This window comes from Flavobacterium sp. J372 (genome assembly GCF_024699965.1).
GTDB lineage: Bacteria > Bacteroidota > Bacteroidia > Flavobacteriales > Flavobacteriaceae > Flavobacterium.
Genome location: NZ_JAJOMZ010000004.1, coordinates 403,699 through 461,369 on the forward strand (window position 1 = coordinate 403,699; position 57,671 = coordinate 461,369).

47 protein-coding genes and 1 pseudogene (2 of these 48 only partly in view) are annotated in these 57,671 nt (G+C 42.6%); 36 read left to right on the plus strand and 12 right to left on the minus strand.

The genetic code is table 11. The annotated features are described in order from the left end of the window. The 4 genes from LRS05_RS02250 to LRS05_RS02265 all read right to left on the minus strand — a co-directional run. Nucleotides 1-536 carry the beginning of a T9SS type A sorting domain-containing protein gene (locus LRS05_RS02250; RefSeq protein ID WP_257866827.1) on the minus strand. The gene continues 1,123 nt to the left of window position 1, outside the view, so only the first 536 of its 1,659 coding nucleotides appear in the window; it begins with the start codon at nt 534-536; the stop codon falls past the left edge of the window. Nucleotides 537-587: 51 nt separating this feature from the next. Next, entirely contained in the window at nt 588-2,096 is a 1,509-nt protein-coding gene (locus tag LRS05_RS02255) for a hypothetical protein (RefSeq protein WP_257866828.1), read from the minus strand. 89 nt (nt 2,097-2,185) lie between these two features. Then, on the minus strand, nt 2,186-3,826 hold the full coding sequence (locus LRS05_RS02260; protein ID WP_257866829.1) for a T9SS type A sorting domain-containing protein: 1,641 nt from the start codon (nt 3,824-3,826) through the stop codon (nt 2,186-2,188). Nucleotides 3,827-4,001: 175 nt separating this feature from the next. Then, complete coding sequence (locus LRS05_RS02265; protein WP_257866830.1) at nt 4,002-5,387, minus strand: hypothetical protein; 1,386 nt, start codon at nt 5,385-5,387, stop codon at nt 4,002-4,004. A gap of 426 nt (nt 5,388-5,813) precedes the next feature. Here LRS05_RS02265 and LRS05_RS02270 point away from each other — a divergent pair, with 426 nt between their 5' ends. After that, nucleotides 5,814-6,341: a nuclear transport factor 2 family protein gene (locus LRS05_RS02270; protein WP_257866831.1), complete on the plus strand. Its 528-nt coding sequence runs from the start codon at nt 5,814-5,816 to the stop codon at nt 6,339-6,341. Between the two features lie 90 nt (nt 6,342-6,431). Here LRS05_RS02270 and LRS05_RS02275 read toward each other — a convergent pair whose 3' ends face one another. Continuing rightward, nucleotides 6,432-7,370 (minus strand): L-threonine 3-dehydrogenase, encoded by a 939-nt coding sequence (locus LRS05_RS02275; RefSeq protein ID WP_257866832.1) that lies wholly within the window; start codon nt 7,368-7,370, stop codon nt 6,432-6,434. A gap of 215 nt (nt 7,371-7,585) precedes the next feature. On the opposite strand from LRS05_RS02275, the gene LRS05_RS02280 reads away from it, so the two are divergent. From LRS05_RS02280 to LRS05_RS02290, 3 genes are all read left to right on the plus strand, one after another. Further along, the gene (locus tag LRS05_RS02280; protein WP_257866833.1) at nt 7,586-8,239 is read left to right on the plus strand and encodes a hypothetical protein; all 654 of its coding nucleotides are present in this window, start codon (nt 7,586-7,588) and stop codon (nt 8,237-8,239) included. Between the two features lie 61 nt (nt 8,240-8,300). Then, a complete protein-coding gene (gene mfd / locus LRS05_RS02285) occupies nt 8,301-11,606 on the plus strand; it encodes a transcription-repair coupling factor (RefSeq protein WP_374707781.1) in 3,306 nt (1,101 codons plus the stop codon). Nucleotides 11,607-11,767: 161 nt separating this feature from the next. Beyond that, complete coding sequence (locus LRS05_RS02290; protein WP_257866835.1) at nt 11,768-12,427, plus strand: response regulator; 660 nt, start codon at nt 11,768-11,770, stop codon at nt 12,425-12,427. 61 nt (nt 12,428-12,488) lie between these two features. Here LRS05_RS02290 and LRS05_RS02295 read toward each other — a convergent pair whose 3' ends face one another. Together LRS05_RS02295 and LRS05_RS02300 are read right to left on the minus strand one after the other, a co-directional pair. After that, nucleotides 12,489-13,502, minus strand: coding sequence for a fasciclin domain-containing protein (locus LRS05_RS02295; RefSeq protein WP_257866836.1), 1,014 nt, complete (start codon nt 13,500-13,502; stop codon nt 12,489-12,491). Nucleotides 13,503-13,696: 194 nt separating this feature from the next. Beyond that, complete coding sequence (locus LRS05_RS02300) at nt 13,697-14,599, minus strand: histone deacetylase (protein ID WP_257866837.1); 903 nt, start codon at nt 14,597-14,599, stop codon at nt 13,697-13,699. Nucleotides 14,600-14,686: 87 nt separating this feature from the next. On the opposite strand from LRS05_RS02300, the gene LRS05_RS02305 reads away from it, so the two are divergent. Together LRS05_RS02305 and LRS05_RS02310 are read left to right on the plus strand one after the other, a co-directional pair. Further along, a complete protein-coding gene (locus LRS05_RS02305; RefSeq protein WP_308224816.1) occupies nt 14,687-15,154 on the plus strand; it encodes a DUF1572 domain-containing protein in 468 nt (155 codons plus the stop codon). 56 nt (nt 15,155-15,210) lie between these two features. Beyond that, nucleotides 15,211-15,987 (plus strand): Bax inhibitor-1/YccA family protein, encoded by a 777-nt coding sequence (locus tag LRS05_RS02310; protein ID WP_257866839.1) that lies wholly within the window; start codon nt 15,211-15,213, stop codon nt 15,985-15,987. A gap of 53 nt (nt 15,988-16,040) precedes the next feature. Here the strand turns inward: LRS05_RS02310 and dinB are convergent, their stop codons facing one another. Beyond that, complete coding sequence (dinB, locus tag LRS05_RS02315) at nt 16,041-17,135, minus strand: DNA polymerase IV (protein WP_257866840.1); 1,095 nt, start codon at nt 17,133-17,135, stop codon at nt 16,041-16,043. A 51-nt stretch (nt 17,136-17,186) separates the two neighbouring features. Between dinB and LRS05_RS02320 the strand changes: the two genes are divergently transcribed. Then, nucleotides 17,187-17,654, plus strand: a complete 468-nt coding sequence (locus LRS05_RS02320; protein ID WP_257866841.1) for a CYTH domain-containing protein — start codon at nt 17,187-17,189, stop codon at nt 17,652-17,654. Nucleotides 17,655-17,681: 27 nt separating this feature from the next. On the opposite strand, the gene LRS05_RS02325 is transcribed toward LRS05_RS02320, so the two are convergent. Then, a complete protein-coding gene (locus tag LRS05_RS02325; RefSeq protein WP_257866842.1) occupies nt 17,682-18,767 on the minus strand; it encodes a PA0069 family radical SAM protein in 1,086 nt (361 codons plus the stop codon). Nucleotides 18,768-18,940: 173 nt separating this feature from the next. On the opposite strand from LRS05_RS02325, the gene LRS05_RS02330 reads away from it, so the two are divergent. Then, nucleotides 18,941-19,396 carry a DinB family protein gene (locus LRS05_RS02330; protein ID WP_257866843.1) on the plus strand — a complete coding sequence of 152 codons (456 nt, stop codon included), beginning with the start codon at nt 18,941-18,943 and terminating at the stop codon, nt 19,394-19,396. Nucleotides 19,397-19,485: 89 nt separating this feature from the next. On the opposite strand, the gene LRS05_RS02335 is transcribed toward LRS05_RS02330, so the two are convergent. Beyond that, complete coding sequence (locus LRS05_RS02335) at nt 19,486-20,238, minus strand: DUF3298 and DUF4163 domain-containing protein (protein ID WP_257866844.1); 753 nt, start codon at nt 20,236-20,238, stop codon at nt 19,486-19,488. 148 nt (nt 20,239-20,386) lie between these two features. Between LRS05_RS02335 and LRS05_RS02340 the strand changes: the two genes are divergently transcribed. The 10 genes from LRS05_RS02340 to LRS05_RS02385 all read left to right on the plus strand — a co-directional run bounded on the left by LRS05_RS02340 (nt 20,387) and on the right by LRS05_RS02385 (nt 33,087). Beyond that, on the plus strand, nt 20,387-21,529 hold the full coding sequence (locus tag LRS05_RS02340; protein WP_257866845.1) for a cystathionine gamma-synthase: 1,143 nt from the start codon (nt 20,387-20,389) through the stop codon (nt 21,527-21,529). A 162-nt stretch (nt 21,530-21,691) separates the two neighbouring features. Beyond that, nucleotides 21,692-23,035 (plus strand): NADP-specific glutamate dehydrogenase, encoded by a 1,344-nt coding sequence (gene gdhA, locus LRS05_RS02345; RefSeq protein WP_257866846.1) that lies wholly within the window; start codon nt 21,692-21,694, stop codon nt 23,033-23,035. Nucleotides 23,036-23,148: 113 nt separating this feature from the next. Next, nucleotides 23,149-25,437 (plus strand): two-component regulator propeller domain-containing protein, encoded by a 2,289-nt coding sequence (locus tag LRS05_RS02350; RefSeq protein WP_257866847.1) that lies wholly within the window; start codon nt 23,149-23,151, stop codon nt 25,435-25,437. Then, complete coding sequence (gene recO, locus LRS05_RS02355; protein ID WP_257866848.1) at nt 25,437-26,150, plus strand: DNA repair protein RecO; 714 nt, start codon at nt 25,437-25,439, stop codon at nt 26,148-26,150. Before LRS05_RS02350 ends, recO begins: the two co-directional genes overlap by 1 nt. A 96-nt stretch (nt 26,151-26,246) precedes the next feature. Further along, nucleotides 26,247-27,536 carry a DASH family cryptochrome gene (locus LRS05_RS02360; protein ID WP_257866849.1) on the plus strand — a complete coding sequence of 430 codons (1,290 nt, stop codon included), beginning with the start codon at nt 26,247-26,249 and terminating at the stop codon, nt 27,534-27,536. Then, complete coding sequence (locus LRS05_RS02365) at nt 27,524-27,814, plus strand: TIGR03643 family protein (RefSeq protein ID WP_257866850.1); 291 nt, start codon at nt 27,524-27,526, stop codon at nt 27,812-27,814. The genes LRS05_RS02360 and LRS05_RS02365 overlap by 13 nt, the downstream gene beginning before the upstream one ends. Beyond that, nucleotides 27,814-28,506, plus strand: coding sequence for an SDR family NAD(P)-dependent oxidoreductase (locus LRS05_RS02370; RefSeq protein WP_257866851.1), 693 nt, complete (start codon nt 27,814-27,816; stop codon nt 28,504-28,506). The genes LRS05_RS02365 and LRS05_RS02370 overlap by 1 nt, the downstream gene beginning before the upstream one ends. 79 nt (nt 28,507-28,585) lie before the next feature. Then, entirely contained in the window at nt 28,586-32,017 is a 3,432-nt protein-coding gene (gene ileS, locus LRS05_RS02375; protein ID WP_257866852.1) for an isoleucine--tRNA ligase, read from the plus strand. Nucleotides 32,018-32,023: 6 nt separating this feature from the next. Then, nucleotides 32,024-32,404 carry a TraR/DksA C4-type zinc finger protein gene (locus tag LRS05_RS02380; protein ID WP_257866853.1) on the plus strand — a complete coding sequence of 127 codons (381 nt, stop codon included), beginning with the start codon at nt 32,024-32,026 and terminating at the stop codon, nt 32,402-32,404. Nucleotides 32,405-32,487: 83 nt separating this feature from the next. Beyond that, nucleotides 32,488-33,087 (plus strand): lipoprotein signal peptidase, encoded by a 600-nt coding sequence (locus LRS05_RS02385; protein ID WP_257866854.1) that lies wholly within the window; start codon nt 32,488-32,490, stop codon nt 33,085-33,087. A gap of 42 nt (nt 33,088-33,129) precedes the next feature. Here the strand turns inward: LRS05_RS02385 and LRS05_RS02390 are convergent, their stop codons facing one another. Then, nucleotides 33,130-33,708, minus strand: coding sequence for a 5-formyltetrahydrofolate cyclo-ligase (locus tag LRS05_RS02390; RefSeq protein WP_257866855.1), 579 nt, complete (start codon nt 33,706-33,708; stop codon nt 33,130-33,132). An 89-nt stretch (nt 33,709-33,797) separates the two neighbouring features. On the opposite strand from LRS05_RS02390, the gene LRS05_RS02395 reads away from it, so the two are divergent. Next, nucleotides 33,798-35,120 (plus strand): Fic family protein, encoded by a 1,323-nt coding sequence (locus tag LRS05_RS02395; RefSeq protein ID WP_257866856.1) that lies wholly within the window; start codon nt 33,798-33,800, stop codon nt 35,118-35,120. A gap of 40 nt (nt 35,121-35,160) precedes the next feature. On the opposite strand, the gene LRS05_RS02400 is transcribed toward LRS05_RS02395, so the two are convergent. Continuing rightward, a complete protein-coding gene (locus tag LRS05_RS02400) occupies nt 35,161-36,117 on the minus strand; it encodes a succinylglutamate desuccinylase/aspartoacylase family protein (protein WP_374707782.1) in 957 nt (318 codons plus the stop codon). Nucleotides 36,118-36,231: 114 nt separating this feature from the next. On the opposite strand from LRS05_RS02400, the gene uvrC reads away from it, so the two are divergent. From uvrC to LRS05_RS02485, 17 genes and pseudogenes are all read left to right on the plus strand, one after another. Then, entirely contained in the window at nt 36,232-38,025 is a 1,794-nt protein-coding gene (gene uvrC / locus LRS05_RS02405) for an excinuclease ABC subunit UvrC (protein WP_257866858.1), read from the plus strand. Nucleotides 38,026-38,027: 2 nt separating this feature from the next. Then, nucleotides 38,028-40,232, plus strand: a complete 2,205-nt coding sequence (locus LRS05_RS02410; RefSeq protein ID WP_257866859.1) for a patatin-like phospholipase family protein — start codon at nt 38,028-38,030, stop codon at nt 40,230-40,232. A 167-nt stretch (nt 40,233-40,399) separates the two neighbouring features. Then, nucleotides 40,400-41,876 (plus strand): annotated as a pseudogene (locus LRS05_RS02415) (APC family permease). A gap of 233 nt (nt 41,877-42,109) precedes the next feature. Further along, on the plus strand, nt 42,110-43,267 hold the full coding sequence (locus LRS05_RS02420) for a homogentisate 1,2-dioxygenase (RefSeq protein ID WP_257866860.1): 1,158 nt from the start codon (nt 42,110-42,112) through the stop codon (nt 43,265-43,267). Between the two features lie 89 nt (nt 43,268-43,356). Next, a complete protein-coding gene (gene hppD, locus LRS05_RS02425) occupies nt 43,357-44,517 on the plus strand; it encodes a 4-hydroxyphenylpyruvate dioxygenase (RefSeq protein WP_257866861.1) in 1,161 nt (386 codons plus the stop codon). 302 nt (nt 44,518-44,819) lie between these two features. Next, nucleotides 44,820-45,587: a DUF3108 domain-containing protein gene (locus LRS05_RS02430; RefSeq protein ID WP_257866862.1), complete on the plus strand. Its 768-nt coding sequence runs from the start codon at nt 44,820-44,822 to the stop codon at nt 45,585-45,587. Next, entirely contained in the window at nt 45,588-46,520 is a 933-nt protein-coding gene (locus LRS05_RS02435; protein WP_257866863.1) for a tryptophan 2,3-dioxygenase family protein, read from the plus strand. Nucleotides 46,521-46,542: 22 nt separating this feature from the next. After that, nucleotides 46,543-47,769 carry a peptidoglycan DD-metalloendopeptidase family protein gene (locus LRS05_RS02440; RefSeq protein WP_257866864.1) on the plus strand — a complete coding sequence of 409 codons (1,227 nt, stop codon included), beginning with the start codon at nt 46,543-46,545 and terminating at the stop codon, nt 47,767-47,769. Beyond that, nucleotides 47,769-49,424: a glucose-6-phosphate isomerase gene (pgi, locus tag LRS05_RS02445; protein WP_257866865.1), complete on the plus strand. Its 1,656-nt coding sequence runs from the start codon at nt 47,769-47,771 to the stop codon at nt 49,422-49,424. The genes LRS05_RS02440 and pgi overlap by 1 nt, the downstream gene beginning before the upstream one ends. A 65-nt stretch (nt 49,425-49,489) precedes the next feature. Next, complete coding sequence (locus tag LRS05_RS02450; protein ID WP_257866866.1) at nt 49,490-49,927, plus strand: hypothetical protein; 438 nt, start codon at nt 49,490-49,492, stop codon at nt 49,925-49,927. An 83-nt stretch (nt 49,928-50,010) separates the two neighbouring features. Next, a complete protein-coding gene (locus LRS05_RS02455) occupies nt 50,011-50,490 on the plus strand; it encodes a septal ring lytic transglycosylase RlpA family protein (protein ID WP_257866867.1) in 480 nt (159 codons plus the stop codon). Nucleotides 50,491-50,493: 3 nt separating this feature from the next. Further along, the gene (locus tag LRS05_RS02460) at nt 50,494-50,877 is read left to right on the plus strand and encodes a septal ring lytic transglycosylase RlpA family protein (RefSeq protein WP_257866868.1); all 384 of its coding nucleotides are present in this window, start codon (nt 50,494-50,496) and stop codon (nt 50,875-50,877) included. 138 nt (nt 50,878-51,015) lie between these two features. Continuing rightward, entirely contained in the window at nt 51,016-51,534 is a 519-nt protein-coding gene (locus LRS05_RS02465; protein ID WP_257866869.1) for a GbsR/MarR family transcriptional regulator, read from the plus strand. Nucleotides 51,535-51,538: 4 nt separating this feature from the next. Next, nucleotides 51,539-52,693, plus strand: a complete 1,155-nt coding sequence (locus LRS05_RS02470) for an efflux RND transporter periplasmic adaptor subunit (RefSeq protein WP_257866870.1) — start codon at nt 51,539-51,541, stop codon at nt 52,691-52,693. Nucleotides 52,694-52,702: 9 nt separating this feature from the next. Then, complete coding sequence (locus LRS05_RS02475; RefSeq protein WP_257866871.1) at nt 52,703-55,855, plus strand: efflux RND transporter permease subunit; 3,153 nt, start codon at nt 52,703-52,705, stop codon at nt 55,853-55,855. Between the two features lies 1 nt (nt 55,856). Then, nucleotides 55,857-57,275 carry an efflux transporter outer membrane subunit gene (locus LRS05_RS02480; RefSeq protein WP_257866872.1) on the plus strand — a complete coding sequence of 473 codons (1,419 nt, stop codon included), beginning with the start codon at nt 55,857-55,859 and terminating at the stop codon, nt 57,273-57,275. A 149-nt stretch (nt 57,276-57,424) separates the two neighbouring features. Beyond that, nucleotides 57,425-57,671: the 5' portion of an arsenate reductase family protein gene (locus tag LRS05_RS02485; protein WP_257866873.1), read on the plus strand. Its footprint extends 116 nt past the window's final position; 247 of the gene's 363 nt are visible here — the first part of the coding sequence; it begins with the start codon at nt 57,425-57,427; its stop codon lies beyond the right edge, outside the window.

The window sequence follows — 57,671 nt, forward strand, 5'->3', positions numbered from 1 at the left end:
GTCATTTTTTCTGATGAAGTACCATAACCGGTTGTAATAGGAACAGATAAATGATCGAGTAAAGGTGTGTTGTTTGGCAGCACCACATCTCCTCCTCCCGGCAAAGACATGTCTACGATAGAATAATAAAGCCCATGTGGCGGGATTACTGGAGGGGTACCCGATAAACCACTAATGGTAAATATGTAATATTTCTGAGGACTTCCCGGCACAGGGACAACCACAGCGGCTTGTGTGCTTGAGTCGTCACCAATTAAGGGACTTGTTGAAGAATTAGGCATCACTGTATGTGCGGCATTATAAACCGAACGCCCATCTGTGTAAAATAATAGGGTACCTGCCTGGTCAGACACCGTTGCACAACCTTCTATAGGCGTCATGGCACTTCCGTTTAGTAGTGCAGTACCTAATGAAGGAGGTATAAATTTTAAACCACCGTGGTCACCAAAATACCAGTTAGCATTTTGCAGATTCTGCCCAAAGCAATTTATGCCAAACAGCATAAAGAGCCCTATGTATAAATATACGTTTCTCATGTTTTTATATTTAAGATTAAACGTATAATTATTGTTTCGCCATTAAAGCCTTCACTGCTGCTTTAAGTTCGTCAATCTCTTTTGCTGCTGCGCCAGTTTTTTATTCTGTTCGGTAAGCTGCTTATCTTGGGATATAGCATATAGTGTAAGCTCCTCAATTTTTTCCTGCTGTATGCGGGCCATATCGCCAAGCTCTATACCGTCTTCCTTAACCTGTTTAGCTGATGGAACATTTGGCAGGTGGCCATTTGCAGCAATGTATTTTTCAACTTCAGGCAGTGATGCAAGTTTGTAGTCATCAGCAAAAACATAGTCGGCCCATGTATTGGCAAGGCTTACGCGAACTTCCTCAGTAAGTATTCCGCCTTTTACAAACAGTTTATACCCACTTACGTTTACACTACCAGCTGTTGAAGGAAAGCCATCAGCAGAGCCTGAAGGGTGCGCCGTTCCGCCAATACCCACCTTACCAGCTGCAAAATCTCCATAAATTAAAGGTGTTGCAGTACTGTTATTTGAAATATACAGCTTGTTGCTTCCTGTCTCGCTAAAGCCCGCACCATTTCCTATAAATATATTACCAGATCCTGTTGTAGTAAATCCTGCCTGTGTACCTATAGCTAGGTTTTCTGAACCTAAAATACCGTTACCTGCCTGAAATCCTATTAGTGTATTATTATATCCTGTTTGATTAGCCAGACCAGCATTGCTGCCTACAAAAGTATTTGAAATACCCGAAGTGTTAGCCACACCGGCATCAGTCCCTACAAAAACATTATTGATATTTATATTTTGGCGGCCTGCCCTAAATCCTATAGCCACCGTACTTGATCCCGTAGAATTCTCACCTGATAGCGCTCCTAAAAATGTATTTCCTGTTCCGGCTGCATTACCAACACCTGAAGCATGGCCAATGTATACGTTTCCACCATATGCCCCTGTGTTTGAGAGTTGGCCTGCCTGTCCGCCAATAAATACATTGCCTCCACTTGTAGTGTTACTATGGCCCGCCAAAGAACCTACAAAAACATTAGCTTCTCCTGTAGTGTTTTGCATGCCGGATACCCATCCTAGAAAGACATTCTGAGAGCCTGAAGAATTGGCTGACCCGCTTGAAAAACCAACAAAAGTGTTGCTACTGGCCAAGTTATTAAAACCAGCCCCGCTACCCACAAAAGTATTTTCATTTCCGGCAGCACAGTTAATTCCTGCCTGATATCCCAGAAAAGCATTATCTCTCGCACCAATAAAATTTCTGCCAGCCTGAAATCCCATAAATGTATTTCTGAAACCCGTCGGTTTGATAGTACTTGAGTTGCCCATTCCTGTTTCGTGGCCTACAAATGTATTAGCCCCTTGGTTAGTCCCACTTGCATCAGACCATCTTCCTGCCCTCACTCCAAGAAAAGTTGAGTTGTTTCCGTATCCTGCTCCCCCGGGAACATATACCCCGCCGTTATCCTCTCCAATACCTGTTGTTAAGGGTGTCTGAACAACCTGCCCAAACGCCGTACCGGCAATAGCCAATACTCCTGCAATAAATAAATTTTTTGTTTTCATAAGGTAAATTATTATGTGGTGAAATTTTTAAAATAAATCTTGAATGCGTAAAGTAAAATGAGGCTGCCCTAAATGGACAGCCTCCTATATTAGTCCTTCATCAGTTTCTGCGATTCGGTTTTACCGTCGGCAGTTGTGATGTTTACAATATAAATACCTTTTCGGTATTGGCTCACATCAACATCTTGCGATGTCTCTTTACCGGAAAGTTTAGTACTGTACATCAGCATACCTTCTATTGAAGAAATGGTTACTGTTGTAATGCCTGCTTCGGCAGAAACAGTCAAGCGGTCATGCGCCGGGTTGGGGTACATGGTAAATAGGGCTTTTTTATACATATCAGGATCACTTGGTGATGACATACGTGCAGTTGCCATTTCAATAACACTCCCCTCTTCACAATCTTCAATCTTAGCCAGCGCAAGAGACCCCGACTTAATATGCGTATTAGGTTTCATAACCACAAATGCACCAGCTTTCATTGTAATGTCATTCCCTGAGTTAATAGTGTACGTATTATTGGTCGTTACACTGTTAGACGCTTGGTATACATGATTTGAATTGGTTTCAGGTACGCTAAGGGTAATATCCGGAATACAACTTTCTTCTTGTGAAGGTATTAATTGCGGGAAAGGCGATATACCTCCACCGTTTAGTGATATGTGATTAACCTTTACTGCAGAAGTTAAATAAGAATTTGGATTTTCAATTTTATGCAGATATGTGTTCCTTCCCGAATTTGTATATGTGGAACCTACAAGAACATTGCCATACTTGTCTTTTTGAATGAATGAAAAATATGCTGATGGAGTGGTTGAACTGATTTGTTCATATAAAAGTCTTGGGGCGGTACCTGAGGTAAGATCTTTTGCAATTACTTCACCATCATTGCCTGTGCTTATGTGAGGACGCTTGTAGGTGGCAAAATATGCTGTTTGTAAATCTGGGGAAAGCTCAAAATTATAAGATACACTATTGCTATATGAAAGTGGAATTGAATTATAATTACTAAACATCCCCGTTAAACTATTAAATTCTAAGCTGTAAAAGCGTGCATATTGACTAACCGGATCTGTGTTAGCATTTTGGAGGCTTGATGATTCAAGACCATATAATTTAGAAATTGAGGGATTTTGAGCTACCCTTATCATGCTCCTGCGTATTCCACTATAAGTATTTTGTGTTGGATAGTAATTGCCATAATTATATATCTGATTTGATGTAAACGATGAAACTACAGGTGTGAGGTTTAAACCGGAACCATCAATTTTGTAACTTAACATACTGTTTTCATCTTGTACAACAACCCAATAATTACCATCAGAACTTCGTGCAGCTGTAAGTGGTGCATAACTACCTTTATGTTCAATGTATGAACCGGCATTTGATAACATTTTTGTTGTTGTCAACTCTGCCATAAAGGGAGTGGAATTGATATTAAGCACTTCACCAAGACTATTATTTGTAAAATCAACTATAGAATACATGTAATGCCCAGGAGGATCAACCCCGACGCAAAGACATATGTATTGTTCATTTTTTACAATATAATATTTATTGCTGTCACCTGGGTGCGGAATGATTATGACAGGTTGTGTGAAGTCTGGATAATAGCCAATTGTTCCATTGGCCATAACAGTATGATTTTTATTCCATACTTTTTTACCATCAGTATAAAACAACAAGTTACCATTGCTATCGCTTATTGATGCATAACCTTCATTATTCACTGCGGCCGGCACTACATTTACAGTATTGGGATTTGTTGAAAAAGTTAAATCTGAAGATTTTAACTGCCAGTGATTATTATAATCCTGCCCCAGGCAATGTATGCTAAACAGCATAAAGAGCCCAATGTATAAATATACGTTTCTCATGTTTTTATATTTAAGATTAAACGTATAATTATTGTTTCGCCATTAAAGCCTTCACTGCTGCTTTAAGTTCGTCAATTTCTTTTTGCTGCTGCTCCAGTTTTTTAGTTTGCTCTGTAAGAGTAATGGTTTGCTCTGTAAGCTGTTTGTCCTGAGCTATGGCATATAGCGTGAGTTCCTCAATTTTTTCCTGCTGTATGCGGGCCATGTCGCCAAGCTCTATACCGTCTTCCTTAACCTGTTTGGCTGATGGTACATTTGGCAGGTGGCCGTTTGCAGCTATGTATTTTTCAACTTCCGGAAGGGTTGCAAGCTTATAATCACCAGCAAAAACATAGTCGGCCCATGTGTTGGCAAGGCTTACGCGAACTTCTTCAGTAAGTATTCCGCCTTTCACAAACAGTTTATACCCACTTACATTTACGCTGCCAGCTGTTGAAGGAAAACCATCAGCAGAGCCTGAAGGGTGGGCCGTACCGCCAATACCTACTTTACCTGCATTAAAATCACCATATATAAGTGGTGTTGTAGTATTACTGTTTGCTATATATAGTTTGTTGCTGGCAGTTTCATTCTGACCGGCATCAACACCAAGAAAAACATTTTTAGAACCTGTGGCATTACGGCCTGCCGACTGGCCTACGAATACATTTTGATAACCTGTAGCGTTTAAACCTGTATTGCTGCCTACCATTATATTACCAAAGCCTGTGATGTTCCCTGCCCCTGCAGCATGGCCCACAAATACATTTTGGCCGTCGCCAACGTTACCTCCGCCAGTATGATTGCCTATAAATACATTGTATGAGCTCCCTCCGGCATTAATACCTGACTGAAATCCCATAAATATGTTCTCAGTACCTGTAGTATTTGAGCCGGTGTTTATCCCAATAAAAATGTTAGAGTCACCCGCGATGTGGGCTTGGCCTGACCCTCCACCGATAAACGTGTTATTACTACCTTGGTTTTGAAAACCTGATGCACTTCCTAAAAATGTATTATTGATACCTGAAATGTTAGCCCATCCTGAAGCATTACCCACAAATACATTAGCGCCACCTTCTGTATTAAATCTTCCTGCTTCATTACCGAAAAATGTATTTGTAGAACCAGAAGTTATTTCTGAACCTGCCCTAAATCCGACAAAGGTATTAAGTGTTCCCGTGTTTTTCACCGTTGCAATTCCGCTTCCCGCTAGTGTACCCATAAACGTGTTCTGTCCGGCACCAGTAGTACTTGCATATCTTCCCGCTTCTGCACCTATGTAGGTAGAACTGTTGCCTGATGCTGGTGTTAAGAATGAAATCGCTCCGTTATCAGTACCCAAACCTGTGGAATTGTTTGTTTCTCTTAGTTGCCCAAACGCACTTCCGGCAATAGCCAATACTCCTGCAATGAATAAATTTTTTGTTTTCATAAGATAAAATGATTAATTGGTTTGAGTTAAACCTACAAATATTTATGAAGTATTTTATGAAGACTTTATTAAGAAAAGATGAAATAACCGATATAATCGATTAACGGTGCTAATATTAACTTTTTAAATCCAGTTAATTATAACGTAGATATAAATTTGTAAATACTACATTAACTTAATCTCGTAGAATTATAACACCTGCTATGATAACAATAATGTCAACAAGCATATCTTGTATGAAATTAATTGAGTGAAGAATTTCACACTGCAAAGGTCGGTACATTTTTTGGTAGATGGATTACAAAACCCGTTCAAAAAACTACCGTTCATCGATTATTTTCTTAACATAAAAAACGTTAAATGCTGTACTGATCTTTCCCTGTAAGTCCGGCTAAAAGTGTGTATATTCGTATAAATTCAGTCATAATGAGAAAAATTAACTTTTTGTACGTAGGCATGTCATTGTTAACGATTTCATTCACAATGTTTTACAATATAAAGCCTAATGTTGAAAACGAGAAAAATACTATTCACTCACTGCTTGACCAGTGGCATGCCGCTGCAGCAAAGGCCGATCACGCTACATATTTTGGGATGTTAAGTGCTGATAGCCATTACATTGGCACCGATGCTACCGAAAATTGGGACAAAAAAGCTTTTGATGCATTTGCGAAACCGTATTTTGAAAAAGGCCGCGCCTGGGATTTTAAAGCTGTTGAGCGAAATATTTATTTTTCGAAAGATGGAAAAGTGGCCTGGTTTGATGAACTTCTCGACACCTGGATGAAGGGCTGCCGTGGCAGCGGCGTGCTCGAAAAAGAAGGAAAAACCTGGAAAATAAAACATTACGTCCTTTCTATGACTGTGCCTAATGAAGTGACAGACAAAGTTTTGCCTTATAAAGCACAGTATGAGGACGCCGTTATAGAAAAGCTTAAATCCGGTAAAAACTGATTGGAACGAAGATGACGCGGATTTAGCGGATGACCGCAGATTTCTTAAGCTAAACCTCTTTTGAGTGAAGCTAAATTCCCCCTTCGGGGGCTAGGGGGCTAGATGCTCCAGCATGTCCGCCGTCATCTTTTCTAAATCAAATTCATGCTGCCATCCCCAGTCTTTACGGGCGTTGTCGTCATTTATGCTTTGCGGCCAGCTGTCAGCGATCTTTTGGCGGAAGTCAGGGGCGTAATCAATTGTGAAACCCGGTATGTGCTTCCCGATTACCTCAGCTATTTCTTTGGGTGTGAAGTCCATAGCTGAAAGATTATATGATGAGCGTATCTTTACGCCCTCAGGTTTTGCCTGCATAATTTCAACGGTAGCTCGTATCGCATCATCCATATACATCATCGGCAGCCTTGTTTCTTCCGAAAGGAAACAAGTGTATTTGCCATCGCTCAGGGCTTTGTGGTAAATGTCTACAGCATAGTCGGTTGTGCCGCCGCCAGGTGGTGTGCTCCAGCTTATCAGGCCGGGGTAACGTATGCTCCGCACATCAACACCATACAAATTGTGGTAATATTCACACCAGCGCTCACCTGATTGTTTTGATATTCCATATACCGTACTTGGCTCCATTACAGTATATTGCGGAGTATTTTGCTTAGGCGTTGTAGGCCCGAATACGGCAATGCTCGATGGCCAGAATATCTTCTTGATCTTCCCGGCTTTAGCAAGGTTAAGCACGTGAAAAAGGGAGTTCATGTTTAAATCCCAGGCAAATGCCGGATTCTTTTCGGCAGTGGCTGATAATAGCGCTGCCATCAGGTACACCTCATCAACATTGTATTTTTCAATCACATCCTGCACCTGGTTAAAGTCAAGCGCATTAACCACTTCAAACGGCCCGGCTGCCACAAATGCTGCATCGCCCTTACGAACATCTGATGCTATTACTTTGTCACGCCCGTATGTTTCACGAAGTTTTTTGGTAAGTTCTGTTCCTATTTGCCCGCAGGCGCCAATGATTAGAATATTGCCCATAAGTTGTATTGTTGCGCAAATATAACGTTTTAGTATTACAGAATTTATTCTTAAACAAGGTTTATAAAACAGTTTATTGCCAATTTGTGATAAACAGCAGTATTTTTATGCATTATCTTAATGAATACATGCTAAATAGCAATGCGTTAAGTTTTTGTAAGCCTGATGCCCTGTTTGGCGCAACATTTGTAACTTTGTGAGCAATCATTTACTACATGAAATACATCAGCATCATAATAGCAGTTACGTTTGCAGCCACTCTTTTTTCCTGCGAAGAAGATGACAAGCAGCGCCGCATTGATACCATCCGCGCCGAAAAACATAATGACTCTATATTGAAAATCATCAGCAATAACTGGAGTTTTGAGGTGGCTCCGCCAACGCCGGCAGTACAGCAGCGCATTATGACCTGGTCCGAATGGAACCAGCTTATGACAGAATTAGAGCAGAAGCCTAAGGGTGGCATAAATGCTTACAAGCAAAAAACCAAAAACCTGGTTGACAAGGCCGACAGGGTAAGGCAAAACCTCCCTTCAATGTTTGCAAAGCCACAGGTATACAGTCGCCTGGGCGTATTAGTCACAAAAATAAAAGATTTATACACTTACCTGAATGTTGATGTAATACAGGATAAAAAAGTGCTGAAGCTGATAGCCGACACACGGCAGGAGATTACTTCTGTACAGAACCAGCTTGACGAGATAATCCGTATAAGCCAGATACCAAAAGAACAGGGCGAAGAAGAAATGCTGCGCGCGCTTGATACCACCCGCATGGCTAACCCTGACAGGATGATGCAGCCCGAACAAGTTACCCCTGCCCCCGGAATGGCCATGCCCGACCGTAACCGTACTTTTACTAAACCCTGAAACCTGAAGATTGAAGCCCGAAGTTTTAGATAAATACAGCCAGTCAGCCAAAGTTAAAGAAATTGCTGCCGCGTTACAAAAACGTGAGGCAAAGCTCCACGTGAAAGGCCTTATAGGCTCATCATTATCATTTCTTGTTGACCCTCTTTTCCGTGAGAGTGAGCTTCCTTTTCTTTTTATCCTGAAAGACAAAGAGGAAGCCGCCTATTACCTTAACGACCTTGAGAAACTGATTGGCGAACAGGATGTGCTTTTTTACCCGGGTTCTTTCCGCCGCCCATACCAGATTGAGGAAACAGATAATGCCAGTGTTTTGCTTCGTGCTGAAGTGCTTAACCGCATTAACTCACGTAAAAAACCCGCTGTCATAGTTACTTATCCCGAAGCGCTTTTCGAGAAAGTGGTGACCCGCCGGGAGCTTGAGAAGAATACGCTGAAAATTGCAGTGGGCGACCAGGTATCTATTGACTTTATTAATGAAGTTTTGTTTGAGTATGAATTCCGCCGGGTAGATTTTGTGACTGAACCGGGCGAATTCTCCGTACGAGGTGGTATTGTAGATGTATTCTCTTTCAGCAATGATAACCCATACCGTATAGAGTTTTTCGGGAATGAAGTTGACAGCATCCGTACTTTTGATGTCGCTTCGCAGCTGTCGCTCGACAGGCAGAAGAAAATCACGGTTATTCCCAACGTTGAGAATAAATTCCTGAAAGAAAGCCGTGAGAGTTTCCTTGAGTACATCAGCGAAAAAACTGTACTTTTCATACAGAACACTGAGGGTTTGCTGGGACAGCTGGATTTGCAATACAATAAAGCCATTGAGGCTTTTGATAACCTTTCAAAAGATATAAAACATGCTGAGCCGGGAGAACTTTTCCTGAACCAGCAGGCGTTTTTAAAGAAAGCCCTTGATTTTACCGTGGTTGAGCTCTCATCAAAGCCAATGTTCAAAACTGAAAAGGCTTTTGAATTTGCAATGCAGCCGCAGCCACCCTTTAACAAGCAGTTTGACTTATTGCTGAACAACCTGAGCGATAACCATGCGCGCGGGTATAAAAATTATATTTTCTGCAGCAACGAAGCCCAGGCACAACGCTTCCACGATATATTTGAAAGCCTTGACGAAGCCAATCATGAGAACATAAGGCAGCAGTACCAAACGCTTGTTTTTCCGCTGTACGAAGGTTTTATTGATGACGAAAACAGGGTGGCCTGTTATACCGATCACCAGATCTTTGAGCGTTATCACAAGTTCAGCATAAAAAACGGCTATTCTAAAAAGCAAACTATTACGCTGAAAGAACTGAACTCGCTTTCAGTTGGCGATTATGTCACACACATAGATCATGGTATTGGTAAATTTGGCGGCCTGCAAAAAATACAGGTGGAAGGCAAAACCCAGGAAGCCATTAAATTGGTGTATGCCGATAATGACATTGTGTATGTAAGCATTCACTCACTGCACAAAATATCAAAATATAACGGCAAAGACGGTGCACCGCCAAAGATTTACAAGCTGGGCAGCGGCGCCTGGAAAGCCCTGAAACAGAAAACCAAAGCACGCGTAAAGCACATTGCTTTCAACCTTATTCAACTGTATGCTAAGCGCAGGCTTGAGAAAGGCTACCAGTATGCGCCAGACAGTTACCTGCAGGCAGAGTTGGAGTCGTCTTTCATTTATGAAGATACGCCCGACCAGATTACGGCCACCCGCGATGTAAAAGCCGACATGGAAAGCGAGCGCCCGATGGACCGACTTGTTTGTGGCGATGTGGGTTTTGGCAAGACTGAAGTGGCCATACGCGCGGCCTTTAAGGCTGTTGATAACGGCAAGCAGGTAGCAGTATTAGTTCCTACAACCATATTGGCCTACCAGCATTTCCGCACGTTTATTGAGCGTTTAAAGGATATGCCGGTAACTGTTGGCTACGTAAACCGCTTCCGTACTGCGAAACAAAAATCGGAAACGTTGAAAAATCTTGCCGAAGGTAAACTCGATATCATCATAGGCACACACCAGCTTACTAATAAAAACGTAGTCTTTAAAAACCTTGGCTTACTTATAATTGACGAAGAGCAGAAATTTGGCGTAAACGTAAAAGATAAGCTGAAAACCATTGCGCAAAATGTTGACACGTTAACACTTACAGCTACACCGATACCGAGAACACTTCAGTTTTCACTCATGGCCGCGCGTGACCTATCTGTTATTACAACGCCGCCGCCCAACCGTTACCCTATTGAATCGCATGTGATCGGGTTTAACGAAGAGACTATACGCGATGCTGTTTCCTACGAGATTCAGCGTGGTGGGCAGGTATTTTTCATACACAACCGCATTGAGAATATCAAGGAAGTTGCGGGAATGATTCAGCGGCTTGTACCGGGGGCTAAAGTGGGCGTAGGCCATGGCCAAATGGAAGGCAAAAAGCTGGAAGAGCTTATGCTTGCTTTTATGGAAGGTGAATTTGATGTACTTGTGGCCACAACCATTATTGAAAGCGGCCTTGATGTGCCTAATGCCAATACCATCTTCATCAACAACGCCAATAACTTCGGGCTTAGCGACCTGCACCAGATGCGCGGGCGTGTGGGCCGCAGCAATAAAAAGGCGTTCTGCTACTTCATTGCGCCACCCTATTCTGCCATGACGGAAGATGCCCGTAAACGCATACAGGCCCTGGAGCAGTTTAGCGAGCTGGGCAGCGGCTTCAACATTGCAATGAAAGACCTTGAGATACGGGGTGCGGGTGACCTTTTGGGTGGTGAGCAGAGCGGTTTCATAAACGAAATAGGTTTTGAAACCTATCAGAAAATTATGAATGAGGCTATTGAAGAGCTTAAGGAAAACGAGTTTAAAGACTTATATGATGAAGAGGAAGATGCGAAAAAAGAATATGTAAAAGACATACAGATTGACAGTGATTTTGAGCTGCTTTTCCCGGATGACTACATCAATAACATTACTGAAAGGCTGAACCTTTACAATGAGCTGGCTACTGTAAAAGATGAAGCGGGGCTTACAGCTTTTGAACAAAAGCTTGCCGACCGTTTCGGCCCACTGCCAAAGCAGGCTCAGGCCTTGCTTACCAGCATGAGGATTAAATGGGCAGCAACAAAAATGGGTATTGAAAAGCTGGTTTTAAAGCAGGGTAAAATGGTGGGCTATTTTGTGGGCGACCAGCAAAGTGACTATTACCAGAGTGGCAGTTTCAGGCAGGTGCTTACATTTGTACAGAAATACCAGTCACTATCTAAAATGAAAGAAAAACAAACTAAAAACGGCCTGCGCCTGTTATTGACGTTTGAAAATGTAAAATCTTTGAGCAAGGCTTTGGAATTGCTTGAAAAGGTGTTTGAGTAATTATATTTTTCATTATTTTTCGCAAATTTAAGTAGTTACTATACAACTTGTTACGCAAACGATTTCGAAAAATAGGGCAAAAATGTTAATTGCGGATATTCCGTAATCTGCATATTTATTTAAAATATAATTTTGCCACTCGAAAAATAGATACACACGCCTTGAAAAACACTTTACATGTACTCGCGATTGATGACCACGCAGTTGTGCTGCAAGGCTATTTTTCTATTTTTAAACATCTTGAAAATCCATATAAGTTTAATTTAAAAAAAGCGTCTGATTGTAAAACAGGCCATGATATAATACTTCGGCACCGTGACACACCTTTTGATATTGCAGTGCTGGATTACAGCATACCTGCATACCCGAAGCTTGGCCTGCACACCGGTGAAGATATGGCTGCGCTGCTGCGCCGTGAAATGCCGGGCTGCAAGATCATAATGATGACGATGCACCGCGAGTTTGAGATACTGGGCCGTATTATACAAAACATTGCTCCGGAAGGCTTTATAAATAAAAGCGACTGTACTACCGAGGAGCTGATGGAAGGTTTCCAGGCGGTAATAAAGGGAGATACATTCTATTCAAATACCATACAAAATTATATGATGCGCCTTGAAAAAGGCATTATGCTGGAGGAGGTTGACCTGCGTATTCTCTATCTTTTGGCAAAGGGTATTAAAAATAAAAACCTTATTAAGTACATCCCGATGTCTGACAGCGGCATCGAGAAGCGCAAATACCGTATAAAACGGCTGCTGGAAGTTGACGGCGATGATGAAGTGCTTATAGACAAAGCCCGCCGTATGGGGTATATATAATACACATTTTAAATAAAAAGGCTGCCTGATCAGGCAGCCTTTAAACATTAAAAAAAACTATTTACAATTCGGGTTGCAGTACCCTGTTTACACCATGAATTACACCATTTGAAGCCTGTACGTCAGCCTGGAAAACGCGGGATAGATTGTTAGCAGAATCTCTGATATCCACATTACCGCCACCTAAAATTACTGTAAGGTTTTGAGAAGGCTGTGTAATAGTTGGTATTGACTGGTTGTTCTGTAGCTGAGTTGAACGTACGTTACCCGCAGCAGAAACGTGATATTGCAGCACTTTGGTAACTTGTGCAGGAGTTGCACCAACTGCAAATCCTGAACCTGTTGTTGCAGCTGTGAAAGCAGCATTGTTAGGCGCAAATACTGTTACAGGAGCTGATGCAGTAACACTGTTAAGAGCATTAAGTACGGCACTTTGGTCGCCAAATGCACCTGATGTACTTGTAACCACAGCCTGCAGCGTGTCAAAATCAGGGTTTGCCACTACGTGGTTTACAATTGTTGGTATCGCAATAACGTTGTTAACCGCATGTATAACACCGTTGCTTGCATCAATGTCTGCAGATTCGTTTATTACCGTAGTACCGCCATTTGCAGCGCCACCATTAATAGTGATAGTGTTGCCTGATTTGTTGATGTACATGCTGATCATTGGTGAGTTTGCCATTGTACCCATTGGTGACATAGTATTAACATAGCCTGTTGTAACAGCGCTGCTCATAACTTCTGCACCAATAACGTGGTTTAGCAGAAGGTTTTTAAGTGCAGCAACAGGTACTTCATTAATATTGTCATAAGGAGTTGTGTCAAGATATGCATTAAATGCTGCATTTGTTGGCGCAAATACTGTAAACTGGCCTGCACCGTCAAGTGTTGCTGTAAGCCCGGCACGCTCAACAGCCTGAGCCAGAATTGAGAAGTTGCTGTTTGATGCTGCAATGTCTACAATAGAATTTTGTGGCATTGTGTTGTTGTTGTTGTCATCATCGCTGCATGATACCAGGCTTGTGCCTGCAATAAACAACAAAAGCGATAGTTTTAATAAAGTCTTTTTCATATTTTAATTTGTTTTGAATGAGTAGACTAAATTAAAACATCACTTTTTTTGTTAAAAGATTTTTATTAAAAGTTAAACAAATGTTTACCTAAAAATAAACATTTTAAACACTTTAAAATGTAAGTCTTTACTGTATAAGTTAGGAAAGTTCAAAAATAAATGTCAAATTAAACTTAAGTCAGATTAAACAAAACTTAACGAAATATGCTGTTGGCAACTCTGTAGGTGTTTGCATGTGCCTCAATAATAGTTTTAATATCAGGGCTATAGCCCCCACCCATACTGCATTGTATAGGTATGCCTAATCTTTTACATAATGATAAGACGATTTCGTCTCGCCTTTTACATCCATTTAGTGTACAGCCAAGCTTGCCTAGTTTATCAGTTGCGAGTATGTCAACGCCGCTGAGATAGAAGATAAAATCCGGCTGTTGTGAATCTATGAGTGAAGGCAAAGTTTCCTGTAAGATGGCGAGATATTGATCATCACTTGTATTATCAGGCAGGGCAATGTCAAGATCAGATACTTCCTTTTTAAACGGATAATTACTCTTACCATGCATAGAAAATGTGAAAACCGCATCCTCCTTTGCAAAGATTTCGGCGGTGCCGTTACCTTGGTGTACATCAAGGTCAACAATAAGTATTTTTTTAGCAAGGTTTCTATCAAGCAGGTATTGTGCTGCAATAGCCTGGTCATTCAGGAGGCAAAAAGCTTCTCCATGGCCGGAATATGCGTGGTGGGTACCACCTGCAATATTAAAGGCTATGCCTTGCTGCAACGCCTGCTCACAACCCCATATTGTCCCCTGCGCTATGCGAAGTTCACGCTCTACCAATTCAGAAGATAGCGGAAAGCCAATTTTACGCACTGCCTTTGCATCGAGGGTAAGATTCAGCAGCGAATCAACATACTCTTTATTATGTACCGCAAGTACATGCTGTATGTCAGGTAATTCAGGTGCATGAAAGTCGCTTTTAACTGCTGTACCTTCATACAATAACTGTTCCGGTAAAAGTTCGTATTTTGCCATAGGAAAGCGGTGACCCTCCGGCAATGGATGTTTGTATATAGCGTGATAGGCTATTGGCAGCATTAGATTAGATCTGTGTGGGGGCATTTAGTTATAGTACAACTTTTTGCTAATTTAGCCAATAACATCTAATCTGAATATATAATGAATATGATTGCTGAAGAACTTGCAAACAGGCTGAGAGAAGTCATAATTAATGGGTTGTGGATTGCAAACACAAATTACAGAAAGGAATTGTCAGATTTATCATTTGAAGACGCCAATACAAAAATCGGATCTCTAAATACCATTGCTGCCCTTACGCAGCATATCCATTATTACATTTCAGGAATTTTGCAAGTGTTTAATGGTGGGAGCCTTGACATAAAAGACAAGTACAGCTTTGATTTTCCTGAAGTTACGTCACAACAGAGTTGGGAAATAATAATTGAGAAATTATTTGATGATACCGAAAAATTTGCCCTTATAGTTGAAACAATACCGGAATCAAAACTCAATGAATTCTTCGTTGATGAAAAATATGGAAGCTACCGCCGCAATATTGAGGCAATGATAGAGCATAGCTACTATCATCTTGGACAAATTGTACTGATAAAGAAATTGATTTCAAACGAATAGATGGACAGAGGTTTACGCTACTTTTTTTTATATTTGAAAACTCAAAACCACTTATTATGGAACTGAAATCTAAAAACCCCTTTTTAAAGAACAAGGCATTTGACCAGACTACCACCGTATATGATGCTGAAGGCAACCCTGTGCAGGTAATAGATTATAACGATGTAATGACGGTAAGCGGAGCTATCAACAAAAGCTTTATCCTGCTGCTGCTGCTTGTTGCAAGCGCAGGCATTACATGGACAATGTTCTATAATGGCTCAAATGCAATGGGTTTAACTATAGCTGGCGCTATTGCAGGTTTTATTGCCGTGCTTATTACAGTTTTCAGGCCGCAAACATCACGATATCTTGCCCCGGCATACGCAGTATTTGAGGGATTGTTTATTGGTGGTATTTCAGCATATTTTGAAGCATATTACTATCCGGGCATTGTAATTCAGGCCGTTGGCGCCACGTTTGTTACTTTCCTGGTTTGTTTTCTGCTATACAAATTTGAGATTGTAAAAGTAACAGAGCAATTTAAGTCAATAGTTATTGCATCTACGCTTGCCATTGGCACTTATTATCTAATTACATGGCTGCTTTCAATGTTCACCAGCTTTGAGCCCGTGCATTATGGCCATTCACTTATGAGCATCGGTATCAGTGCATTTGTAATAATTATTGCAGCAATGAATCTTTTCTTAGATTTTGACCTGATTGATGAGAGTGCAAAAAAGCGCCTGCCTAAGTATATGGAGTGGTTTGGAGCCATGGGCCTTATGATAACCCTGGTTTGGCTATATATAGAATTTTTGAGGCTATTCGCGAAGCTTTCAAGCCGGGATTAATAATCCCGATATAATTTAGAGCTGCCTCCGGGCAGCTTTTTTTATCCTGAAATTTAGAAATCAAATTTCAGCTGTACCGCCACCTGTTTTACTGCCTTGTTCTCAATGTCTGTATTAAGGTTAGCCAGTGAAATACCCAGCAAGCGTACCGAATCTTTTAAGCGTTCCTGGTATAATAATTCTTTTGCGGCTTCCAGTATGAGGCTTTTGTCTGAAATGAAGTACTGAAGCGTTTTACTCCGTGTTTGCAGGGTAAAATCACTGTATTTAATTTTCAGGGTAACCGTTTTGCCGGCAGTCTTCTTTTTCTTCAGCCGGCGGTCAAGTTCACCCGCAATCTGGTCCAGCTTTTCCTCCATAAAAACTTCGCTTACCAGGTTTTCACTGAATGTATGCTCTGTCCCTACTGATTTTGCTATCCTGTCGGGCTTTACCTCACTTGTGTGGATGCCGCGCACCACATAATAATAGTATGCGCCAGATTTGCCGAAATGTTCCGTAAGGTATTCAATGGTTTTTTCCTTAAGTTCTTTGCCTGTAAATATGCCCAGCTGGTACATTTTTTCCTCAGTAACTTTACCCACGCCGTAAAACTTCCCAATCGGCAGGTTTTCCAGAAACTCAATCACCTCATCAGGGTTTACGGTTTTCTGCCCGTTGGGTTTATTGTAATCGCTGGCTACTTTGGCAACAAATTTATTTATGGATATCCCCGCAGAAGCCGTTAAGCCGGTCTCTTCCCAAATGCGCTGGCGTATCTCTTTCGCTATAAGGCTTGCGCTTGGGTTGCCTTTCTTGTTTACCGTTACATCAAGATAGGCTTCATCCAGCGAGAGCGGTTCTACCAAATCGGTATAGTCATAAAATATTTTCCGTATCTGCTGTGAAACCTCTCGGTACTTATCAAAATTGGTCTTTACGAAGATAAGGTGGGGGCATTTCTTTTTGGCGAGGTAGCCGCTCATGGCACTGCGTACACCAAATTTACGGGCCTCATAACTCGCGGCCGATACCACTCCCCTCCTTTCACTTCCGCCCACGGCTATAGCCTTACCCCGCAATTCCGGGTTATCACGCTGCTCTACCGATGCGTAAAAGGCATCCATATCTACATGAATGATTTTGCGTTGCGGCATCGGTGTTTCCATACTGCAAATTTACTCAAATCCCTTATCTTGCAGTAGTATTACATAATGATTATGATTGAGACCGAACGTAAATTTCTGGTGAAAAGCGATGCTTATAAACATGAAGCAAGGACACAGAAGAAGATAGTACAGGGCTATCTTTCAACCGACCCTGAACGTACAGTGCGCGTCAGGATCAAAGGCGGGCAGGGCTATATTACAATAAAGGGTAAAAGCAATGACTCCGGCCTTAGCAGGATGGAATGGGAAAAAGAAATTACTGTTGAAGATGCTGATGCACTGCTGGCGCTGTGCCTACCCGGTGTCATTGATAAAGTACGCTACGAAATAAAGATGGGCAACCATATATATGAGGTAGATGAATTTTTTGGTGATAATACCGGCCTTACTATTGCGGAAATTGAATTATCATCTGAAAATGAAACGTTTGAAGAACCTGACTGGCTGGGTGATGAAGTTACAGGAGATAAGCGTTATTATAATGCTTACATCAGCAGCAGGCCATTTAGTAAGTGGTGATTAGTTTTCAGTCTCAGTCGGCGGTTCTTATATTCCTGAAAACCGAGACTGAGACTGCCAACTAAAAAGACTAAGCTGCTCACCCTTTGTACCGTCAAAAAGGTTGCATGCCAAATCTGGTATTCCTTTATCTGCAAAGTATTTTTGCCTGGCGATACGAAAGGTAGTGTGAATCATCTCGGCAATGTTACCTTCTCCTTTTTTACGTTTCGCTACGCTTTTTTCGCCCAGCTTACCACCATGCATTGATGCTATCTGGTGCAGCACTTTTTCTTTTCTGTCGGGGTAATGCTCATCCAGCCAGTCAACAAAAACAGGCTCAACGGTATCATTTAGCCTTACCAGGGTATAGCCAAAATCTTTTGCCCCACGTTCAGAAATTTCCTTTACAATATTGATAATCTCCGGTGTGTTTAGGCCCGGTATCATAGGCGCCACCATAATGTGTACAGGTATGCCGTTTGAAGAAAGCTCTTCAATAGCCTTAAGTTTATTATTTACAGAAGATGTCCGGGGTTCCAGTTTACGCCTCAGGTCTTCATTAATAGTCGGGATGCTTAAAGACACACACACCAGGTTTTTTTCAGCCAATTGCTTCAGGATATCAATGTCCCGCGTTACCAGCGCATTTTTGGTGAGTATGTCAATCGGGTGCCGGTATTCCAGGCACACCTCCAGCATGCGGCGGGTAATGCCCAGCCTACGTTCTATGGGCTGGTAACAATCGGTATTTCCGCTCATCAAAATCGGTTCAGCTTTATAGCCTCTTTTAGTGAAGAATTTTTCCAGGAGTTCCGGCGCATTTTTTTTCACCAGTATCTTCCTTTCAAAATCAACCCCCGCGCTATAGCCCCAATATTCATGAGTGGGCCTTGCAAAACAATAGGCACAGCCATGTTCACACCCCTGGTATGGATTCATGCTATATGCCATAGACAGGTCCGGGCTCTTAACCGGATTCACAATACTCTTCGGGAAAACCTCAAGTATTTCAGTCTTCGCTACTGTTTCCTCAAAATCATCATCATATATCGATTTCTCATACCGATTCTTCAGGAAATGATTATGTATGTTTTGTACTGCCCCCTGCCCTTTTATCGTTTCCTTCTTCATTGCACATCATTTCCAACAAAGATATAAGTTATAAGATTATTTTCTTAATTGTTAAAAGACTTTTATCAACAAATTATTGGAATACTGCAAATCAATATACGTAAAAGACGCATACATTGTTCATAGAAAAATCTGGGACTGTGACTGTAAACTAAATTTATTATTTTTATCTCATGAAATCAACATTCAACGTTAACCGCGTGAGCCGCCAGGTATACGATCGTTTTTTCGACAACTACAGTACAGAGCAACTTAACAAGATACCACCGGGCTTCAGCAATAACCTTATCTGGAATATTGGCCATATCATAGTATCGCAGCAGATGCTGATGTATCTTGCTTCAGGCAATACGCCTAACGTTTCAATCGAAATGATTGAGCGTTACAAACGCGGCACCCGCCCTGAAAGCGATGCTTCATCAGAAGAAATAGCGGAAATACGCAGCATGCTTTTTACGCTGGTTGATAAATCGGAAGAAGATTATAATGCAGGAGTCTTCACGACTTACACCGAAAGAAAGACAGAATTGGGTTTCACGCTGACATCAATTGAAGACGCGATTGAATTCAACAACTATCATGAAGCCACACACCTTGGCATAATGATGAGTTTGAGGAAGTTTGTATAGAAAGTAAACAGTCTCAGTCCCGGTTTTCAATTGCTTCCGGCATTGATAAAATAGTGGCATAGACTGAAAACCGGGACTGGGACTAAAAACTACCTAACCTTCAACAAATCCCCCAGCTCTGCATAAGTCAGCATTATTTCTTTTTGCTGCTCGGCATAGGAAGCTACCTCGTATGGATTGTAGTAAAGCAGCAGGCCTTCATCAGTATAAAAAATATTCTGCGGGAGAATAAATTTATCATCCGGGAAAAAATAGCCGGTAGCATTAATATTCTTACCTGCCGGAATTTTATATTTCTCACGAAATTTCTTCTCTGCCATGGCTGCTACTGCCTTCTGGTCGGTAAACATTTCAGCATAGTTTAAAGTTGTTCCGGTTTTTGCATTGAATATAAGTGAACGCAGCCCAGAATAGCCATGCGCACCGCCGGTAAATGTGTAATTTTCAAGCTTGATATTGATGATGTTATCCGTTTGATAGCCGATCCTGCCATTAATCTTTGCTTCCCAGGGCGCCATCTTTTCCTTCGGGAATTGCTTTCTTAAATCGTCATACGATTTAATGAAAGTACTCATTATGCCTTCATAGTCTTTGGCATCTGAAGGTTTCTCTCCAAAATATACAATGCCACGCACCGTATTGAATATCTTATTGTTAATGCTGTCTTTAGCTGGCTGGCTTATATTCTCAGCCACCGGTATGGTTATTGAAACATTCGTGCATGCATCATTACACGGCAGAGTTGTTTTCTGCTCATAGGTTTTAGAGGCAAAGGCCGGGGCAGGTTTTTCTGTCACAGCCTCTTCCGTTTCAACCTCCATTTCCTTTTTCTCTTTTGGCATGCTGTAAAGAGAGCCACCGCCAAAATCATGCTTAAAAACCGCTTCATAACGCTAATTGTTAGGGTTGTGATAAATAGCTGCGTGTGTGCCGCAGTACAACCAAATTACACTAAATTTGTTTCTCAAATTTATTCTTACAGATTATTATATGAAATTTAACACGAAAACCATACACGGCGGCCAGCACCATGACCCATCTACAGGCGCAGTGATGCCACCGGTTTACCAGACTTCAACATACGTACAAAGCAGCCCGGGTGTACACTCGGGGTATGAATATAGCCGTGCGGCAAACCCAACCCGTACCGCACTTGAAAATGCTTTGGCAAGCATTGAAAACGGAGCACGCGGGCTTGCATTTTCTTCGGGCCTTGCTGCTACTGATTGTGTTTTGCGCATGCTGAAAGCCGGTGATGAAGTTATTGCTATGGACGACCTGTATGGCGGCACCTACCGAATGTTTACAAGAGTATATAAAGACAGCGGCATAAAGTTCCATTTTGTAGACATGAATGATTTGGCAAAGTTCGAGTCGCTTTTCAACAACAACACAAAGCTGGTTTGGGTGGAAACACCTACCAACCCATTGATGAAGCTGGCCGATATTGAGGCTATCGCTAAAATTGCGAAAGAGAAAAAAGTCCTTTTTGCGGTTGATAACACATTTGCTACTCCATATTTACAGCGCCCTCTTGATCTGGGTGCCGATATCGTGATGCACAGCGCCACCAAATACCTTGGCGGCCATAGTGATGTTATAGCCGGAGCACTTATAATTAAAGATGCCGAACTGGGCGAACGGATGCATTTTTTACAGTTTGCCACCGGCGCCACTCTTGGCCCGCAAGATTCGTTTTTAGTGCTTCGTGGTATAAAAACGCTACACCTGCGCATGCAGCGCCATTGTGAAAACGGCGCTAAAGTTGCGGAGTATCTTGAGAATCATCCCAAGATAAAAGCGGTATATTATCCGGGGCTTGCAAGCCACCCTTTCCACAGCCTTGCCCAAAAGCAAATGCAGGGCGGTTTTGGCGGAATGGTGTCATTCACGTTCAAATCCGGTGCAAAGGCTGACGCCATCAAATTCCTTGAAAGCCTGAAAGTATTTACATTGGCAGAATCGCTTGGCGGCGTTGAGTCGCTTGCCAACCACCCGGCTTTGATGACGCATGCGTCAATTCCTGAAGACAAGCGATTGGAAATAGGAATAAGCGATGATCTGGTTCGTCTTAGCGTAGGTATAGAAGATGCTGAAGATTTAATTGCAGACATAGAGCAGGCACTTTCTTAAAGAAATGTTAAATGCTTCTCAATGTTGATTTGTATTTACGTCGATTCGTTAATTCGGATTTGGAACTCAAATTGACAAATCCACGAATCTACAAATTAACAAAAACATTATATTTGCCTCGAATTACGAAAACGTTTTCACTACAACTAAACCATTAACAACATGAGTGATAGCTTACAGTCTTTTATGGACATGGTTTCAAAAAGAAACCCAAATGAACCCGAATTTTTACAGGCAGTGCACGAAGTAGCCGAAACGGTGCTTCCATTCATTGAGCAAAATAAAAAATACCAGGGCAAAATGCTGCTGGAAAGGATGGTAGAGCCTGAGCGCGTAATAATGTTCCGCGTTACCTGGCTTGATGATAACGGAAACACGCAGGTAAACCGCGGCTACCGCATCCAGATGAATTCTGCTATCGGCCCATACAAAGGCGGGCTTCGCTTTCACCCATCGGTAAACCTGAGCATCCTTAAATTCCTTGCTTTTGAGCAGACTTTTAAAAATAGCCTTACAACATTGCCAATGGGCGGCGGTAAAGGCGGCTCTGACTTTGACCCGAAAGGAAAATCAGACAATGAAATCATGCGTTTCTGCCAAAGTTTTATGACAGAGCTTGCCAAGCATATTGGCGCTGACACCGATGTACCTGCAGGAGACATAGGTGTTGGCGGCCGTGAAGTTGGCTACATGTTTGGGCAATATAAAAGGCTTCGCAACGAATTTACAGGTGTACTTACCGGCAAGGGCATAAGCTTCGGTGGGTCGCTCATCCGTCCTGAAGCTACAGGTTACGGCTGTGTTTATTTCGCGCAAAGCATGCTTGAAACGAAAGGCCAAAGCTTTGAAGGTAAAACTGTTGTAATTTCAGGTTCAGGTAACGTGGCGCAGTATGCTGCTGAAAAAGCCATGCAGTTGGGCGGCAAGGTTGTAACCTTCTCTGACTCATCAGGATACATTTATGATGAGGCAGGTATTGATGCTGAAAAACTGGCTTATGTTATGGAAATCAAAAACGTAAATTATGGCCGTATCAGCGACTATCTTAACAAATATCCTAATGCCAAATATGTGGCCGGGGGCAAGCCATGGGAAGTTAAATGCGATATCGCACTGCCATGTGCAACCCAAAACGAACTTAATGGTGATGAGGCTAAGCAGCTTATAGCAAACGGATGTATTTGCGTAGCTGAAGGCGCCAACATGCCAAGTACGCCTGAAGCTGTTATAGCATTCCAGGACGCAAGGATACTTTTTGCACCTGGTAAAGCTTCAAACGCAGGTGGTGTGGCAACATCAGGCCTTGAAATGTCACAAAACTCACTGCGCCTTAGCTGGACACGTGAAGAAGTTGATGAAAGACTTAAAGGCATTATGGCAAGCATACATGAGTCTTGCATTGCTTTTGGCAAGGAGGCAGACGGCTACACTGATTATGTAAAAGGCGCTAACATTGCCGGTTTTGTAAAGGTGGCCGATGCCATGCTTGCGCAGGGTGTGGTATAAATCTAATGCTTTATAGAAACTAAAGCTCCCCTATTGTGGGAGCTTTTTTTATGCACATATACAAAAAAAGCGATAACTGCGTTTTAGTTATATTTGCCAAATAAATTGCCCTGATGAAGAGAGTTTTACAAGTAGTTGCCCTGCTGGCAGCAATTTGCTGTGCAGCACAAAACAATAACAAGCTGTGGGGCAGCCACTTTTCTTATAATAATATCGTTGACATTTCACAATCTGGCAGCCGCGTGTATGCTGCTGCTGATTTTGCCATGTTCTCTAAAAATGTGCTTACCAATGAGCTGAAAACCATCACATCAGTTGACGGGCTTAAAGCTGAAACCATTACTGCAATTCATCACAGCACAGTCTTTAACCGTACGCTTGTAGGCAACAGTAATGGTTTGCTTCTTGTAATAAATGCTGACAATACCATAGCTACTAAGGTTGACATTATTGCAGAAACAACAGTACAACCCAACAAAAAGCGAATAAACCATATATATGAGCATCAAGGCAAAGCCTATATAGCAACCGATTTTGGAATTGCGGTCTTAAACATTGCTACATTAGAGTTTGGAGATACATTTTACCTTGGGCCAAACGGCGCAGAAATATCTGTAAACCAGGTAACTGTTCAGGGGGGTTATATCTATGCTGCATGTAAAGAGAATGGGTTGAGAAGAGGGCTCATTTCAAACCCTAACCTCAATGATTTTAACAATTGGGTCAACTATAATTCTGGCTACTGGGTATATGCCAGTACCCTTGACAATATGCTGATTGCGGCTGACAATCAAAACATATACAGGCTTGAAGGGAACTCCTTTGTAATAAAAAATTCCACAGGGGCAAATATTGTTGATTTCCGTGTAGTTGATAATAACCTCCTTATAACAACCCCCTCTTTTGTAAAGATCTTTAATTCACAGGTGATGCAGACTGCCGTTATCAATGTGATACCCTGCCTTCCTTTAGGGGAAACGGCAAGTTTTACCTGCGCCACGCTTCTTAATCAGAGACTTTACGTAGGCACTACCGAAAAGGGACTCTACAGTATGCTGGTAAGTAATTTTTCTGTTTGTGAAAATATCACTCCAAGCGGCCCTTTGCGCAGTAATATTTTCTCGCTGGAAAAAACAGCCAATAACCTTTGGGCGGTATTTGGCGGGTATAATATAGATTATAACCCATATATACCTACGCTTAACTATTTCGGCATAAGCAGGTTAAACAGCACCGGATGGCTTAACATACCCAACAGCGATGTTTTTGGCGCAGCTGCAATAGTAGATATTATAGCTACACCCGCAAATGAAAATGTATTATATGCAGCCTCTTTTTTAAATGGCCTTATTAAAATAGAAAACAATGTGGGTGTGGAGCAATATGATGCAACACCTCCTATACAAAACGGACCCGAAACCGTCGCTCCGGGAGGGCCAACAGTATGGATCAACAGCCTTGCTTATGACAGGGAAGGCAACCTATGGATGACAAACGCCCTTACGGTAAAATCAATTAAAGTTCTGAAAGCTGGCGGCGACTGGGCAGCATATTCTTTACAGGGGATAGTTCAAAATCCGGAGCAGGGGCTTTATGGAAAGATGGTGATAGACAAAAACGGGACGAAATGGATTCCCTCTCGCGATAATGGGCTTATCGCTTTTAATGAAAAGCAGAACAACAGGTTTGTCATCCTGAAAGATAATTCAAATCTCCCTGACAGCTATGTGCGCAGCCTGGCTATTGACAACAGAAACCAGCTCTGGATAGGAACCAGGCGCGGTTTGAGGATTTTACCGTCAGTAGACAGGTTTCTTACAGAAGATGCATTGGTAACCAATGATATTATTATACTGGAAGACGGGCAGGCACAGGAGCTGTTATACCAACAGGATATAACGGCAATAAAAGTTGACGGCGCCAACAATAAATGGCTGGGCACAGCCACTGCAGGCGTATTTTTAGTTTCGCCTGACGGACAGCGCACCATACACCACTTTACAATATTAAACTCACCGCTGCCAAGCAACCAGATTAATGATATCGCCATAGATGCTGCCACGGGCGAAGTGTTCTTTGCCACAGATAAAGGCATGGTCTCCTTTAAGGGTACATCTACAAAAGCATCAGATAATCTTGATAATGTATATGTATTTCCTAACCCTGTAAGGCCGGGCTTTGAGGGTGATGTAAACATAAGCGGGCTTATTAACAGGGCCAATGTAAAAATTACTGATATTGAAGGCAACCTAGTACATGAAACCACAAGTGAAGGCGGCACCATACTTTGGGATACCCGTGCTTTTGGCAAGCATAAGGTAGCTTCGGGTGTTTATATGATATTCATTACCGGTGAAGACGGTACGCAAACCAAAGTGAAAAAAGTAATGATTATCCGCTGATGCAGGTAAAAACGAGAGGGATAGTGCTTAGCGCATTGCGCTATCAGGAAAAAAGCCTTATCGTGAAATGTTTTACCGAGGCTGACGGGCTTAAGTCATACTTTGTTCGCGATGCATTTTCAGGTAAAAAAAGCGCCAGTAAAATTGCCTATTTCCAGCCTTTAACCATTTTAGATATTGTAGCGGTACATAAAAATAAGGGCACACTTGAATACTTTAAAGAAGTGAAGCTTGGCATACCCTACCAGACCATTAATGCCGATATAAGGAAAACCACGATAGCAATTTTTTTGGCCGAAGTGCTGCACCACAGCATCCGTGAGGAAGAGAAAAATGAAAGTCTGTACCACTTTCTTGAAACAGCTTTGATGTGGCTTGACGGACATGATGAAATAGCCGATTTCCATTTGCTGCTATTGCTTGAAGTAACAAAGTTCCTTGGTTTTTACCCTGAGAGAAACATTAGTGAGAATTTATATTTTGAAATGACGGATGGTGTGTTCGTTCCGTTCGAATCTACCACATGCCTTAGCGCAAAAAATACTCACCTGCTGCAGGAAATGATGCAGCTGCGTATGGACGGTGGTACGGCTGCCTTCCATGTATCCGAAAGGCAGGCACTGCTCAATATCCTCCTTGATTACTACGCCCTGCACCTTGAAGGTTTCAGGAAACCTAATTCGCTTGAAGTACTCAAGCAGGTTTTTAGTTGAGTGTTCTCATCATTAAACAATAGCTAAAGTTCAGATTTTATTAGTGTTATAGACAATCATGCAGTAATTTCGAGGAGAAACTATCTTAAACGCTGTATGCCTGCTGTAATTGTATGGTTTAAAACTGATTTAAGGCTTCATGATAATGAGGCGCTGGTAAGGGCTGTAGCATCAGGCCATATGGTTGTGCCCGTATATTGTTTTGACCAGTCGCATTACACCACTACACGCTTCGGGTTCAGGAAAACCGGCGACTTCCGCATTAAATTCCTGCTTGAATCACTTGCAGACCTTGATGCCCGGCTGCGCAGCATGGGTTCGGGCCTCTTGATTGTTAAAGGTGACCCTTCCCTCGCACTTCCTGATGTTGTGAAGAAGTATAATGCTAAAAAAGTATTTGCCAAAAAAGAAGTGGCTTCTGAAGAAAAAGCAACTGAAGAAAAGGTTACAGCGCAGCTATGGAAGCTAGGCTGCTCTTTAGAAACATACAGTACAAGCACACTCTACCATGCTGAAGACCTGCCGTTTTCTATAAAGGACATTCCGGATATATTTACCGATTTCCGGAAAAAAACAGAGAGGGACAGCTTTATACGCCCTGTTTTTGACAAGCCTTCAAAAATCATGTCACCTGTTATCCCTCCGTTAAAACTCCCTGATGTTACTGAATTAAAGGCGGCGCATGTTATTCCTGACACCCGCGCTTCAATAGAATTTAAAGGCGGCGAAACCGAAGCAAGATCAAGATTAGAAGACTTTCTGTTCGGTACAAAATCCATCGCTACCTATAAAGAAACGCGTGACTGGCTTACCGGGCGCGACTTTTCGTCAAAGCTATCACCATGGCTGGCAAACGGATGCCTTTCACCCCGCACGGTCTATAATGAAGTGAAGCGCTATGAAGCTGAATATGGGGCTAATAAATCTACCTACTGGCTGATTTTTGAGCTTTTGTGGCGGGATTTTTTCAGGTTTATGATGAAAAAGCATAAAAGCAAAATGTTTTACAAAGGCGGGTTTAAAGGCAGGGATGTTGAAACAGCAACAATTAATTCCGAAATGCTCTATAAATGGGTTAACGGTCAAACTGGTAATGATTTTGTTGATGCCAACATGCGTGAACTTAAACTTACCGGTTTTATGAGTAACCGGGGCAGGCAAAATGTAGCCAGCTACCTGTGTAATGACCTGGGCATTGACTGGCGCTATGGTGCGGCCTATTTTGAACAGCAGCTTATTGATTATGACGTATGCAGCAACTGGGGCAACTGGGCCTACATAGCAGGTGTGGGCAATGACCCAAGAGGTAACAGACAATTTAACGTAGATAAACAGGCGGCAGATTATGACCCCAAACAACTATACAGGAAATTATGGCTACAATAAAACCAACATTTACACAGCAGGAAACCGACCGGATAATTGAGATGGCTTGGGAAGACCGGACTCCATTTGATGCCATAAAGTTTCAATTCGGCCTCTCTGAAGCCGATGTTAAAGCATTGATGAAGCGCGAACTCAAATTCAGCAGCTATTGCCTGTGGCGCAAAAGGGTTGAAGCCTGCAGTACAAAACATGCCAAAAAAAGGTCAGATGACATAGCCCGGTTTAAATGCAGCAGGCAAAGACATATAACGCTCAACAAAATATCAAAAAGAAAATAATGCAACAAAAAACATACATTTTTGCAGGGGCATCATCGGCAGTGGCTGTGGCTGCCGCATCTTTACTCAAACAGCAGGGACATGTAATTATTGGTATCTCTACCAAACCTCCGCAAGATGTTTACGATAAGGCTTTTACTGTGGCTGAATATGATTTTGATGCATTCCCTAACATAGATGGGCCTATTGACGGCATAGTATATTTTCCCGGCACAATAAACCTCAAACCTTTTAACCGCTATACCAGGCAAGACTTTGTACAAGACTTTAGCATAAATGCCCTTGGGGCTGCTGCTTTTACACAGGCTTACCTGCCTAACCTTAAAAAAAGCAGTAATGCTTCAATAGTATTTATAAGCACTGTGGCTGTAGCGGCAGGCATGCCTTTCCACAGTTCAATAGCAATGGCCAAGGCCGCGCTTGAGGGGCTAACACGCTCTCTCGCAGCTGAACTGGCATCAAAAGTACGGGTAAACTGTATTGCGCCATCACTAACAGATACTCCACTTTCCGAAAAATTCTTAGGCACCCCAGAAAAGCGCGAGGCGGCTCAAAACCGGAATCCGGCTAAGAAAATAGGTTCGGCAGATGATCTTGCCAATGCTATTATTTTTCTTTTAGGCAGCCAATCTGCATGGATTACAGGCCAGGTGCTCGCTGTTGACGGCGGCATGGGCAACCTAAAGCCTTAACTTGTAGTATATGTAACGCCATTTACTCATCACACTAAAAAAATCCTTACTTTCGCAATCTATTTTTAGCATACGATTGATGAGCACTAAATTTACTGAATATAAAGGGCTTGACTTGCCAACTGTGGCAAGCGAGGTACTTGATTTCTGGAAAAAAGAGAACATATTTGATAAAAGCGTTACCACCCGCGAGGGAAAACCGCAATACGTATTTTTTGAAGGTCCGCCGAGCGCCAATGGCCTCCCGGGAATTCACCATGTGATGGCACGTGCCATTAAAGACATCTTTTGCCGCTACCAGACTCAGAAAGGCTTCCAGGTAAAGCGTAAAGCCGGTTGGGACACCCACGGCTTACCGGTCGAGCTGGGCACTGAGAAAGAGCTTGGCATCACTAAAGAAGACATCGGCACTAAAATCACCATTGAAGAGTATAATGAAGCTTGTAAACGCACGGTAATGCGCTATACAGACGTGTGGAACGACCTCACGGAGAAAATGGGCTACTGGGTTGATATGGAAAACCCATATGTTACTTACAAGCCAAAATACATGGAGTCGGTTTGGTGGCTGCTGAAACAGATTTATGATAAAGGCCTGCTGTACAAAGGCTACACCATACAGCCTTATTCGCCAAAGGCAGGAACAGGGCTTAGCTCACACGAAGTGAACCAGCCGGGAGCATATCGTGATGTGACGGATACTACGATTGTAGCGCAATTCCGCACGATTGCCAATACATTGCCGGATTTTCTTAAAGGTTTTGGCGATGTAGATATTATGGCCTGGACAACTACGCCATGGACTTTACCAAGCAACACGGCTTTGACAGTTGGGCCAAATATTGACTATGTATTGGTAAAAACGTTTAACCAATATACCTTCCAGCCGATAAATGTTGTGGTGGCTAAAAATCTTGTAGGTAAGCAGTTTGGAGGTAAATACTTTGCAAGTGAAGATGATGCTGATTTTGCCAATTACACCGAAAGCGACAAGAAAATTCCATATAAAATATTGGCTGAAGCCAAAGGGAAAGATTTAGTAGGCATCCGCTATGAGCAGTTGCTGCCATTTGTATTGCCGCACCAAAACCCGGAGAATGCGTTCAGGGTGATATCGGGTGATTTTGTAACTACTGAAGATGGTACGGGTATCGTTCACACCGCGCCTACTTTTGGTGCAGACGATGCCAAGGTTGCGAAGGAAGCCTCTCCTGAAGTGCCGCCGATGCTTGTACTTGACACCAACGGCAACCCTGTACCGCTTGTAGATATGCAGGGCAGGTTTACATCACATTTAGCACACCTTGACAACCCTAACGGCAAGGCGTTGGAACTCGCAGGTAAATATGTCAAGAATGAATATTATGACGCAGGCACAGCTCCTGAAAGATCTGCCGATGTAGAGATATCTATCTATCTGAAAGAAAACAATAAAGCTTTTAAGGTAGAGAAATACGTGCACAGCTATCCGCACTCATGGAGGACGGACGAGCCGCTCCTATATTACCCGCTTGACAGCTGGTTCATCAGGATGACTGATGTAAAAGAGCGTATGTTTGACCTGAACGACACCATCAACTGGAAGCCTAAAGCTACAGGCGAAGGGCGTTTTGGCAACTGGCTAAAAAATGCCAATGACTGGAACCTTTCACGTTCGCGTTATTGGGGCATCCCACTGCCTATCTGGAGAACTGAAGATAAGACAGAAGAGATGATCATCGGTTCTGCGGAAGAGCTATACAATGAGATAGAAAAAGCTGTTGCTGCCGGCGTTATGAGTGAGAATCCGTTTGCCGGATTTGAGCCGGATAACATGAGCGAAGAAAACTACGATAAGATTGACTTGCACAAAAATGTGGTGGACAGGATAACGCTGGTATCACCATCCGGTAAGCCGATGAAGCGCGAGGCTGACCTGATAGACGTGTGGTTTGACAGTGGTGCGATGCCATATGCACAGTGGCATTATCCTTTTGAAAATGCAGCACTGATTGACAACAATACAGCCTTCCCGGCAGACTTTATTGCCGAGGGTGTTGACCAGACCCGCGGCTGGTTCTATACCCTCCACGCAATCGCAACACTTGTGTTTGATAAGGTTGCGTATAAAAATGTAGTGTCTAACGGCTTGGTGCTTGACAAAAACGGGCAGAAAATGAGCAAGCGCCTTGGTAATGCGGTAGACCCTTTCACTACGCTTGCTGAGTATGGCCCTGATGCCACGCGCTGGTACATGATAGCCAATGCCAACCCGTGGGACAACCTGAAGTTTGATATTGAAGGTGTTGCCGAGGTGCGCCGCAAGTTCTTCGGTACACTGTACAACACGTACTCGTTCTTTGCGTTATATGCTAATATTGATGGCTTTAACTATTCAGAGCCTGAAGTTCCGTTGAACGAAAGGCCTGAAATTGACCGATGGATATTGAGCGAACTGAACACGTTGATAAAAGATGTTGACGGCTATTATGCGGATTACGAGCCTACACGTGCTGCCAGGGCAATATCTGATTTTGTGCAGGAAAACCTGAGTAACTGGTATGTGCGCCTGTGCCGCCGTCGTTTCTGGAAAGGTGAATATGCACAGGATAAAATTGCCGCTTACCAGACGCTTTACACCTGTTTGGTTACTGTTGCCAAGCTAAGCGCGCCAATTGCACCATTCTTTATGGACAGGCTTTATATAGATTTAACAAAAGCTTCACAGGCAGAGAAATTCGAAAGCGTACATTTGGCCGATTTTCCTGCGTATGCTGATAACTTTGTTGATAAATCGCTGGAAAGCAGGATGCAGAAAGCGCAGACTATATCATCACTGGTGTTATCACTACGTAAGAAAGAGATGATTAAAGTACGCCAGCCGCTGCAAAAGGTAATGATTCCGATACTTGACGCGAAACAGAAAGAAGAAATTGAAGCTGTTGCAGAGTTGATAAAAGCCGAAGTTAATGTAAAGGAAATTGAGCTTCTGGATGATGCAAGCGGTGTTTTGGTGAAGCAGATTAAGCCTAATTTTAAAGCCCTGGGTCCCCGTTTTGGAAAAGACATGGGGCTGATAGCCAAAGAGATACAAGGTTTTTCTCAGGAGCAGATTGCAGAGATAGACAGAGCAGAAAGCATAGATGTTGTTGTGTCAGGAAAAAGTGTTAATTTAACATCTCAGGATGTGGAGATTACTTCACAGGATATCCCGGGCTGGCTGGTAGCGAATGCTGATGGCATAACTGTTGCACTTGACATCACGATAAGTGATGAGCTGCGTAAAGAAGGAATAGCCAGGGAGTTGGTGAACAGGATACAGAACATCCGTAAAGACTCAGGCTTTGAAGTGACAGACCGTATAACGGTTTACCTTCAGGACAATGCAGTACTTGAAGAAGCGGTGAAGGCGAATGAAGATTATATAAAGTCTGAAACGCTTACAGATGAGCTGATTTTTAAAGATAAAGTATCAAACGGGACAGAAATAGAATTTGACGATATAAAAACCTTAGTATTAATTTCAAAATAGAAGACGATGGTAGATGAGCAAATACGATACTCAGACGCCGATTTGGCAGAGTTCAGAGAACTGATCACTAAAAAGATTGAAAAGGCAAAAGCCGACCTTGACCTTATAAAAAGCGCTTATATGAACGACCTTAACAATGGTACAGACGACACGTCGCCAACGTTTAAGGCATTCGAAGAAGGCAGCGAAACCATGAGCAAAGAAGCAAACTCTCAGTTGGCCATACGCCAGGAGAAGTTTATCCGCGACCTGAAGAATGCACTTATAAGGATTGAGAATAAAACTTACGGCATCTGTAAAGTAACCGGAAAGCTCATCAGTAAAGAAAGGCTTAAGCTTGTTCCTCACGCCACAATGAGCATTGAGGCAAAGAACATGCAGCGATAAGCATTGCAATAACAATTTAAAACGCTCTTTACAGGGCGTTTTTTTATTTAAATTGAATTACTTTTGCCCTTAAATTTTTTACGATGTCATTAAAGAAAGCGTACCTGCTTGCCATTATAATCCTGATTATAGACCAGGTTTCAAAAATATACATCAAAACCAACTTTTACGAAGGTGAAAAGGTGCATGTTTTCAGTTGGTTTCAGATATATTTTGTGGAAAATGAAGGTATGGCATGGGGCGCTGAAATTCCCGGCACATTTGGCAAATTATTCCTTACATTATTCAGGATTGCAGCTGTCGCCGGTATTGCCTGGTGGCTGCATGATTCGGTAAAAAAGCACATGTCGCCTTATCTTATTGTATCAATATCGCTGATATTGGCCGGTGCTTTCGGTAACATTATCGACTCGGTATTTTACGGAGTAATATTTGACCATAGCCTTAATGGTAATGTAGCAACGTTGTTTTCAGACAAGCCATATGGTACACTCTTCCACGGAAAAGTGGTGGATATGTTGTATTTCCCGATATGGAGCGGCAACCTGCCTACATGGCTACCGATATGGGGCGGTAAATTCTTCACATTCTTCAACGCAATTTTCAACATCGCCGATGCAGCTATTTCGGTAGGTGTGGGGATATTGATTGTTTTCAATAAAAAGGCGTTTCCGAAGAAGTAGTCGCAAGTCGCAGTAACAGTTTTCAGTCTGTGATGCGCCTGCTTACTGTGACTGTGACTGAAAACTGTAAACTAGCTCCGGAGTAACGCAATAGTCTAGTGGCACATCTGTCTCGTTGGCTTCAATAGGTTTGCTCTCTGCTTCGAAAAACGACAACCCAACGGTAATTACATCTTCCCGGCATTCGTTCAGGAAACGGTCGTAAAAGCCCTTTCCGTAGCCTACGCGATGGCCTCTTTCATCAAAAGCAAGCAAGGGGACAAAAACCACATCTATCTTTTGTGACGGTACTTCAATCCCTTCAACCGGTTCGGGTATGCCGTAAGCGCTTTTTACAAGACGGGTGCCGTCTGTAAGCAGGTAATGCACCATCGTCATCGTTTCAAAATCAGACCGCGACACCACCACTTCTTTGTCTTTCCCACCCAATATATTCAGGATAAAATCAGTGTGTACCTCTTTTTGCTCCACCAGCGTAAGAAACAGGTGGTAGTACTTCTTATCCCAGATTGGCAAACCGAGCAGTTTGTTGGCAATAAGCAGGCTTTTATCCTCAATCTCATTTTGGGATAATTGCTGGCGTAGGGCCTTATATTTTATGCGGAGTTCTTTTTTGGTCATCCTTGTAAAAGTAAAAAATCAATCATTAAAGGCAAATTCGTTTTTGTAACGATTTAAAACTAAATTTGTTTGAAACAAACCTGTTCAGGATGGAAGAGATACTTAAAGCATTAGAACTTAAACAGCAATTGGACAATCTCCGACCTTTAGAAAAAGAGCAAGAGGCAAGGATAATGCAGAAATTCCGTTTGGACTGGAATTATCACTCCAATAACCTTGAGGGAAACTCGCTCACATATGGAGAGACCAAAGCACTGATTCTATTTGGTGTGACGGCGCAGGGGAAGCCACTTAAAGACCATTTTGAAGTTACAGGGCATAATGAAGCCATCAACTGGGTATTAGAAATTTTACAAGGTGACAGGCCACTAAATGAAAGTTTTATAAGAGATGTACATAAACTTTTGTTGAAAGAATCATATGAAGTTGATGCTCAGACTCCTGACGGCAAGCCGACAAAGAAGAAAGTGATTGTTGGAGATTACAAAAAAATGCCCAACCATGTGCTCACCAAAACAGGCGAAATGTTCTATTTCGCGACACCTGAAGAAACACCTTCCAAAATGGGTGACCTGATGGCCTGGTATAATGAAAAAATCGCTGAAGCAGACATCAATCCGATACTATTGGCGGCTGAGTTCCATTATAAATTTATCCGCATACATCCGTTTGATGATGGTAATGGACGTACCGCCCGTATATTGATGAACTTTATATTGATGAAGTTTGGGTATCCACCAGTTATCATAAAAACTGAAGATAAAGAAAACTATTATGCTGTTTTACGCCTTGCAGATGCTGATAATTTAGAACCCTTCATTGACTACATTGCCCAAAATCTGAACCGCTCTCTTGAAATTATGATTGCCGGCGCAAAAGGTGAAAGCATTGAAGAACCTGATGATATTGATAAGGAGATTGCGTTGTTGGAGAAGAGATTGCATAGTTTGGGGCAAAGTTCCAAAATTGGTAAATCAAGAAACAGTGTCTTGTTTACTATTGACCAAGTAATAAAAAAAATAAACGACAGAACTTTAGACAAAAATTCTAAATTAAGTAAATTTTATCTGAAATTACATTCTGTACTCAAGATTAGTACTAATCCAATTATCGATTTAGACTTTGACAACATAAAAACTATGAATGTTGAGAATTTTAAGGCTATTTCTATCAAAATATTATTCCAAAAATTTTCACTTGTAGGTTATGAAGATTTTGATTTTGAGATGTTATTCTACTTTAAGCTACTTCCAACATATTATGAAATTCATGCAAATGGCGTGTTTGTAGGCATGAAGCCATATGGAATAAAACTGACAGATTTAGAAGTAGATGAAATTATTAACCCGGAACTTAAACGCCACAAAGACTTTATCGAACAAAAAATTGCTGAAAAAGAAAAAGAGCTTTAATTCAGCCTAGCCTGAAACTTTAAACCTGAAACAAATAACCTCACTGGCTTATATGAAAAATCGCATCGCCCTGAAACACAATTGGTGCATCATTGGCATTGATGATATAACCTGAGTTTGGCGCTTTTACCTTCTGCTCAAATTTGCCGAAAGGGTCAGTAATGCAGGCAATGACCTCACCTTTTTCTACAAATTGCCCGGCTATGGCCTTATTCTGGAAAAGGCCGCTGTGGCGTGCACGTATCCAGCCTGATTTTTCAATATAGATAGTCGGCATGCCCGGTTCTTTGGCTTTCTTTTTCGGGCTCAACATGTCAAAGTGTTTCAGAAAACGCTTGGCGCCGTTCACACCTTCCTGTGTAACTTCGTCATTAATGTCGAGCGATTTTCCGCCTTCAAACAGCAGCATTTTTACCCCCAGCTTATCGCAAGATGAACGGAAAGACCCGCTAATGTTTTTTGAGTACAGCGTAAAAGGAGCATTAAAAACATCAGACAGTTGTTTCAGTTCACCATTGCCGGGTACTATACGTATCTGTGGAGCGTTGAAACGGCTGGCGCCACCGGCATGGAAGTCTACACAATAGTCTACATGCGGGATAACTTCTTTTAAAAGATAATACGCAAAGCGGCTGGCCAGCGAGCCCGACTTACTCCCCGGGAAAACGCGGTTGAGGTCGCGCCCGTCGGGAAACTCCCGGCTTTTGTTTACAAACCCGAAAACATTGATGATGGGTATGCAAATTATAGTTCCAATTTTCGGCTTGTTTATCTTCCTTACAATAAGCTGGCGTACAATTTCAACACCGTTTATTTCGTCACCATGCAATCCTGCCGTGAAAAGCACTACCGGGCCATCAACCTTGCTGCGTTCCACAATAATCGGGATTTTAAGGCGGGTCATAGTGTGCAGGCGTGCAATCTCAAGATTAATGGTTTTGCTTTCGCCGGGCTTTACGGTTTCTTTTAAAATGGTAATGTCTTTATGGTTTGCCATATATATTGAAAGCATAAAAATAGAAATTATACAGCAATTTCTGTAATAAATCAGTATCTTTTCGGTTGATTGATAACCATTTGATAATTGCCGCTCTTGGCGTAACTTTGCAGTATGCAAACTCCCCTTGAATTACAGATACAGACTTTGCCCGACAGCCCGGGTGTGTACCAGTATTTTGATAAAGACGAAAGGCTGCTGTATGTAGGCAAGGCCAAGAACCTGAAGAAGCGTGTAATGTCTTATTTCAACAAGGTAAATGAAAGCGGGCGCATACGCGTTATGGTTCGGAAAATCAATACCATAAAGCACATAGTGGTACCAACTGAAAGTGAAGCATTGCTTTTGGAGAATAACCTTATAAAAAAACTTCAGCCGAGATACAATGTTCTGCTCAAGGATGATAAATCATACCCATGGATTTGCATCAAGAAAGAGCCCTTCTCCAGGGTTTTTTCGACTAGAAATGTGATAAAGGATGGGTCGGAGTATTTTGGCCCGTACACATCATTTAAAACGGTTTACACGCTTCTTGACCTGATAAAGGAATTGTACCCCCTGCGCACCTGCAACTACGACTTAACCGAAACCAATATACGGTCAGGAAAGTACAAAGTTTGCCTGGAGTATCACATAGGTAATTGCAAAGGCCCATGCGAAGGGCATGATACATACCAAAACTACCAGGACCATGTAAACAAAATACGCGAAATTTTAAAAGGCAATTTTAAAGAAAGCCTTCGTGATTTTAAAACCTTGATGCAGGAACTGGCCGCAGAGATGCGGTTTGAGGAGGCGCAAAAGATAAAGAATAAGATAGATATACTGGAAAGATACCAGGCCCGTAGCACGGTATTTAACCCGCGAATAAAGAACCTCGACGTATTCAGTATCATTAGTGATGAAAGCATGGCATACGTCAACTTTATACAGGTATCACATGGCGCCATCATCCGCTCACATACCATGGAAATCAAGAAAAAGCTTGACGAGCCGGATGATGAATTGCTGGAAATTGCGATAGTAGAATTACGTGACCGCTTTAACCTGACTTCAAAAGAAGTGCTGGCATCGCACCCTGTTGACCTTGGTGAGGGTGTAATTGTAACGGTACCTAAATTGGGAGATAAAAAGCAGATACTTGACCTGAGCGAGCGCAACGCCCGTTTCTTCAGGATGGACCAGCTGAAGCAAATCAAAATTGTAGACCCCGACAGGCACACAAACCGCATCATGGCCCAAATGAAGAAAGACCTTCGCCTGACTGAAGAGCCACGTCATATTGAGTGCTTTGATAACAGTAACATACAGGGTACAAATCCGGTTTCGGCATGCGTGGTATTTAAAGACGGCAAGCCTAGCAAGAAAGATTATCGGCATTTCAATATAAAAACTGTAGAAGGCCCTAATGACTTTGCCAGTATGGAAGAGGTAGTGCACCGCCGGTATAAACGCCTCTTAGCTGAAAATGAACCATTGCCTCAGCTTATAATCATTGACGGTGGTAAGGGGCAACTGTCATCAGCATTGAAAAGCCTGGAAGAGCTAGGCCTGCGCGGGAAGATAACCATTATCGGCATTGCCAAGCGGCTGGAAGAAATTTACTACCCGGGAGATTCTGTGCCAATGTACCTTGACAAAAAAAGCGAAACGCTGAAAATCATACAGCACCTGCGCAATGAGGCGCACCGTTTCGGTATTACGCACCATCGTGACAAGCGCAGCAAAGGCGCGTTGCAAACATCGGTTGTTTCTATACCGGGTATTGGTGAAAAAACAATGATAACGCTGTTGAAACATTTTAAATCAGTTAAAAGATTGGCAGCCGCACCCGAAGAAGAAATTATAAAGGTGGTTGGCCCGAGCAAAGCCAAAAAAATTACCGACTTTTACAAGCCGAAAGAATAACAATGAGAAACTGCCTCATAGCCATACTGTTACTAATCTTTAGCGCCGTGATTGCACAGGAGCAGAAAACAGCTAAGCCTAAAGTTGGCGTGGTATTGAGCGGCGGCGGGGCAAAAGGCCTGGCACATATAGGTGTACTTAAGGTACTTGAAGAACAGGGCATTGAAGTGTCTTATATTGGCGGTACCAGCATGGGGGCTATCGTTGGCGGGCTATATGCTGCAGGCTATTCGGCTAAAGAACTTGATTCTATCTTCAACAGCCTTGATGCTGATGCACTGCTGCAGGATTATACCCCTCGTGGCTCTAAAAACTTCTTTGAAAAAAGGAATGATGAAATTTATGCCCTGACACTTCCTTTCGATAAGTTCCGGCTTGGTTTCCCTACGGCATTGTCAAAAGGATTGTATAACTATACTACCATCAACAGGCTGACTGACCATGTGCGCCACGTGCGTGATTTTGATAAGTTGCCCATACCTTTTGTATGTATTGCCACAGATATAGAAACCGGTGAAGAAGTGGTACTAAAAGAAGGTATACTGCCTGATGCTATCTTAGCCAGCGGGGCTTTCCCATCACTTTACTACCCGGTAGAAATAAACGGACGCCTCTTGATTGACGGGGGCGTTACCAACAACTACCCGATTGAGGAAATCAGGAAAATGGGCGCGGACATTATTATTGGTGTTGATGTGCAGGACGGCCTGAAAACGCGTGACCAGATACGTGGCGCTACAGGTGTGCTTGTACAGATAAACAACTACCAGATGATACAAAAGATGGATGAAAAGCGTAAGCAGACCGACATCTATATAAAACCTGATATTGAAGGGTATACCGTGATTTCATTTGACCTGGGTAAAAATATTATTGCCAAAGGCGAAGAAGCTGCCCGGGCAGCAATTGATAAACTTGCACCCTTGGGTGATGGTGTACTTAAAGAAAAAGCGAAGATACGGCTAAGCGATACCATTAAAGTAGAGTATATCAACATCAACCGGCTCAATAATTTTACACGATCATACGTGATTGGGAAACTTAAATTTAAGTCAGGCGCTACCATCACGCAAGACCAGCTGAGCAACGGAATCAATAACCTGAATGCCACCCAGAACTTTAATTCAATCAGCTACTCTTTCCGTCAAGGTACGCAGGGAGGTGATGTGCTTGACCTTCAGTTAAAGGAAACGCCAACAAACCGTTATCTTAAATTCGGCCTGCATTATGACGGATTGTATAAAAGCGGGATACTTGTAAATCTTACCCAGAAAAACCTTTTCCTTCGTAATGATGTTGCTTCGCTTGATGTGGTTCTGGGCGATAACTTCCGGTATACTTTTGACTATTATCTTGACAACGGATTTCATCTAAGTTATGGTTTCCACTCCTATCTAACACAATTCAATCGTAATCTTTATGCCGACTACTCTGTTGGAGAGCTAAAGGAAATTTTTGGTATAGAATCCATCAACTTTGATTACAGCGACTGGACAAACCAGATTTATATACAAACGCTTTTTGCACAGCGCTTTATGCTCGGTGCAGGGGTTGAGCTGAAGCATATGAAAATCAAATCAGATACATTTCCGGGTCTAACTCCGGTATTTGACAATAGCGACTATTTCTCGGCTTATGGGTATCTTAAATTTGATTCGTATGATAACAGATATTTCCCTTCTGAAGGATGGTATTTTGCAGGTGAAGGGAAGCAGTTCCTTTATTCGTCAGATTACACCGGAGACTTTAGCAGGTTCAGTATCTTAAAAGGTGAATTTGGTACAGCTAAACGGCTTTATAAAGGGCTTGTTGTTGAACTGCAGGCTGAAACAGGTTTCACTATAGGCGATAACACAGTACCAACATTTGATTTTATCCTTGGGGGGTATGGTTTCCAGGTAACCAATGGCCTGCGCCATTTCTACGGCTATGACTTCCTCAGCATTTCAGGCAACAGTTTCTTAAAGGGTGTACTCACGCTTGATTATGAAATATACCGTAAAAATCATATAAATTTCAGCGCAAATTTTGCTAACGTAGGATATGACCTTTATGATGAGGGTGAAATTTTATCAATACCGCGCTATAGCGGTTACGCATTTGGCTACGGTATGGAAACCATCATTGGCCCTATCGAAATAAAGCACAGCTGGTCTCCCGAAACTAAAGATCATCATACCTGGTTTAGCGTAGGCTTTTGGTTCTAGTGTTGATTTGTCTATTCGTTAATTTGTTCATTTGGAATTAATAATTTATTCCCTCTGAAGCCGAATCAACGAATTGACAAATCAACAAATCAACCTATTAATTCCTAAAAACATTAAAATTTTCATAAAAACCCTATATTTGGCATTCTAATACCAAACTAAATACTATGTCCAAGTGGAGAGTTAAACCCGTGTCGGCCTTTGAGGCAGACATGAAAAAGAGTGAATTAAAGCGCGTACTGGGCAAATGGAGCCTTACGGCCATAGGCATTGGCGCTATCATTGGCGGCGGTATTTTTGTACTTACAGGTACAGGCGCCTATTATCATGCCGGGCCTGCACTGGCAATATCTTTCATTATTGCAGGTATTGCGTGTGTTTTTGCTGCGCTTTGCTATTCTGAGTTTTTCATCAATCCTTCCTGTTGAAGGTTCTGCGTATGCGTATGCATATGGTACAATAGGTGAGATATTTGCATGGATTATTGGCTGGGGGCTTATATTAGAATATGCCATGGGCTCAATGACGGTCGCCGTATCATGGTCGGGGTATTTTAATAAAATGCTCAAAATGTTCGGGATAGTATTACCCGAATATCTTACAACCGACCCTGCAAGCTATACCGGTGAAGGTTTCTCAATGAACCTGCCTGCATTCCTCATTGTTTTGATAGTAATAGGTATACTTACCCGTGGAACATCAGGTGCTGCAAAAGCAAATAACTTCATCGTTATTTTAAAGGTTTCAGCGGTAATATTTGTAATACTCGCAGGCCTTTTCTTTGTAAACATTGAGAATTGGACACCATTTATCCCTGAGGCTACAACAATTGTAGATAAAACAACAAGCCATGAAGCCTATGGTGTCGGCGGTATTATATCCGGTGCTGCGGCCATTTTCTTTGCTTACGTAGGTTTTGATGCTGTTTCAACTCAGGCAGGTGAAGCTATCAACCCTAAGAAAGATGTGCCTTTTGCCATTATTGTATCGCTATTGGTATGTACGGCGCTTTACATAATGGTATCGCTAGTACTTACCGGTATGATGAACTATAAAGATTTTGACCCGCTTGGTCAATACCCTGAAGCTATTAAAGCCCCGGTGGCCTATGCTTTTGATATTGCAGGCCAGGCCTGGGCAGGCTACATTATCACTATAGCTGCAACAGTAGGTTTGATATCTGTACTTATGGTGATGATTATGGGCCAGTCAAGAATATTCCTCGGGATGTCTAAAGACGGGCTTATACCGCCGGTTTTCTCAAGGATACATGCTTTATCAGGCACACCAAAGAGAAATCTTATTATTTTAGGTACTTTTATATCAATTGTAGCTGCGTTTACACCAATTAATAAGCTGGCCGATATGACGAGTTTCGGTACGCTGTTCGCCTTTACTATGGTTTGTATAGCTGTATGGATACTAAGGGTAAAACAGCCGCATCTTGAGCGTACATTTAAAGTGCCTGCATTGCCGGTAATTGCAACGTTGGGAATCATAATCAATATTTACCTCATGATAAACCTGAGTGTTGATGCGCAGCTGTTGTCACTTTCTTGGCTTGTGGTAGGCTTCTTGGTTTATTATGCCTATGGTAAGCGTAACAGTAAAATAGGCAAAGGGCCATTTGCCCCTGAAGAATAACATTTCATTTAATAATATAAATCCCGTTGAGCTTCAGCGGGATTTTTTATTTAAAATATGATATGTTGTTTTTTTCTCAAAAAAACCTGCCGAAAATTAATTTTTCCGATATTTGTAGGGTATGAATTTGCATTGGACAGATTTGTTGGCACATCTTAAATTCCTCATCAAGAGAAATCCTGAATGAGCGGCATTTACCTGAACTGTTTTATTAATTAATACATTGAGACACTATGCCGATATATCATAAAGTGGGTAATATCCCTCATAAAAGACACATTCAATTTGAGAAGCCGGACGGCGGGCTCTACTATGAGCAGCTTTTCGGTACTGAGGGCTTTCATGGTCACTCTTCTTTGCTATACCATGTGCACAGGCCTACGCAGGTAAAAGAGATTAAAAAATCATACTCGGTAGAGCCAAAAATTGCCATAGATAAGAATATAAAATCTTTGCTGCTGAAAGGTTTTGAGCTGAAGCCGCAGGATGATTTTCTTGACAGCCGTAAAGCCATGCTGGTAAACCGCGACTGTATCATCGGGCTGGCGGCGCCCCGCAAATCGCTTCGCAGCTATTTTTATAAAAATGCTGATGCTGATGAAATGATCTTCATCCATAAAGGCACCGGTACGCTGCGCACATTCATGGGTAACATTCCGTTTGAATACGGAGACTACCTTATCATTCCGCGCGGCATGATTTACCAGATAGATTTTGATACTGAAGATAACCGCCTATTTTATGTAGAGTCTATAGCGCCATTCTATACGCCAAAACGCTACAAAAACCAAAGCGGGCAGCACCTTGAGCATTCGCCGTTTTGCGAGCGCGACTTCAAGCTTCCGCACCAGCTGGAAACTTATGACGAAAAAGGCGATTTCCTCATCAAGATTAAAAAAGAAGGCATAATGCATGAGGTGGTGTATGCCACACACCCGTTTGACGTAATAGGCTGGGACGGTTATAACTTCCCGTACGGCTTCAGCATACACAACTTTGAGCCGATTACAGGCCGCGTGCACCAGCCGCCTCCGGTACACCAGACTTTTGAGACATCTACTTTTGTAGTGTGCTCTTTCTGCCCAAGGGTTTATGACTATCACCCTAAAGCTATACCTGCGCCATATAACCACAGCAATATAGATAGTGATGAGGTGTTGTACTATGTTGATGGCGATTTCATGAGCCGCAATAACATAGAGCAGGGGCATATAACACTTCACCCTAAAGGTATACCGCACGGCCCTGCACCGGGAGCAATGGAACGCAGCATTGGCCAGACAATTACCGAAGAGCTTGCCGTGATGGTTGATACCTTCCGCCCGCTGATGGTGACTGAAGAGGCAATGGGCCTTGATGATGGCAAGTATTATAAATCGTGGGTTGAGTAAAAAAAGCCTCTCCCTAGCCCTCTCCCAAAGAGAGAGGACAGCTTCACTCGGAGGAATGAAGCGGATCAAATAACTTAAAAAAAACAACAATGAGCAACGAGATAAAGAGCGTAGAATACGGACTTGAAAAAATATTTGAAGGGGCACAGGATTTCCTGCCGCTTCTGGGTACAGACTATGTTGAATTTATAGTGGGCAACGCCAAGCAGGCGGCACACTTTTACAAAACGGCTTTCGGCTTTCAGTCGCTGGCCTATGCCGGATTGGAAACAGGAGTTAAAGACCGAGCATCATACGTGCTGAAACAGGACAAAATACGCATTGTGCTTACAACGCCGCTTAAGGGAGATTCGCCTTTAAATGACCATATCGTAAAGCATGGTGACGCCGTAAAGGTAGTGGCGCTATGGGTTGATGATGCACGTAAATCTTTTGAAGAAACAACTGCACGTGGCGCAAGGCCTTACATGGAGCCAACAGTTGAAACTGACGAGTTTGGTGAAGTGGTTCGTGCCGGTATTTATACCTACGGCGAGACGGTGCATATGTTTGTGGAGCGAAAAAACTACAACGGCACTTTCCTTCCGGGGTATCGTGAATGGAAATCTGACTATAACCCTGCTCCTGTTGGCCTTAAGTACATAGACCATATGGTTGGCAACGTAGGCTGGAACGAGATGAATGTATGGGTTAAGTGGTATGAAGAGGTAATGGGCTTTGTAAACTTCCTTTCGTTTGATGATAAGCAGATCAATACCGAATATTCGGCGCTTATGAGTAAAGTTATGAGCAATGGCAACGGCCGCATTAAGTTCCCTATCAATGAGCCTGCTGAAGGTATAAAGAAATCGCAGATTGAAGAATATCTTGATTTTTATGGCGGGCCCGGCGTACAGCATATAGCTGTGGCTACCGATGATATTATCAAGACTGTGTCAGACATGAAAGCAAGGGGTGTAGAGTTCCTTAGCCAGCCACCCCAGGCTTATTATGATGCCGTGCCGGAAAGGCTTGGTGCGCACCGCGGAGCATTTAAGGAAGATATCCTTGAAATTCAGAAGCTTGGTATAATGGTTGATGCTGATGAGGAAGGATATCTGTTACAGATATTTACTAAGCCAGTAGAAGACAGGCCGACACTTTTCTTTGAAATTATACAGCGTATGGGCGCCCGTGGTTTTGGTGCCGGTAACTTTAAAGCGCTGTTTGAGAGCATTGAACGTGAGCAGGCATTAAGAGGTACATTGTAAAAGCGTATTATTTTTAAACATAATATAATTTTGAACCGCCAATATATGTGTTTTTTGAATTAAGTGTGTTAAACTTAGTTTTTTACAGATAATAATTCAAAAATTGTAAATACATTTGCACCGCAAAAAAGGAGAAGTCATAAACCTCCTTTGGAAGCAAGTAAATTTTCATAATTTATAGTTTTTTGGTTGGTTAATAGCATAAAAACCCGGTCATTATTTTGACTGGGTTTTTTTGTTTCTTACTTTTGGAACAGAAATTGCATTTCCGTTGGTAAGAATACCAAAACATAAAAAACGAAATGAAAAAATTACTTGCGTTACTTATACTTTTTACCGTTGGCAATGCATATTCGCAAGGAGCTTTCACTACAGGCGAATTCTTTAAATTCCGTATACATTATGGTGTTGTAAATGCAGGCTACGCGACCCTTGAGGTAAAAGAGGCCGTGCGCAACAATAAGAAAGTGCATCATGTTGTAGGCAATGGCTATACTACCGGTATGACCAAATTTTTCTTCAAAGTTAAAGACGATTACCAAAGCTATTTTGACAAAACCACAGGCAAGCCTTACCAGTTTGTCAGGAAAATTGATGAGGGAGGCTACACCAAGAATCAGGAAGGGTTTTTTAATCAGGCAGCTAATACTGTTACTGTAAAAGATTATAAACACAATACTACAAAAACATTTACGGTAACAGAAGATGTGCAGGACATTGTGTCAACTTTTTACTACCTGCGGAATCATCCGCATGTTGACAAAATGGCGGTGGGTGAATCTATTGCTGTCGATATGTTTTTTGATGATGAGGTTACAAAATTCAGGCTTAAATATATCGGCAGGGAAACCATACAGACAAAATGGGGCAAAGTGCCGTGCATGATATTCAGGCCTTATGTACAGGCCGGCCGTGTTTTTAAAGAGCAGGAGAGCCTTACGGTATGGATAAGCGATGATGACAATAAGGTACCTATCCGTATAAAAGCGAGCCTTGCCGTTGGATCACTAAAGGCTGATATTGATGAAGTTAAAGGATTGAAATATCCTTTAAAAATAACAGGAAAATAAATGGAATTCACACCTGATATACTGCAAAAACTTAATGAAATTGATGAACGTTTCAAGTCGCTGAACCAAAAGACGGAAACACATCTTGAAGGCTTGATTTATTCTAAACCAATTACATATTGGGATTACATACAAACCGATGCCTTATTGAATTTGCAGATACAGCGTACAGTGCTGCCTGACGAGATGGTGTTCATAATGTATCACCAAATCAATGAGTTATTGTTTAAGATGATGCTTTGGGAGATTGACCAGCTCTGCCATACCGAAGTGCCGTCAACAGATTTCTTTACAGAAAAACTGATGCGCGTAAGCCGGTATTTTGATATGCTTACCACATCTTTTGACATCATGCGTGACGGGATGGATGTAGAGCAGTATATGAAATTCCGCCACAATCTTACCCCCGCAAGCGGTTTCCAGAGCGCACAATACAGGTTGATTGAGTTTGCATCTACCGACCTTATCAATCTCATAGATTACCGCTACCGCGCCACTATTGACAGGAATACGCCTTATGAGCATGCGCTGGAGCACTTGTACTGGCAGGCAGCCGGAAAGGATTACAAAACGGGTGAAAAATCATACCTGCTGGCTGAATTTGAAAGGAAATATAAAAAGCAGTTTCTCGATTTTATGGAGGAATACAACACTATAAATATCTGGCGTAAGTTTAAGCAGCTGCCTGAAGAAACTCAGAATGACCCTAAGCTCATAAAGGCCATGCGCCATTATGACTATACAGTAAACGTTACCTGGGTGATGGGGCATTACAACACAGCTAAAAAATATATTGAAAGCGTTGACGGCCCGCAGGAAGCTACAGGTGGCAGCGACTGGAAAAAATATATGCACCCGCGTTACCAGCGCAGGATATTTTTCCCTGAACTATGGAGTGAGGAAGAACTAAAATCTTGGGGAGAAAACGTATAATAAAGGGAAAGGGATATAAAGGTTGAGATATATTGCTGTCATACTATTATTGTTCACGCTTATTGCCTGTAATAAAGATAAGGAGGGTGTAAAGCCAAAGCCGGCCGTAAAAAAGGAAAAGATTGTAAAGGAATTCGGCTTTACGCTAAATGATTTTAAAGTAATTAATGATACTATAAAATCAGGCGATACATTCGGGAAGATACTTGAAAGCGAAGGCTATGGTGCAGCAGCCATCCATAATATCACAGAAAAAGTAAAAGATTCGTTTGACCTTCGTGACATTCGTGCAGGTAAGCCTTACACTCTCTTGAAAGATAAAAAGTCTGATTCTCTTAGGGTTTTTGTTTACCAGCCTGATAACATGAGCTATTATGTAGTTGACCTTAGAGATTCGGTAGTGGTCTATAAAAAGCAGCGCCCCGTAAGCATAAAACGCAGGGTGATAGCTGCTGAAATTGAAGGTTCATTGTCAGAAACCCTAAGTAATGCAGGTGCAAGCCCCGCCCTGGCGCATGAACTGTCGGAAATATATGCATGGTCAATCGACTTCTTTAAAATACAAAAAGGTGATAAATTTGCTGTTGCTGTAAATGAACGCTACATAAGCGATACAGTTTATGCCGGTATTGTAAATATAGAGTCATCTTTCTTTGAATACAAAGGAAAACGTATTTATGCATTTCCGTTCAAACAGGATGAAAATGCGCGCAAATATGATTATTATGATGAGGAAGGGAAAGTGCTGAAGAATATGTTCCTGAAAGCCCCGCTTAAATTCATACACATCAGTTCGCGATTTTCTGCAAGGCGTTTCCATCCTGTACAAATGCGTTGGAAAGCCCATAATGGCACTGACTATGCCGCCCCGCACGGCACACCTATCATGACAACCGCAAGCGGTACCGTTGAGCAGACGGGCTTTACATCTGGCAATGGCAATTATGTAAAAGTAAGGCACAACCGTACCTATGCCACGCAATACCTGCACATGAGCAAAATACTGGTACGCCGTGGGCAGCGCGTGAGCCAGGGCGATATTATAGGGCGTGTAGGCAGTACGGGCCTGGCAACCGGGCCGCATGTTTGCTACCGTTTCTGGAAAAATGGCGTGCAGGTTGATGCGCTTAGGCAAAAACTGCCAAATAGCGAACCGATGGCCAAAAAGCACCTGCCAAGGTTTATAGCCCATATGACGCCACTTAAAAAAGAACTTGACAGCATAGCACAAATAAAATTTAAAGAATAATGGCACTGGAAAACACCAACCCGACAGGAACAGCCGCATGGCAGCAACTACGTAAACATTTTGAAGAAATGCAATATGCATCAATGCAGGATATGTTTGCAACAGATGCCCGCAGGGCTGAAAAGTTCCATATACAATGGAATGATTTTCTGGTTGATTATTCTAAGAATATCATAAATGAAACGACGCTGCAAATCCTCAATTCACTTGCGGAAGAGGTAAACCTTAAAGGTGCCATAGAAGCATATTTTGGCGGTGAGGCAATAAACAGGACAGAGAACAGGGCAGTACTCCATACAGCGCTCAGGGCGCCTGAAAACGCTTCTGTAGAGGTAAACGGGCAGGATGTAATGCCGGAAGTTTATGCTGTAAAGGCTAAAATGAAGCAGTTTTGTGATGAAATAATTGGTGGACAGCGTAAAGGCTATACCGGAAAGCCATTTACTGATGTGGTGAACATAGGAATTGGCGGTAGTGACCTCGGTCCTGATATGGTAGTACAGGCGTTGAAATTCTACAAAAATCACCTTAATGTACACTTCATATCAAACGTTGATGGTGACCATGTAATGGAAAGCCTGAAAGGCCTTAATCCCGAAACTACTCTGTTTGTAGTCGCTTCAAAGACTTTTACTACTCAGGAAACCCTTTCTAATGCTGAAACGGTAAGGTCATGGTTCCTGCAAAATGCATCGCAGGATGATATTGCAAAACACTTTGCAGCCGTATCAACCAATATTAAAAAAGTTACCGAGTTCGGCATAGACAAAGACAATATTTTCCCGATGTGGGACTGGGTTGGCGGCCGTTTTTCTTTATGGAGCGCAGTAGGCCTCTCAATAAGCCTCGCCGTAGGTTTTGATAACTTCGACAAGCTGCTGAAAGGCGCCAATAGCATGGATGAACATTTCCGTACAGCATCTTTTGACAAGAATATACCTGTTGTGCTCGCGCTTTTAAGCATTTGGTATAACAACTTCTTTGGCGCTGAAAGCGAGGCGCTTATACCATACACACAATACCTGCAAAAACTTGCGCCATACCTGCAGCAAGGCATTATGGAAAGTAATGGCAAGAGTGCAGGCCGTGACGGTTATCCTGTAAATTACCAGACCGGTACAATAATCTGGGGTGAACCGGGTACAAATTCACAGCACGCGTTCTTCCAGCTTATACACCAGGGCACAAAACTAATTCCGACAGACTTTATAGGGTTTAGCCAGCCATTGCATGGTAATACCGATCATCATGATAAACTCATGTCAAACTTTTTCGCGCAGACTGAGGCGTTGCTTAACGGTAAGACAGAAGCAAAAGTGATGGCCGAGTTTGACAGGGCCGGTGTGGAAAAGACTGAAGCGGAATACCTTTTGCCGTTTAAAGTGTTTAAGGGTAATAAACCAACAAATACCATTCTTATCCAAAAATTAACCCCTGAAACATTAGGCGCGCTTATAGCAATGTATGAACATAAAATATTTGTTCAGGGCGTAATCTGGAACATTTTCAGCTATGACCAGTGGGGCGTTGAGCTTGGCAAACAACTTGCATCATCAATCCTCAATGAGATGAACTCTGGCACTGTAAATGAGCATGATAGCTCTACATCTCTATTGCTCAAAACTTATTTAAACAACAGGCTGAAAGCAAATTAACATAACTTTTTACGATTTTTCGGGCTGCATGTTTTATATTTGTTACCCCAAACAAATTTTGAAGCATGTATACAACGGTTTTAAACCTGCATTCTTACTGGGCCTTTGCTACGCTGGGGCTATTACTTATTGCCGTACTTAACGCGTTGGCAGGCCTGTCAAAAAAACGTGCATTCACGGCAAACGACAGAAAAATATCGTTAATAGCACTAATATTTTCGCATGTACAGCTTTTGCTTGGGCTATTGCTTTTGTTTTCATCGCCTTACATGCAGACAGCAAAAGATTTAGGTATGGGCGGTGTAATGAAAAATGCAGATTTAAGACTTGTGCTGGTTGAACACCCGCTTACCAATCTTATTGCCCTCACACTGATAACTATCGGGTGGTCAAGACATAAGAAGGATATGAACGACACTGGTAAATTCAAGAAAATAGGTTATTTATATTTAATAGGTTTAATATTATTATTGAGCAGAATCCCGTATAGCCAGTGGCTATAATTCAGTAATTCAGCCGTTTATGCAGTTGATGATTGCAAAATGGCACCATGTTTGTTAACTGAGTACGAACTAAATGAGACAGTATGAAGAAAGGCATCACACTTTTTAGCGCAATTTTGTTGATTTTCCTTGCATCAGGTTTTTCTAACGGAGAAATTAAAAATGTACGTATTGCAAAAGTAGCTGAAACCAAATCAGATACAATTGAAGAGAAAAAACCGGAGGCTGCACCTGCACCGGCGGTAAAAGAAACAAAGCTTACGCTGTATAAAAAAGATGTGCTTGCAACATACTACGCAGACAAGTTTAACGGGCGCAAAACTACCAGTGGTGAGCGTTTCCACAATAAGAAATATACAGCAGCCCACATGAAGCTGCCATTCGGCACAAAAGTAAGGGTGACTAATGAAAAGAACGGCAAGTGGGTTGATGTGAAGGTTAATGACCGCGGGCCTTACAGCAAAAAGCTTGAGATAGACCTGACCAAACAGGCATTTATGGAAATAGCTTCCAATAAAGGCTCAGGCACCTTTAAAGTAAAAATCGAGATAATAGAAGAATAACGCATGCGTAAAATTGCTGCGGTATTGTTGATATTCACGATGTTAGTAATTGCATCGTGCGGTTCGTCACGCAGTGCTGCCGGCGGAAAGGTCTATGATAAGAAGGCAGTGGCATGTTATTATGCCGATAAATTCAACGGTAAAAAAACTGCCAGCGGCGAGAAGTTCAGCAACAGCAAATATACTGCGGCCCACAAAAAACTCGACTTCGGCACCAAAGTCAGGGTTACTAACCTAAAAAATAATAAGTCCGTAGTAGTAACTATCAATGACCGCGGCCCTTTTTCACGCGGACGCGACATTGACCTATCTAAAAAAGCTTTCATGGAAATCACCGACAATAAGAATCATGGTGAGATTACCGTAAGAATAGAAGTTTTAAATTAATACATCCCGTTTCCCTGACGGGATTTTTTGTGCAGTGAAGCGATTAACACTTTCTTAACAAAAAATTAGTTCGATTAGTTCGGTTGTAAACGAACTAATATTTACCTTTGCACTCTCAAATAATAGAAAGGTAAAAACATGTCAGATTTACAGAAAGAGAAAGAGGAGTTGATCGAGATGTTTGGCATCCATTTCGAAACACACCACAACCTGCCCCCGCTCGGCTCACGAATACTTGCAACATTAATTCTTGACGGCTGCCGCTGCGGCATTACATTCGAAGACCTGGTAGAACGTATGTCGGCCAGTAAAAGTTCAGTTTCAACAAACCTCAACCTGTTGCAAAAACTGGGCAAAATAACCTATTACACGCTTCCCGGTGACAGGAAAAAGTATTTCAAACCGGCGCCTTTCAGCGAGCGTATGGGCAACTACATGAAAATGCTCCAATTTGAGAAAGACATCATCGAAAGGATGCTTTGTTACCGTGAAAAGAATATTTCGTGCCGTGAAGAACAGATTAATTATGAAAATGTTCAGGCATATAAACAGCATGTACTTGAGATAGAGATACTCCTGCAGAAGACTATTGAAAAGTTTAAGCAAATTGAACAACAAAAAACAAATACCATCAATCAGAATAATAACAATCAGTAAAACAATGAGAAAAACAATCATCCTAAGCGCAATAGCCGCTTTAACAATACTGGCATCATGCGGAAAAAAGCAAGAACAGCAGGCCCCGCCGCAAGGCCCGATGCCTTTCCCGGTGCAGACTGTTGAAAGGCAGGACGCCACCACTTATGAAGAATATACTGCCAATCTTGAAGGGCAGCAGAACGTAGAGATCCGCCCGAAAGTTGACGGCTTCATCCAGAAGATATATGTTGACGAAGGCCAGCAGGTACGCAAGGGCCAGCTGTTATTCAAGCTCGAGACACAAACGCTTAACCAGGATGCAGCTGCTGCCAGAGCTAATGTAAATGCTGCGCAGGTAGAAGTTGACAGGCTCGCGCCGCTGGTAGAGCGCAACATTATTTCTAAAGTACAATTAGAGACTGCCAAAGCCCGCCTTGCGCAGGCAAAAGCTGCCTATGCTTCAGTTGCGGCAACTATAAGATATGGTACTATAACCTCTCCTGTAAATGGCGTGATAGGCACACTCCCGTATAAAGAAGGTAGCCTTGTAAGCGCTAACAGCCAGATGCCATTGACAACTGTAAGTGACAGTAAAATAATGCGCGCCTACTTTGCAATGAATGAGAAGCAAATGCTCAACTTCACAAAGACTTTTAAAGGCGCAACGCTTCAGCAGAAATTAAGCAACGTGCCCCCGGTAAGCTTACTGTTGGTTGACGGTAGCGAATATGACCATAAAGGTAAGCTGGAGACCGTGAGCGGACTTGTAAACGAAGGTACGGGTACAAGCGACTTCCGGGCGGAATTTGCCAATCCTGAAGCAGTTTTGAGAAGCGGAAGCACAGGTGTGGTACGCATCCCGATTCAGCGCAAAGATGCCATACTTGTACCGCAAAATGCTGTGTTTGATATGCAGGGCAAACAAATGGTTTATGTAGTGCAGAAAGACAATACGGTAAAATCTAAAGTAATTACAACGGCCACGACTTCAGGACTGAATTTCGTGGTAAGTGAAGGCCTTGAGGCAGGAGAAGTTATCGTGACGGAAGGAACATCAAAGCTTAAAGATGGTATGGCTATAGTTCCGCAACAGGCTGCCAAAGCAGAAACCGCGACACCTGCTAAAGATACTGTAACAACGGCAACAACCAAAACAACAACCGTTACCAAAAAATAAGAATTTAAAATGCTTAAAACTTTTATAGAAAGGCCGGTACTCTCTACCGTAATTTCAATACTTATAACTATTTTGGGTGTACTCGGGCTTATGGCATTGCCTGTAGAGCAATACCCCGAAATCGCGCCGCCTACAGTACAGGTAAACGCCACGTACACAGGGGCAAACGCAACTACCGTACTTAACTCTGTTGTTATTCCGCTTGAAGAAGAAATAAACGGGGTGGAGGGTATGACCTACATGACATCAACCGCAGCAAATGACGGTACGGCATCTATCTCGGTATTCTTTGAGCTTGGTGTAAACCCTGATATCGCTGCCGTAAACGTACAAAACAGGGTATCACGTGCTACCAGCAAATTGCCTCAGGCTGTTATTCAAACAGGTGTAACAACACTAAAAAGCCAGACAAGTGCACTGATGTTCCTGTCGCTTTATTCAAAAAACAAAGAATATGACGGAACATTTGTGCAGAACTATGCCAAGATTAACCTGGTGCCGAAACTGCAAAGGGTTAAAGGCGTAGGACAGGTAAACGTATTTGGTGGTAAAGATTACTCAATGCGTATATGGATTGACCCGGCTAAAATGGCGGCATATAACATCGCGCCAAGTGATATACAGGCAGCGCTTCAAGAACAGAACGTAGAGGCTGCACCGGGAAAATTCGGTGAAAATGCAAAAGGTATCTATGAATATGTGATTAAATACAAAGGTCGCCTGAGCAAGGTTGAAGAGTATGAGAATATCGTAATAAAATCAACCGGAAACGGCAATTTCCTTCACCTGAAAGATGTGGCAAAGATTGAGCTCGGCGCATTCAACTATGGGCAAAAGAATTACGGTATGGGTAATGATGGTGTGGCCATTGGTATTTTCCAGACATCTGGCTCAAACGCCAACGATATCATTGATGAAGTAATGTCAATCCTGGAAGAAGCAAAACCGGGCTTTCCTGAAGGTATTGAGTATGTAGTGCCATTTAATACTAAGACATTCCTTGATGCGTCGATAGATAAGGTTATATCAACGCTTATCGAAGCATTCCTGCTCGTATTCGTGGTGGTGTACCTGTTCCTTCAGGATCTTCGTTCTACACTTGTTCCGGCCATTGCCGTTCCGGTTGCAATTGTGGGTACATTCTTCTTCCTGAACATTTTCGGGTTCTCCATAAACCTGCTTACACTTTTTGCGATGATCCTTGCTATCGGTATTGTTGTGGATGACGCTATTGTTGTGGTCGAAGCCGTACACGCCAAGCTGGATGAGGGCGCAAAATCAGGTAAGGAAGCAACGCTCTCTGCCATGAGCGAAATTACGGGTGCCATTGTTTCGATAACACTTGTTATGGCTGCGGTTTTTATTCCTGTATCGTTCCTTACAGGGCCTTCAGGGGTGTTTTACCAACAGTTTGCCATCACACTGGCGGTTGCTATCCTTATTTCGGCAGTAAACGCTTTAACGCTGAGCCCTGCGCTTTGTGCGCTGTTCCTGAAACCGCATAATGCAGAACATCACCATAAGAAGAAAAACCTGAAAGAACGTTTCTTTACGGCATTTAATGCCGGTTTCGATTCCATGAATAACAAGTACAGCCGCTCACTGGGCTTCCTTGTCCGCAAAAAATGGATAACTGCGCTTGCCCTCGTGGTTTTTGCAGGCATCACATGGCTATTGTTCAGCACTACCCCGGCAGGTTTCATACCGAATGAAGACAGGGGTATCATCATGGCAGATATTACCATGCCGCCGGGTACAACGCTTGAAAAAACTGAAAAGACTGTAAAACAGCTTGACTCAGTACTTGCATCAATGCCAACCGTTGAAGCGCGTATGAACATTGTGGGCTTCAGCCTTCTGAACAGGGTAAACGGCGGTGCATATGCCTTTACGGTAATCAGGCTTAAAGACTGGAAAGAGCGTAAAGAAGCCAACCAAAGTGTTGATGCTATTGTGGGCGAACTTTTTGGCCGCACAGCAGGATTTAAGGATGCCAAGATGCTGTTCTTTACCCCGCCGAGCGTACAGGGCTTTGGTACGGCTGACGGTTTTGAGTTTAAGATACAGGACAAAGGTGATGACGACTGGGCAACCGTAAGTAAAGTGAGCAACGAGTTTCTTGCCGAGCTTGCCAAAAGGCCCGAAGTGCAATATGCCATGACCAACTTTAACCCTAACTTCCCGCAGTACCAGATGGACATTAACGTGGAGAGAGCAAAAGATGCAGGCGTGTCGGTTAGTGATATTTTCAATACTATGCAGGGCTATTACGGCGGATTGTATACTACTGACTTTAACCGTTTTGGTAAGCAGTACCGGGTGATGATACAGGCAGAAGCCAATGAGAGAGCTGATGAACAATCCATCAACAAGATATATGTGCGCAACGCATCAAACCAGATGATACCTATAAGCCAGTTTATCGATTTCAAGAGGATATATGGTCCTGAAGCAGTATCAAGGTTTAACATGCTGAAAGCCGTGAACGTGAACGGTAAGGCAAACCCGGGCTTCAGCTCAGGTGATGCTATCAAGGCCATACAGGAAGTTGCCGAGCAGCACCTGCCTAAATCTTATACCTATGAATTCTCGGGTATGACCCGTGAAGAAATCATAGCGGGAGACCAGGCAATGGGCGTATTCCTTCTAAGTTTGATATTCGTGTACTTCCTGTTGAGCGCGCAGTATGAAAGTTACCTTGTACCATTTGCGGTAATCCTTTCTCTTCCCGTAGGTATTGCAGGTGCTATCGGATTTGTGAAGCTCATGGGGCTTGAAAACAACATATACTTCCAGGTAGCGCTTATCATGCTTATAGGGCTCCTCGCCAAGAATGCCATCCTTATCGTAGAGTTTGCCATGCAGCGGCGCAAGCACGGCATGAGCCTGTATGAGTCGGCAATTGAAGGTGCAAGAGCACGTTTGCGCCCAATTTTAATGACCTCATTCGCCTTTATCTTCGGCCTTCTTCCGCTGGCATTGGCAAGTGGTGTAGGCGCCGTAGGTAACCGCTCAATAGGTATGGGCGCCGTAGGCGGGATGCTTATAGGGACGATATTCGGGGTGTTTGTAATCCCGGTATTGTTCGTCATCTTCAAGGCATTACAGGAAAGGATATCGGGTAAACCTGAAACACAACAACCGGAAAATACTGTAGCATAACATGAAACAGAATATATATAAAATATTGGGTATGGCAGCCATAGCGCTGTTTGCCCAAAGCTGCTTCACAGCAAAAGAATATACAAGGCCTGAGGTAAAGGCGGAAAACCTGTACCGCGAACAGGCTGTAGCGCAGGATAGCGCATCACTGGCCGACATTAGCTGGGACAAACTGTTTACCGACCCGATTTTGCAGCAGCACATCAGTACAGGCCTGCAAAAGAATTTTGACATCCGTATCGCGATGCAGAACATAACTATTGCCAATAGCAGCCTGAGGCAGGCAAAGGCGGCCTACTTCCCTACTGTAAATGCCGGAGCCGACTGGACACACCAGGAACTGTCTAAAAACAGCCAGCTGGGAGCGCTTTTCAGCAGTGCATCCGGTGGCGGCAGGGTAAATGTTGATCAATACCAGCTAACCGCCACATTGGGTTGGGAAGCTGACATATGGGGGCGCATACGCAGTGGGAAGCGCGCGGCAAATGCAGCATACCTGCAAAGCATTGCAGCCAACCAGGCAGTAAAGACAGAGGTAATCACCAACATTGCTGCGGCCTATTACCAGCTGCTTTCGCTTGATGCACAGCTGAAAGTTACAGAGGCTACCCTTGTAAACCGCAACGAAAGCGTAGATGCGATAAAGGCTTTGAAAGATGCCGGTACCGTGAATGAAGTAGGCGTAAAGCAAACCGAAGCGCAGAAGTATGCTACTGAAATTATCATTGAAGACCTGAAGAACAATATCACGCTGATGGAAAACTACATCAGTATACTTACAGGTGAATCGCCGCACGCTATTGCACGCAGTACTTTTGACGCACAGGTCCCTAACCCGGAGATTAAGACAGGCTTTTCTGCTTCATTGCTTAAAAACAGGCCAGATGTTGTAGCTGCCGAATATGAGATGATAAACAGGTTTGAACTAAAGAACGTAGCCCGCGCCGCATTTTACCCAACGTTAAGGCTTACAGCCACAGGTGGTTTGCAGACAATTGACATCAAAGAATGGTTCAGCGTGAACTCAATATTTGCCAATATAGTTACAGGTATTGCCCAGCCAATATTTAACCAAAGGCAGATACGCACACGTTATGAAATTGCCGAAGCTGAGCGCATGCAGGCTTACATACAGTTTGAGCAGGCGCTTGTAAATGCAGGCCGTGAGGTGAGCGATGCTTTGGCTAACTATAACAATGAGACAAAGAAAATTACCATACGTGAAAACCAGGTTGATGCCCTTAAAAAAGCAGCAGGCTATAGCGATGAATTACTTACTTACGGTATGGTAAATTATCTTGAAGTACTTGTAGCTAAAGATGATGCCCTTAATGCCGAACTGAGCCTTATTGATAACAGGTACAGGCAGTTTGAAGCAATCATCAACCTTTATAAAGCCTTAGGCGGCGGCTGGAGATAAAAGTTAGTTTAAGATTACTTGTTTGTTCGTGAAAACCACATTTGCAGTGATGCAGGTGTAGATGTTAGATAAATAGTTTAGTCGCAGTTATAGTTTACAGGCCGCTACTGCCCTGCTTCTGTAACTGCGACTTTTTTTATCTTTGAACCATGAAAGCAATATTCTACCTCAAAACCTGCGACACCTGCCGTAAGATACTGGCCCAACTTCCGAACACAGAAAATTTTAAGCTTCGGGAAATCAAATCCCAACCTATGACTGAAGCTGAACTTACCGAAATGCACCGGCTCGCCGGCAGCTACGAAGCACTGTTTAGCAGGAAGGCAACGCTGTATAAAGAGCGCGGGCTTAAAGACAAGGCGCTTACCGAAAATGATTATAGAAACCTGATCCTGG

What these genes read in the sequence shown, in the direction of transcription:
- LRS05_RS02255 (WP_257866828.1), bottom strand. Translation starts at nt 2,096, where the DNA reads ATGAAAACAAAAAATTTATTTATTGCAGGAGTATTGGCTATTGCCGGT.
- LRS05_RS02265 (WP_257866830.1), bottom strand. Translation starts at nt 5,387, where the DNA reads ATGAAAACAAAAAATTTATTCATTGCAGGAGTATTGGCTATTGCCGGA.
- LRS05_RS02270 (WP_257866831.1), top strand. Translation starts at nt 5,814, where the DNA reads ATGAGAAAAATTAACTTTTTGTACGTAGGCATGTCATTGTTAACGATT.
- LRS05_RS02275 (WP_257866832.1), bottom strand. Translation starts at nt 7,370, where the DNA reads ATGGGCAATATTCTAATCATTGGCGCCTGCGGGCAAATAGGAACAGAA.
- LRS05_RS02280 (WP_257866833.1), top strand. Translation starts at nt 7,586, where the DNA reads ATGAAATACATCAGCATCATAATAGCAGTTACGTTTGCAGCCACTCTT.
- LRS05_RS02295 (WP_257866836.1), bottom strand. Translation starts at nt 13,502, where the DNA reads ATGAAAAAGACTTTATTAAAACTATCGCTTTTGTTGTTTATTGCAGGC.
- LRS05_RS02300 (WP_257866837.1), bottom strand. Translation starts at nt 14,599, where the DNA reads ATGCTGCCAATAGCCTATCACGCTATATACAAACATCCATTGCCGGAG.
- LRS05_RS02305 (WP_308224816.1), top strand. Translation starts at nt 14,687, where the DNA reads ATGATTGCTGAAGAACTTGCAAACAGGCTGAGAGAAGTCATAATTAAT.
- LRS05_RS02310 (WP_257866839.1), top strand. Translation starts at nt 15,211, where the DNA reads ATGGAACTGAAATCTAAAAACCCCTTTTTAAAGAACAAGGCATTTGAC.
- dinB (WP_257866840.1), bottom strand. Translation starts at nt 17,135, where the DNA reads ATGGAAACACCGATGCCGCAACGCAAAATCATTCATGTAGATATGGAT.
- LRS05_RS02320 (WP_257866841.1), top strand. Translation starts at nt 17,187, where the DNA reads ATGATTGAGACCGAACGTAAATTTCTGGTGAAAAGCGATGCTTATAAA.
- LRS05_RS02325 (WP_257866842.1), bottom strand. Translation starts at nt 18,767, where the DNA reads ATGAAGAAGGAAACGATAAAAGGGCAGGGGGCAGTACAAAACATACAT.
- LRS05_RS02330 (WP_257866843.1), top strand. Translation starts at nt 18,941, where the DNA reads ATGAAATCAACATTCAACGTTAACCGCGTGAGCCGCCAGGTATACGAT.
- LRS05_RS02335 (WP_257866844.1), bottom strand. Translation starts at nt 20,238, where the DNA reads ATGCCAAAAGAGAAAAAGGAAATGGAGGTTGAAACGGAAGAGGCTGTG.
- LRS05_RS02340 (WP_257866845.1), top strand. Translation starts at nt 20,387, where the DNA reads ATGAAATTTAACACGAAAACCATACACGGCGGCCAGCACCATGACCCA.
- gdhA (WP_257866846.1), top strand. Translation starts at nt 21,692, where the DNA reads ATGAGTGATAGCTTACAGTCTTTTATGGACATGGTTTCAAAAAGAAAC.
- LRS05_RS02350 (WP_257866847.1), top strand. Translation starts at nt 23,149, where the DNA reads ATGAAGAGAGTTTTACAAGTAGTTGCCCTGCTGGCAGCAATTTGCTGT.
- recO (WP_257866848.1), top strand. Translation starts at nt 25,437, where the DNA reads ATGCAGGTAAAAACGAGAGGGATAGTGCTTAGCGCATTGCGCTATCAG.
- LRS05_RS02360 (WP_257866849.1), top strand. Translation starts at nt 26,247, where the DNA reads ATGCCTGCTGTAATTGTATGGTTTAAAACTGATTTAAGGCTTCATGAT.
- LRS05_RS02365 (WP_257866850.1), top strand. Translation starts at nt 27,524, where the DNA reads ATGGCTACAATAAAACCAACATTTACACAGCAGGAAACCGACCGGATA.
- LRS05_RS02370 (WP_257866851.1), top strand. Translation starts at nt 27,814, where the DNA reads ATGCAACAAAAAACATACATTTTTGCAGGGGCATCATCGGCAGTGGCT.
- ileS (WP_257866852.1), top strand. Translation starts at nt 28,586, where the DNA reads ATGAGCACTAAATTTACTGAATATAAAGGGCTTGACTTGCCAACTGTG.
- LRS05_RS02380 (WP_257866853.1), top strand. Translation starts at nt 32,024, where the DNA reads ATGGTAGATGAGCAAATACGATACTCAGACGCCGATTTGGCAGAGTTC.
- LRS05_RS02385 (WP_257866854.1), top strand. Translation starts at nt 32,488, where the DNA reads ATGTCATTAAAGAAAGCGTACCTGCTTGCCATTATAATCCTGATTATA.
- LRS05_RS02390 (WP_257866855.1), bottom strand. Translation starts at nt 33,708, where the DNA reads ATGACCAAAAAAGAACTCCGCATAAAATATAAGGCCCTACGCCAGCAA.
- LRS05_RS02395 (WP_257866856.1), top strand. Translation starts at nt 33,798, where the DNA reads ATGGAAGAGATACTTAAAGCATTAGAACTTAAACAGCAATTGGACAAT.
- LRS05_RS02400 (WP_374707782.1), bottom strand. Translation starts at nt 36,117, where the DNA reads ATGGCAAACCATAAAGACATTACCATTTTAAAAGAAACCGTAAAGCCC.
- uvrC (WP_257866858.1), top strand. Translation starts at nt 36,232, where the DNA reads ATGCAAACTCCCCTTGAATTACAGATACAGACTTTGCCCGACAGCCCG.
- LRS05_RS02410 (WP_257866859.1), top strand. Translation starts at nt 38,028, where the DNA reads ATGAGAAACTGCCTCATAGCCATACTGTTACTAATCTTTAGCGCCGTG.
- LRS05_RS02420 (WP_257866860.1), top strand. Translation starts at nt 42,110, where the DNA reads ATGCCGATATATCATAAAGTGGGTAATATCCCTCATAAAAGACACATT.
- hppD (WP_257866861.1), top strand. Translation starts at nt 43,357, where the DNA reads ATGAGCAACGAGATAAAGAGCGTAGAATACGGACTTGAAAAAATATTT.
- LRS05_RS02430 (WP_257866862.1), top strand. Translation starts at nt 44,820, where the DNA reads ATGAAAAAATTACTTGCGTTACTTATACTTTTTACCGTTGGCAATGCA.
- LRS05_RS02435 (WP_257866863.1), top strand. Translation starts at nt 45,588, where the DNA reads ATGGAATTCACACCTGATATACTGCAAAAACTTAATGAAATTGATGAA.
- pgi (WP_257866865.1), top strand. Translation starts at nt 47,769, where the DNA reads ATGGCACTGGAAAACACCAACCCGACAGGAACAGCCGCATGGCAGCAA.
- LRS05_RS02450 (WP_257866866.1), top strand. Translation starts at nt 49,490, where the DNA reads ATGTATACAACGGTTTTAAACCTGCATTCTTACTGGGCCTTTGCTACG.
- LRS05_RS02455 (WP_257866867.1), top strand. Translation starts at nt 50,011, where the DNA reads ATGAAGAAAGGCATCACACTTTTTAGCGCAATTTTGTTGATTTTCCTT.
- LRS05_RS02460 (WP_257866868.1), top strand. Translation starts at nt 50,494, where the DNA reads ATGCGTAAAATTGCTGCGGTATTGTTGATATTCACGATGTTAGTAATT.
- LRS05_RS02465 (WP_257866869.1), top strand. Translation starts at nt 51,016, where the DNA reads ATGTCAGATTTACAGAAAGAGAAAGAGGAGTTGATCGAGATGTTTGGC.
- LRS05_RS02470 (WP_257866870.1), top strand. Translation starts at nt 51,539, where the DNA reads ATGAGAAAAACAATCATCCTAAGCGCAATAGCCGCTTTAACAATACTG.
- LRS05_RS02475 (WP_257866871.1), top strand. Translation starts at nt 52,703, where the DNA reads ATGCTTAAAACTTTTATAGAAAGGCCGGTACTCTCTACCGTAATTTCA.
- LRS05_RS02480 (WP_257866872.1), top strand. Translation starts at nt 55,857, where the DNA reads ATGAAACAGAATATATATAAAATATTGGGTATGGCAGCCATAGCGCTG.